The organism is Agarilytica rhodophyticola (assembly GCF_002157225.2).
GTDB lineage: Bacteria > Pseudomonadota > Gammaproteobacteria > Pseudomonadales > Cellvibrionaceae > Agarilytica > Agarilytica rhodophyticola.
This window is the reverse complement of record NZ_CP020038.1, coordinates 3,033,475-3,089,766: the sequence shown is the minus strand read 5'-3', so window position 1 is coordinate 3,089,766 and position 56,292 is coordinate 3,033,475. Positions and strand designations below refer to the sequence as shown.

Annotated in this window: 66 protein-coding genes (2 of these 66 cut by a window edge); 15 read left to right on the top strand and 51 right to left on the bottom strand. The window is 40.5% G+C overall.

The window, feature by feature from the left end; genetic code table 11:
* The 5 genes in view from BVC89_RS13255 to BVC89_RS13235 are tightly spaced (at most 45 nt apart) and all read right to left on the bottom strand, a layout consistent with a single transcriptional unit that may run on beyond the window.
* Positions 1-5,334, bottom strand: partial view of a hybrid non-ribosomal peptide synthetase/type I polyketide synthase gene (locus BVC89_RS13255; protein ID WP_087684107.1) — the 5' portion only. The gene continues 15,633 nt to the left of window position 1, outside the view; 5,334 of the gene's 20,967 nt are visible here — the first part of the coding sequence; the start codon lies at positions 5,332-5,334; the stop codon falls past the left edge of the window.
* Positions 5,335-5,379: 45 nt separating this feature from the next.
* Complete coding sequence (locus BVC89_RS13250) at positions 5,380-11,139, bottom strand: non-ribosomal peptide synthetase (protein WP_086931644.1); 5,760 nt, start codon at positions 11,137-11,139, stop codon at positions 5,380-5,382.
* Positions 11,140-11,175: 36 nt separating this feature from the next.
* Positions 11,176-12,189, bottom strand: coding sequence for a cupin-like domain-containing protein (locus BVC89_RS13245; RefSeq protein ID WP_086931643.1), 1,014 nt, complete (start codon positions 12,187-12,189; stop codon positions 11,176-11,178).
* Between the two features lie 27 nt (positions 12,190-12,216).
* On the bottom strand, positions 12,217-12,948 hold the full coding sequence (locus BVC89_RS13240) for a phosphatidylserine decarboxylase (RefSeq protein WP_086931642.1): 732 nt from the start codon (positions 12,946-12,948) through the stop codon (positions 12,217-12,219).
* 12 nt (positions 12,949-12,960) lie between these two features.
* On the bottom strand, positions 12,961-13,884 hold the full coding sequence (locus BVC89_RS13235) for an arginine deiminase-related protein (protein ID WP_086931641.1): 924 nt from the start codon (positions 13,882-13,884) through the stop codon (positions 12,961-12,963).
* Between the two features lie 344 nt (positions 13,885-14,228).
* Here BVC89_RS13235 and BVC89_RS13230 point away from each other — a divergent pair, with 344 nt between their 5' ends.
* The 3 genes from BVC89_RS13230 (at position 14,229) to BVC89_RS13215 (ending at position 17,263) form a co-directional block, all read left to right on the top strand.
* Positions 14,229-15,167 carry an agmatine deiminase family protein gene (locus tag BVC89_RS13230; protein WP_086931640.1) on the top strand — a complete coding sequence of 313 codons (939 nt, stop codon included), beginning with the start codon at positions 14,229-14,231 and terminating at the stop codon, positions 15,165-15,167.
* Positions 15,168-16,133: 966 nt separating this feature from the next.
* Positions 16,134-16,316, top strand: a complete 183-nt coding sequence (locus BVC89_RS13225; RefSeq protein WP_086931639.1) for a hypothetical protein — start codon at positions 16,134-16,136, stop codon at positions 16,314-16,316.
* Positions 16,317-17,002: 686 nt separating this feature from the next.
* Positions 17,003-17,263, top strand: coding sequence for a hypothetical protein (locus BVC89_RS13215; RefSeq protein ID WP_086931637.1), 261 nt, complete (start codon positions 17,003-17,005; stop codon positions 17,261-17,263).
* Positions 17,264-17,897: 634 nt separating this feature from the next.
* On the opposite strand, the gene BVC89_RS13210 is transcribed toward BVC89_RS13215, so the two are convergent.
* The 3 genes from BVC89_RS13210 to BVC89_RS13200 all read right to left on the bottom strand — a co-directional run bounded on the left by BVC89_RS13210 (position 17,898) and on the right by BVC89_RS13200 (position 19,587).
* Positions 17,898-18,506 (bottom strand): hypothetical protein, encoded by a 609-nt coding sequence (locus BVC89_RS13210; protein ID WP_086931636.1) that lies wholly within the window; start codon positions 18,504-18,506, stop codon positions 17,898-17,900.
* 230 nt (positions 18,507-18,736) lie between these two features.
* On the bottom strand, positions 18,737-18,976 hold the full coding sequence (locus BVC89_RS13205; RefSeq protein ID WP_086931635.1) for a hypothetical protein: 240 nt from the start codon (positions 18,974-18,976) through the stop codon (positions 18,737-18,739).
* 20 nt (positions 18,977-18,996) lie between these two features.
* A complete protein-coding gene (locus tag BVC89_RS13200; protein ID WP_158657920.1) occupies positions 18,997-19,587 on the bottom strand; it encodes a hypothetical protein in 591 nt (196 codons plus the stop codon).
* A gap of 85 nt (positions 19,588-19,672) precedes the next feature.
* On the opposite strand from BVC89_RS13200, the gene BVC89_RS30070 reads away from it, so the two are divergent.
* Positions 19,673-19,828: a hypothetical protein gene (locus tag BVC89_RS30070; protein ID WP_173780729.1), complete on the top strand. Its 156-nt coding sequence runs from the start codon at positions 19,673-19,675 to the stop codon at positions 19,826-19,828.
* On the opposite strand, the gene BVC89_RS13195 is transcribed toward BVC89_RS30070, so the two are convergent.
* Positions 19,818-20,072 (bottom strand): hypothetical protein, encoded by a 255-nt coding sequence (locus BVC89_RS13195; RefSeq protein ID WP_086931633.1) that lies wholly within the window; start codon positions 20,070-20,072, stop codon positions 19,818-19,820. The genes BVC89_RS30070 and BVC89_RS13195 overlap by 11 nt on opposite strands.
* Positions 20,073-20,288: 216 nt before the next feature.
* On the bottom strand, positions 20,289-20,756 hold the full coding sequence (locus tag BVC89_RS30165; RefSeq protein ID WP_086931632.1) for a hypothetical protein: 468 nt from the start codon (positions 20,754-20,756) through the stop codon (positions 20,289-20,291).
* A gap of 189 nt (positions 20,757-20,945) precedes the next feature.
* On the opposite strand from BVC89_RS30165, the gene BVC89_RS29755 reads away from it, so the two are divergent.
* From BVC89_RS29755 to BVC89_RS13165, 6 genes are all read left to right on the top strand, one after another.
* Entirely contained in the window at positions 20,946-21,134 is a 189-nt protein-coding gene (locus BVC89_RS29755; protein WP_158657919.1) for a hypothetical protein, read from the top strand.
* A gap of 13 nt (positions 21,135-21,147) precedes the next feature.
* Positions 21,148-21,843 carry a hypothetical protein gene (locus BVC89_RS13185; protein WP_086931631.1) on the top strand — a complete coding sequence of 232 codons (696 nt, stop codon included), beginning with the start codon at positions 21,148-21,150 and terminating at the stop codon, positions 21,841-21,843.
* A gap of 68 nt (positions 21,844-21,911) precedes the next feature.
* Positions 21,912-22,160 (top strand): ribbon-helix-helix domain-containing protein, encoded by a 249-nt coding sequence (locus BVC89_RS13180; RefSeq protein WP_086931630.1) that lies wholly within the window; start codon positions 21,912-21,914, stop codon positions 22,158-22,160.
* On the top strand, positions 22,153-22,434 hold the full coding sequence (locus tag BVC89_RS13175) for a type II toxin-antitoxin system RelE/ParE family toxin (RefSeq protein WP_086931629.1): 282 nt from the start codon (positions 22,153-22,155) through the stop codon (positions 22,432-22,434). The genes BVC89_RS13180 and BVC89_RS13175 overlap by 8 nt, the downstream gene beginning before the upstream one ends.
* A gap of 89 nt (positions 22,435-22,523) precedes the next feature.
* Positions 22,524-22,949: a hypothetical protein gene (locus tag BVC89_RS13170; protein ID WP_158657918.1), complete on the top strand. Its 426-nt coding sequence runs from the start codon at positions 22,524-22,526 to the stop codon at positions 22,947-22,949.
* Positions 22,946-23,332, top strand: a complete 387-nt coding sequence (locus BVC89_RS13165) for a hypothetical protein (protein ID WP_086931627.1) — start codon at positions 22,946-22,948, stop codon at positions 23,330-23,332. Before BVC89_RS13170 ends, BVC89_RS13165 begins: the two co-directional genes overlap by 4 nt.
* Here BVC89_RS13165 and BVC89_RS13160 read toward each other — a convergent pair whose 3' ends face one another.
* The 4 genes from BVC89_RS13160 to BVC89_RS29750 form a co-directional block, all read right to left on the bottom strand.
* A complete protein-coding gene (locus tag BVC89_RS13160; protein ID WP_086931626.1) occupies positions 23,333-25,585 on the bottom strand; it encodes a hypothetical protein in 2,253 nt (750 codons plus the stop codon). It abuts the gene before it with no gap.
* The gene (locus tag BVC89_RS13155; RefSeq protein ID WP_086931625.1) at positions 25,585-27,135 is read right to left on the bottom strand and encodes a hypothetical protein; all 1,551 of its coding nucleotides are present in this window, start codon (positions 27,133-27,135) and stop codon (positions 25,585-25,587) included. Before BVC89_RS13155 ends, BVC89_RS13160 begins: the two co-directional genes overlap by 1 nt.
* Positions 27,136-27,252: 117 nt before the next feature.
* Positions 27,253-28,008 carry a phage antirepressor KilAC domain-containing protein gene (locus BVC89_RS13150; RefSeq protein ID WP_086931624.1) on the bottom strand — a complete coding sequence of 252 codons (756 nt, stop codon included), beginning with the start codon at positions 28,006-28,008 and terminating at the stop codon, positions 27,253-27,255.
* A 59-nt stretch (positions 28,009-28,067) separates the two neighbouring features.
* On the bottom strand, positions 28,068-28,244 hold the full coding sequence (locus BVC89_RS29750) for a hypothetical protein (protein ID WP_158657917.1): 177 nt from the start codon (positions 28,242-28,244) through the stop codon (positions 28,068-28,070).
* A gap of 148 nt (positions 28,245-28,392) precedes the next feature.
* On the opposite strand from BVC89_RS29750, the gene BVC89_RS13145 reads away from it, so the two are divergent.
* The 5 genes from BVC89_RS13145 to BVC89_RS29740 are packed head-to-tail and all read left to right on the top strand — an operon-like array spanning position 28,393 to position 29,534.
* Positions 28,393-28,626 (top strand): helix-turn-helix domain-containing protein, encoded by a 234-nt coding sequence (locus tag BVC89_RS13145; RefSeq protein WP_086931623.1) that lies wholly within the window; start codon positions 28,393-28,395, stop codon positions 28,624-28,626.
* A gap of 14 nt (positions 28,627-28,640) precedes the next feature.
* Positions 28,641-28,808, top strand: a complete 168-nt coding sequence (locus tag BVC89_RS29745; protein ID WP_158657916.1) for a hypothetical protein — start codon at positions 28,641-28,643, stop codon at positions 28,806-28,808.
* A 3-nt stretch (positions 28,809-28,811) separates the two neighbouring features.
* Positions 28,812-29,048 carry a ribbon-helix-helix domain-containing protein gene (locus tag BVC89_RS13135; RefSeq protein WP_086931621.1) on the top strand — a complete coding sequence of 79 codons (237 nt, stop codon included), beginning with the start codon at positions 28,812-28,814 and terminating at the stop codon, positions 29,046-29,048.
* Positions 29,048-29,332, top strand: a complete 285-nt coding sequence (locus tag BVC89_RS30715) for a type II toxin-antitoxin system RelE/ParE family toxin (protein WP_086931620.1) — start codon at positions 29,048-29,050, stop codon at positions 29,330-29,332. The genes BVC89_RS13135 and BVC89_RS30715 overlap by 1 nt, the downstream gene beginning before the upstream one ends.
* Before the next feature lie 34 nt (positions 29,333-29,366).
* Positions 29,367-29,534, top strand: a complete 168-nt coding sequence (locus BVC89_RS29740; RefSeq protein ID WP_158657915.1) for a hypothetical protein — start codon at positions 29,367-29,369, stop codon at positions 29,532-29,534.
* Here BVC89_RS29740 and BVC89_RS13125 read toward each other — a convergent pair.
* From BVC89_RS13125 to BVC89_RS12940, 37 genes are all read right to left on the bottom strand, one after another.
* Positions 29,531-29,812 (bottom strand): hypothetical protein, encoded by a 282-nt coding sequence (locus tag BVC89_RS13125; RefSeq protein WP_086931619.1) that lies wholly within the window; start codon positions 29,810-29,812, stop codon positions 29,531-29,533. The two genes, BVC89_RS29740 and BVC89_RS13125, sit on opposite strands and share 4 nt — an antisense overlap.
* Before the next feature lies 1 nt (position 29,813).
* A complete protein-coding gene (locus BVC89_RS13120; RefSeq protein ID WP_086931618.1) occupies positions 29,814-30,269 on the bottom strand; it encodes a hypothetical protein in 456 nt (151 codons plus the stop codon).
* On the bottom strand, positions 30,269-30,925 hold the full coding sequence (locus BVC89_RS13115; RefSeq protein ID WP_086931617.1) for a hypothetical protein: 657 nt from the start codon (positions 30,923-30,925) through the stop codon (positions 30,269-30,271). The genes BVC89_RS13120 and BVC89_RS13115 overlap by 1 nt, the downstream gene beginning before the upstream one ends.
* Positions 30,922-31,332, bottom strand: a complete 411-nt coding sequence (locus BVC89_RS13110; protein WP_086931616.1) for a hypothetical protein — start codon at positions 31,330-31,332, stop codon at positions 30,922-30,924. Before BVC89_RS13110 ends, BVC89_RS13115 begins: the two co-directional genes overlap by 4 nt.
* The gene (locus tag BVC89_RS13105) at positions 31,308-31,682 is read right to left on the bottom strand and encodes a P-loop NTPase family protein (protein WP_086931615.1); all 375 of its coding nucleotides are present in this window, start codon (positions 31,680-31,682) and stop codon (positions 31,308-31,310) included. The genes BVC89_RS13110 and BVC89_RS13105 overlap by 25 nt, the downstream gene beginning before the upstream one ends.
* Complete coding sequence (locus BVC89_RS13100) at positions 31,666-32,040, bottom strand: hypothetical protein (RefSeq protein ID WP_086931614.1); 375 nt, start codon at positions 32,038-32,040, stop codon at positions 31,666-31,668. The genes BVC89_RS13105 and BVC89_RS13100 overlap by 17 nt, the downstream gene beginning before the upstream one ends.
* Complete coding sequence (locus BVC89_RS13095; RefSeq protein ID WP_086931613.1) at positions 32,037-34,022, bottom strand: phage tail tip fiber protein; 1,986 nt, start codon at positions 34,020-34,022, stop codon at positions 32,037-32,039. The genes BVC89_RS13100 and BVC89_RS13095 overlap by 4 nt, the downstream gene beginning before the upstream one ends.
* Complete coding sequence (locus BVC89_RS13090) at positions 34,019-35,596, bottom strand: hypothetical protein (RefSeq protein WP_086931612.1); 1,578 nt, start codon at positions 35,594-35,596, stop codon at positions 34,019-34,021. Before BVC89_RS13090 ends, BVC89_RS13095 begins: the two co-directional genes overlap by 4 nt.
* On the bottom strand, positions 35,593-36,201 hold the full coding sequence (locus BVC89_RS13085) for a phage adaptor protein (RefSeq protein ID WP_086931611.1): 609 nt from the start codon (positions 36,199-36,201) through the stop codon (positions 35,593-35,595). The genes BVC89_RS13090 and BVC89_RS13085 overlap by 4 nt, the downstream gene beginning before the upstream one ends.
* The gene (locus BVC89_RS13080; RefSeq protein ID WP_086931610.1) at positions 36,185-36,835 is read right to left on the bottom strand and encodes a phage adaptor protein; all 651 of its coding nucleotides are present in this window, start codon (positions 36,833-36,835) and stop codon (positions 36,185-36,187) included. The genes BVC89_RS13085 and BVC89_RS13080 overlap by 17 nt, the downstream gene beginning before the upstream one ends.
* Positions 36,836-36,837: 2 nt before the next feature.
* Positions 36,838-37,065 (bottom strand): hypothetical protein, encoded by a 228-nt coding sequence (locus tag BVC89_RS13075; protein ID WP_086931609.1) that lies wholly within the window; start codon positions 37,063-37,065, stop codon positions 36,838-36,840.
* Between the two features lie 54 nt (positions 37,066-37,119).
* Positions 37,120-37,815, bottom strand: coding sequence for a hypothetical protein (locus tag BVC89_RS13070; RefSeq protein ID WP_158657914.1), 696 nt, complete (start codon positions 37,813-37,815; stop codon positions 37,120-37,122).
* A gap of 264 nt (positions 37,816-38,079) precedes the next feature.
* Positions 38,080-39,234 (bottom strand): hypothetical protein, encoded by a 1,155-nt coding sequence (locus tag BVC89_RS13065; RefSeq protein WP_086931607.1) that lies wholly within the window; start codon positions 39,232-39,234, stop codon positions 38,080-38,082.
* A 163-nt stretch (positions 39,235-39,397) separates the two neighbouring features.
* Positions 39,398-39,649 carry a hypothetical protein gene (locus tag BVC89_RS13060; protein ID WP_086931606.1) on the bottom strand — a complete coding sequence of 84 codons (252 nt, stop codon included), beginning with the start codon at positions 39,647-39,649 and terminating at the stop codon, positions 39,398-39,400.
* Positions 39,646-41,613, bottom strand: coding sequence for a portal protein (locus BVC89_RS13055; RefSeq protein ID WP_086931605.1), 1,968 nt, complete (start codon positions 41,611-41,613; stop codon positions 39,646-39,648). Before BVC89_RS13055 ends, BVC89_RS13060 begins: the two co-directional genes overlap by 4 nt.
* Positions 41,613-41,990: a hypothetical protein gene (locus BVC89_RS13050; protein ID WP_086931604.1), complete on the bottom strand. Its 378-nt coding sequence runs from the start codon at positions 41,988-41,990 to the stop codon at positions 41,613-41,615. The genes BVC89_RS13055 and BVC89_RS13050 overlap by 1 nt, the downstream gene beginning before the upstream one ends.
* Complete coding sequence (locus tag BVC89_RS13045; RefSeq protein ID WP_086931603.1) at positions 41,990-42,568, bottom strand: hypothetical protein; 579 nt, start codon at positions 42,566-42,568, stop codon at positions 41,990-41,992. Before BVC89_RS13045 ends, BVC89_RS13050 begins: the two co-directional genes overlap by 1 nt.
* A gap of 3 nt (positions 42,569-42,571) precedes the next feature.
* Positions 42,572-42,922, bottom strand: a complete 351-nt coding sequence (locus BVC89_RS13040) for a hypothetical protein (protein WP_086931602.1) — start codon at positions 42,920-42,922, stop codon at positions 42,572-42,574.
* Entirely contained in the window at positions 42,919-43,314 is a 396-nt protein-coding gene (locus BVC89_RS13035) for a hypothetical protein (RefSeq protein ID WP_086931601.1), read from the bottom strand. The genes BVC89_RS13040 and BVC89_RS13035 overlap by 4 nt, the downstream gene beginning before the upstream one ends.
* Positions 43,315-43,316: 2 nt before the next feature.
* Positions 43,317-44,765, bottom strand: a complete 1,449-nt coding sequence (locus tag BVC89_RS13030; protein ID WP_086931600.1) for a PBSX family phage terminase large subunit — start codon at positions 44,763-44,765, stop codon at positions 43,317-43,319.
* Positions 44,766-44,845: 80 nt separating this feature from the next.
* Entirely contained in the window at positions 44,846-44,968 is a 123-nt protein-coding gene (locus tag BVC89_RS30570; protein ID WP_281260991.1) for a hypothetical protein, read from the bottom strand.
* A complete protein-coding gene (locus tag BVC89_RS13020) occupies positions 44,958-45,383 on the bottom strand; it encodes a terminase small subunit (protein WP_086931598.1) in 426 nt (141 codons plus the stop codon). Before BVC89_RS13020 ends, BVC89_RS30570 begins: the two co-directional genes overlap by 11 nt.
* A complete protein-coding gene (locus BVC89_RS13015; protein WP_086931597.1) occupies positions 45,380-45,979 on the bottom strand; it encodes a hypothetical protein in 600 nt (199 codons plus the stop codon). The genes BVC89_RS13020 and BVC89_RS13015 overlap by 4 nt, the downstream gene beginning before the upstream one ends.
* A complete protein-coding gene (locus BVC89_RS13010) occupies positions 45,976-46,410 on the bottom strand; it encodes a hypothetical protein (protein ID WP_086931596.1) in 435 nt (144 codons plus the stop codon). The genes BVC89_RS13015 and BVC89_RS13010 overlap by 4 nt, the downstream gene beginning before the upstream one ends.
* A 2-nt stretch (positions 46,411-46,412) precedes the next feature.
* A complete protein-coding gene (locus BVC89_RS13005) occupies positions 46,413-47,126 on the bottom strand; it encodes an Ig domain-containing protein (RefSeq protein WP_086931595.1) in 714 nt (237 codons plus the stop codon).
* Complete coding sequence (locus tag BVC89_RS13000; RefSeq protein WP_086931594.1) at positions 47,126-50,701, bottom strand: hypothetical protein; 3,576 nt, start codon at positions 50,699-50,701, stop codon at positions 47,126-47,128. Before BVC89_RS13000 ends, BVC89_RS13005 begins: the two co-directional genes overlap by 1 nt.
* Before the next feature lie 15 nt (positions 50,702-50,716).
* Positions 50,717-51,292: a hypothetical protein gene (locus BVC89_RS12995; protein ID WP_086931593.1), complete on the bottom strand. Its 576-nt coding sequence runs from the start codon at positions 51,290-51,292 to the stop codon at positions 50,717-50,719.
* A gap of 47 nt (positions 51,293-51,339) precedes the next feature.
* Positions 51,340-51,834, bottom strand: a complete 495-nt coding sequence (locus BVC89_RS12990; protein ID WP_086931592.1) for a hypothetical protein — start codon at positions 51,832-51,834, stop codon at positions 51,340-51,342.
* Positions 51,824-52,063, bottom strand: a complete 240-nt coding sequence (locus BVC89_RS12985) for a hypothetical protein (protein WP_086931591.1) — start codon at positions 52,061-52,063, stop codon at positions 51,824-51,826. Before BVC89_RS12985 ends, BVC89_RS12990 begins: the two co-directional genes overlap by 11 nt.
* 6 nt (positions 52,064-52,069) lie before the next feature.
* Complete coding sequence (locus tag BVC89_RS12980) at positions 52,070-52,396, bottom strand: DUF2829 domain-containing protein (protein WP_216825134.1); 327 nt, start codon at positions 52,394-52,396, stop codon at positions 52,070-52,072.
* A 179-nt stretch (positions 52,397-52,575) separates the two neighbouring features.
* A complete protein-coding gene (locus BVC89_RS12975; RefSeq protein WP_086931590.1) occupies positions 52,576-52,854 on the bottom strand; it encodes a hypothetical protein in 279 nt (92 codons plus the stop codon).
* A 14-nt stretch (positions 52,855-52,868) separates the two neighbouring features.
* Positions 52,869-53,603 (bottom strand): phage antirepressor KilAC domain-containing protein, encoded by a 735-nt coding sequence (locus BVC89_RS29735; protein WP_158657913.1) that lies wholly within the window; start codon positions 53,601-53,603, stop codon positions 52,869-52,871.
* Positions 53,596-54,102, bottom strand: coding sequence for a hypothetical protein (locus BVC89_RS12965; protein ID WP_086931589.1), 507 nt, complete (start codon positions 54,100-54,102; stop codon positions 53,596-53,598). The genes BVC89_RS29735 and BVC89_RS12965 overlap by 8 nt, the downstream gene beginning before the upstream one ends.
* Complete coding sequence (locus BVC89_RS12960; protein ID WP_086931588.1) at positions 54,093-54,476, bottom strand: hypothetical protein; 384 nt, start codon at positions 54,474-54,476, stop codon at positions 54,093-54,095. The genes BVC89_RS12965 and BVC89_RS12960 overlap by 10 nt, the downstream gene beginning before the upstream one ends.
* On the bottom strand, positions 54,469-55,251 hold the full coding sequence (locus tag BVC89_RS12955; RefSeq protein WP_086931587.1) for a recombination protein NinG: 783 nt from the start codon (positions 55,249-55,251) through the stop codon (positions 54,469-54,471). The genes BVC89_RS12960 and BVC89_RS12955 overlap by 8 nt, the downstream gene beginning before the upstream one ends.
* A 344-nt stretch (positions 55,252-55,595) precedes the next feature.
* On the bottom strand, positions 55,596-56,117 hold the full coding sequence (locus tag BVC89_RS12945; RefSeq protein WP_086931585.1) for a YopX family protein: 522 nt from the start codon (positions 56,115-56,117) through the stop codon (positions 55,596-55,598).
* Positions 56,110-56,292, bottom strand: the 3' portion of a protein-coding gene (locus BVC89_RS12940) for a hypothetical protein (RefSeq protein ID WP_086931584.1). The gene runs 102 nt beyond the window's last position; only the last 183 of its 285 coding nucleotides appear in the window; its start codon lies beyond the right edge, outside the window; it ends in the stop codon at positions 56,110-56,112. The genes BVC89_RS12945 and BVC89_RS12940 overlap by 8 nt, the downstream gene beginning before the upstream one ends.

Here is a 56,292-nt window from a genome sequence, read left to right as displayed (position 1 = left end):
AAAGATAGCAGAAATATCTTTTAATGAGCTGTAACTATCTAAGTCAATTAAACCTAGCGGCAGGTGTGCGTGTTCATTCATAAAAACCCTGGCCAGTCCCCACAGAGGCGAATGTACAGGTGAGCAAATGACGTCTTTATTATTTAAGGCACTGAGATTGTTTGAGTCAGTATCGTTGTTATTCTTATTTAAATCACCATACACACCTTGAGTAAGCCACCACAGTTGTTGGAGCTTTGGAATGCGTTTTTTTGCAGAAAGCTCTACCAAGTGCTGAAGCTGTGCCAATGCCCGTTCTGCAATAGCTTGGGTATCTGCCACGGTGTTTTTGTCCGGTGAAGAAAGTTGAGGCCATAACACTGCAATATGTGTGGCTTCACTAAGATCCCATTGTTCAAACTCAGATAAGCTTTTGATAGCAACTGTTGTGTTTTCACCTAGAGTCCGCTGCCATCTGGACATCAATGCATTATGGGTGGCTATTGACAAATCATCTGCAAACAGTAGCAGTTGGTGACAATCAGACGATATTAAGGAAGTCATCGATTGTCGCTGCCATGCTAAACGTAGACGCTTAACATGTTTATCTTTTGTCTCGGTGCATATAGCTTGTTGTTGTACAGAAACAGGTTCTGGCGATAGCCAATAACGGTCCGGAGAGAACGTATAATTGGGTAAGCGAATATGTGGATCATTAGCGACAGGATAAACCGAAGACCAGACTACATCTCCCCCCTCAACATACCAACGCGCTAAGCTCTCATACAAAGGTTTTAGTGTTTTATCTTGACGACAAAGCGAAGATAAAATTAATTGATCGCCTGGCATCTCCTGCAAACAATAATTGGTTAATGTCGACAGTACTTTATCTGGGCCTAGCTCGACAAAAACTTGAATATCGCGTTCATATATAGTCTGTATACCCGCATAAAATTCGACGCTAGCACATATTTGATTCACCCAATACTCCGGTGTCATCATCTGCTTATTTGCCACTTGTCCGGTGATCGAGCTGACAATGGGAATCTTAGGTTCAGCATAATCGATAGTGCGAGCAACATCAGCAAATGCTGGCAACATCGGTGTCATTAGGGCTGAATGAAAAGCATGAGAAACATTCAATGACTTAGTTGCGATATTTCGCTGCTGAAAACTGTGGGCGATATCCTCCAACTCATCGAGTTGCCCAGATAAGACAATATGCTCTGGGCTGTTAACTGCAGCGATAGATAAAGTAATACCGCCTCGCGCTAACTGCTCTTGTACTTTTTCTAATGAGGTATTAACCGCTAACATGCCTCCGTTCTTTGGCAGTTTTTGCATCAATGCTCCTCGAGCAACAACTAGGCGCAGAGCATCAGCTAGGTTAAATATTCCGGCGACACAGGCTGCTGCTATTTCGCCAATACTATGACCAAACAATACTGATGGTTTTATTCCCCAGTGCTGCCACAAGTTATAAAGACTGTACTCAATACAAAAAATTGCAGGTTGGGCATATGCTGTTTGCGCTAAGTTTTCTTCTGAATCACCCCACATTAATGTGCTTAAATCAATTTCCAGGCACGAATGTAATTCAGCAAAGCAGCGGTTCATTGCTTCTTTAAAAACAGGCTCGGTGTTATATAAAGATTTCCCCATGCCAATATATTGCGAGCCCTGTCCAGTAAACAAAAAAGCAACATCCATTTTTAGATGTAATTGGCCGTGAATCTCAGTACTACCAGATTCATCCAACAACCGCACCATGCGCCTGTGGAAATGCGGCTTTCGTATTGCCCACTGCTTGGCTATTATCTTTTTTTCAGCGAATGTTTTGTCTTCGCTGTAAGTTTTTATATCTTGATTTTGTAGCGATAAGGAAGTACTTGTTTTTGCTGACAAAGGCCACAGAACATTCGAACAATAATCCTGTTTTTGATCAAAAGTAGGATCTAACTTATTATTCACTACACTGTTTTCTGCCGCTTCAAGTATCACATGTGCATTAGTGCCGGAAAAACCAAAAGAACTGACACCCGCATAGTAAGAATCTTGATGAGTGTTGGGCAATTCTATCAGTTCATTGGCAACCCTCACATTTTTATGCCACTTGATATGAGGATTTGCTTCAGAAAAATGTAAGGTCGCTGGAATTTTTTTGTGGCGCAAACATAGTATTGCTTTAATCAAGCCAGCGATTCCTGCCGCGGCTTCCAGGTGACCTATGTTGGATTTAACAGAACCTAAAACTAACGCTTGCTGGCGTGCTTGGTTTTTTTCAGATGAAGAAGTTTCACCAGTACTACAAAATACTGATTGAATAGCTCCTACCTCAATTGGATCACCTAAAGCCGTGCCAGTACCATGTGCTTCAATATAAGCAATATCTTCCGGCTTGAGTTGTGCATTAACCAATGCGGCACGTAATAGTCGCTGCTGAGCTAGGCCATTAGGTGCTGATAACCCGTTACTTTTACCATCTTGGTTAACGGCTGAACCACGAATCAGAGCTTCAATATTATCACCGTCTGCTAACGCTTTTGATAATGGCTTAAGTAGTACCAAACCACAGCCTTCGGCCCGAACATAACCATTAGCTTGTGCATCAAACGTTCTACAGCGAGCATCATTGGATAACATATCGGCCTTAGCCAAAACAACACTGGTGTCAGGCGAAGATAAAATATTAATACCGCCGACAATAGCCATGTGACATTTACCTTGGCGTAAATGATCAATAGCAGTATCAACCGCAACTAGCGACGAAGAACAAGCGGTATCAATAGCGAGACTGGGACCGTGAAAATCATAAAAATAGGACAGACGATTTGCCGCCGTACTCAATGCATTACCAAGACTAGTAAAAGCGCCCCCGAAATCATCTTGTTGCTTAATAATATCAAGGTAACTGTTTTGACTAATTCCAATGTAGACCCCCGTTAAAGTCTGCCTAAATTCCTCAATAGGTTTACCAGTGTTTTCAAGAAGATGATAAACCTGTTGAAGTAAAATGCGTTGTTGGGGGTCCATTTGTTCGGCTTCCGCCGATGATATATCAAAAAAATCAGCATCAAAAAGATCTACACCGTCGATAAACCCTGCTTTTTCGATTGGCGTTTGAGAAGTATTAATAAGGCTGCTGAGATCTCCCCAGCGTTCATCCGGCACAGTGCCAATTGAATCCATAGATCGACACAAGTTATCCCAAAACTCTTCTGGCGATTTTGCGCCAGGGAAATGGCAGGCAAGACTAATGACGGCAATAGGTTCAGCGTCAGATAATACCTCAGGGTACATATGAGAAGCTTCATTGCTAACGGAATCTACATCTCTAGCGATAAACTCAGTCAATCGTATAATATTGGGATAGTCATATAAATGTGTAGGGGAAATTTCTTTGCCGAGATAATCTGACAACAAACCCACTAAACGAATAGCTTGTAAGGAACCAATTCCCAGCTGAGCAAATGACGTCGTTAGGGAAATATCATTTTGAGATAATGCCAATTCGTGAGCAATAGTTTTTTGCAACCAAAGACTTAACTCATCCGCTTTTTGGGGATGACGTAAAAAATTATTTTTCGATGCTATAACTGAATTATTACTTTCCTTTTTCCAATGTCTGAGTACACCGTTAAGGGTTTGTGTTTCATAGGCTAGCTTCATCGCCAAGCGTTTTATTTTTCCGCTAGTAGTAAGCTGGACAGTACCGGGCTTTACAAGAATCAATTCTGATAATGAAATATTATGTTCTAATGAAATACTATCAATAACGGCTTGAGTAACTTCTTCCTTATCATACTTTCGCAAAGATGTACGAGTTATCTCTTGAACAAGAATAATTTTTTCTTCGCCATCGCTATCACAATCAATACTAAAAGCTGCGCCCGCATTGTTCTGTAAATCCTGGTGAGCCCGTTGTGCACTAAGCTCGATATCTTGCGGATAATGATTGGTACCATTAATTATTATCATTTCCTTCAAACGGCCACTTACATAGAGTTCTCCGTCTAATAGGAAGCCCATATCTCCCGTGCGCAAATATTGTTGATTACTACTTTCGGAGTGAATACATGCCCGAAATGTATCTTTCGTTTGTTTCTCAAGACCCCAATACCCCTGTGCGACACTACCACTTCTAACCCAGATTTCACCTACAAGATTTTTGGCACAGCGTTTCTTTGTATGGGGGTCGACAATGGCAACCTCCGTATCACCCAATGCTCTACCGCTACTTACTAATGTCTGGTGGAATAAACAGTTTGTAGGATCAACATATGATACTCGTCCTTCGATCAATAAATTCTTATCAACGGTAATTTTTTTTGGCAATACACCAATATCTTTACTACTAACAATTAGCGTTGTTTCAGCCATGCCATAACAAGGTGCTAAGGCTTCTGCTCTAAAACCACATTGTTTAAATTTTTTAAAAAAGCGTTCCAAAGTTTCAGCACGAATAGGCTCCGAGCCATTACAAGCCGAGCGCCAATGACTTAAGTCTATATCGTTTAACTGATCATCAGAAATATGCTTTACGCAATGATCGTAAGCAAAATTAGGCGCTGGACTGCAGTGCGCCTTATATTTAGATAACGCACGAAGCCAGAGGATCGGCTTCCTAACAAATCGCTCAGGTGGCATAAGCACCAGTTCACTACCAACAAACAAAGTAAATAGTAATGTACCGATTAACCCCATATCATGATATATCGGTAGCCAGCTTACTGCGCAGTCATTCTGATCAGCACGATAAGTATTGGTTATAAGTTGGCAGTTATGTTTTATATTATTATGACTTACTGCAACACCTTTAGGTGAACCTGTAGAGCCTGAAGTATATTGCAAAAATGCTAGATCAAAACCTGTGCTAATTGGTGTTTCGCAGGGTAAATATTGGTTGAGTGTATCAGTATTTAGCCGATTATGTATGGTTGCACGACTTTCTGAAAACCAAGCACGCGATTTATTCTCTAACACTTGTGTGCTAAGTATTAAGTTAGCATCACAATCGTTAATAATTGTTTCCAGGCGCCCCATTTTTCTTCTACCTTGCGGGGGAGAAACAGGTACTGCAACTACACCAGCTATCAAGCACGCGACAAATGCATCAATAAAATCAAGACCGGAAGGATAAAGTAATAACACTCTATCTCCCTTATTTGATATCTGCAAAATATTCGAAGCGATAATTTTAGCCCGCTGCAATAATTGTTCGGCTGTACGTATGTCACCTTCAATTACTCCATCTTCCAAAAAGCGATACAACACTTTTTTAGGGTTGTTGTTGACATGTTGATATAAAACATCAATAAGTGTGATATCTATGTTTTTTTTAAAATCAAATGACATCAATATTTCTCTGAATTCAGACTATGGAGTTAATAATTACTGTATTTATAGATAAGCGTAGTAGTCCAACAACCAAGCGGGGTCGATATCAATAACATCAGATACATTATCCCTACCTTTGTATAGCGTCATGTGTTTCACATTTTCAGAGACTGAAACCACACCGGCACTAGAGAAGCATAGTAATAACCTCAACACTGGCAGCATCTTTCTATCTTTATTAGATAAGACTAAAGAAACCTCGCTACCATCTAAAGGGAAAGGTTCACATTCAAAAAAAGCAGGAATATATTTTGATATGAGGCAAGCAATAAAGGGATTGACAAAATCTTGCTCAGGAATCATCCACTGAGCAAACATAATAGCGTCTGCTTGATCATTGAAGTCTAGTTCATGAACATTCGATACACGGCTTTCTTCAAAGTTGGTTTCAATATTAAGAAGACATATTGCATCTTTACGTGGCAACTTACATACAATAATGTCGATAGATTGAGAAAGTTGATTTCCATACAGAATAAAAGCTTGATCATCTCCCACAAACAAATCTAGATGCTTGGATATATCCTCTTGCCAAGAGGATATATCCATTTTAACAGGAATAGCGCCATATTTTATCGCTGCTACTAGCGCAATCGAATATTCTATAACATTTTCAGTTACGATATATGCATAGCTATATAGGTAACCATTGTCGGATTCCTTTATTTCTATTGCTAACTTTGTTGACAATTGGTCTAACTGATAATAAGTCAGACTACTTTGTCCATCTTCGACGGCAACATTATCTCCACTTGACTTTACTGAACGAGAAAACCTTTCTAAAAAATAGTTACCGTCATTCTTTTCATTTTTAGTACTGTCATCAATATCATTGGAGCTAATATCTCTAACATGGTCTAAAACATAAGAATTGCTTATATCTAAGCTAATAACACTATTAACATATTGTTTAATAGTGAGCAGTAAATTTCCAACCACTTCGTCAGAAAAAACCTCATACAAGTAGTTAATATAAATAGATATACACTCTTTATCACTAATAGTAATACAAAGAAATTCTCTGCTCTCTTGGTGAAAAATATCATGATAATTCACATCTGAATTATTTTCTTTATCATCATAATTTGGAATGTTTTGAAAAATATAAATAGAGTCTAGAAGGTTTGAGCCTGTTAGAGTCATGAGGTCATCTTCAGAAATACCATAGACTGAGTTTGACAACCCCTGATCTGACTGAATTTTTTTGAGCCAATCTGAAATCGTTAGATCACTGCTAATATTAGAACGCAGCAACGAAAGTCCTAAATACATTCCTGACATTTTGTTCACATCGCCCCACATTGGAGGTCGTCCTGAATTTTTTAACGAAAAGACGATATCATTCTGATGTGTCATCGAGTGAATAGTAAAAGCCCAGGCAGATAGAAATAAGGTATTTAGAGTCAGCTTATTGGATTTACAAAAAAACCTCAACTTATCGCTAAGTTCTTTATTAAAGTTTAACAATTGGTACTTTTTTTTAAGATAACTGTCGAAGTTATCTTGATTCCCTAACAACGAGATTAATGTTGATTGCCCATTAAAACCTTCCAGGTAAGAACGTAAAAAGCCTTGCTTCTTCTTAATATTTTTATCGCAGAAGATATATTCTACATAACGTTCAAAGCTATTTTTTTCTATTGCAGAGATATAAGTATCATTTTGTTCAGTGACTGCATTCATAAACTCACTAGATAAGATACTAAGTGACCATCCGTCCAGAACAATATGGTTAAAAGTGAAGATAAAACGGTAAAATTCACAGCCAAGCTTAATCAACTCTACCTTAAATAAAGGGCCTTCGCCTAAATCATAATCAGTGATCATATTAGAAAAATAACGAGATTCGATATATCTTTCTTTATCTATAGGCGCAAAATGGCTAACATCATTATATTTAAGGGGAATATCGATAGAGTCTAAGACTTCTTGCACCACTTCTCCAGACTCCAGTTCAAAAAAAACAGTTCTAAACGCAGGATAGCGTTCAACGACGGTTTTTATTAGATTTTTGATTTTTTCTAGATCGAGCGCTAAATAAATATTAAATGAATACTGGCAATTATAAGTAAAATCATCCTTTTCATAGAATTGATGATAATTATGATTTTGCAGTGGCGTTAGTGCAAATACATTTGAGAAGATGTCGCTCTCACCCAGATCATAGCTCACATGGGAAGTTAAATTCTCTCCAATATTATCCGAAATTTTTTTAACCGTTTGATACTGAAAAATTTCTAACGGCGATATTTCTAGGCCTTGCAAACGCGCAGCACTTGAAATTTGTATTGTCTTGATCGAGTCACCACCTAACTCAAAATAATTATCTTCTAGGCCGACCCGTTTGACATCTAGCACTTTTTGAAAAATATTGGCTAATTTCTTCTCTCGTTCTGTCTTTGGAGCAACATATTGACTAGATAGTAATTTTGTAATATCAGGCTCTGGAAGACGATTCTTATCTACTTTCTGATTATAAGTAAGAGGAAATTTATCAACAATAATCCATAATTGCGGAATCATATATCCCGGGAGTTTTTTTTCCAAGTCTTGTTTAACTAGAGCACTGTCAAACTCCTTATCTGCTGTAGTGATATAAGCAACAAGGTAATCTCTATTATCTTTATTAAAAAGGCAAACATACACATTTCGGATACAGTTTTGCTCAGCAATCGCATATTCAATGTCGCCGAGTTCTATTCGGTAACCTCTGAGTTTGACTTGATCATCTTGACGTCCCAGATATTCTATCTCACCATTAGCAAGGTGGCGAACAATATCTCCCGTACGATATAACTTATCATCACTCTTAAATGGATGATCAATAAATTTATTTTCATTTAATTCATGGTTTTTCCAATACCCTTCGCTTAAGCCTTCACCCGATAAACATAATTCACCAGGCATACCTATTGGTAACAGTTGTCGATTCTTGTCAAGAACATAAGCTTGAACATTATGTAAAGGTCTACCTATTGTTACTCTTTCATCCAATAGTAACTTTTTAGCAGTTGCCCATATGGTTGCTTCCGTAGGCCCATAAACGTTCCAGACACTCTCACATTGTCGCGTTAGGGTATTTTTTAATTGCTCACTAATAGCTTCACCGCCGGTTAATACCACCATATCTCGCGGTAACTGAATACCAGCTTCTATTAGCATATGCCAAGAAGTAGGTGTCGCTTGCATAATATCAGGTTTATATTTAGTCAACATATCGCCTAATGAAAACGCATTTAACGCCACACTTCGATCGACAAGAATAATTTGAGCACCCAGCAGTAATGGTGCAAAAAGTTCAAGATAAAAAATATCAAAGGTATAAGTTGTAATAGATAATAGTCTATCAATATTATTTATGTTTAGTGTCTCTATTATAGAAAGCAGTAAATTGAGCAAACTTGAGTGGCGTATGGGCACACCTTTCGGCTGGCCAGTGGAACCAGATGTATAAATCATGTACGCGATCATGCTGGGTTCTAATATTACTGACACGGAATCTTCTGGCATCTTAGAGATTAGCTGACTATGCTTTTCTATATCGATACAGTTGAGATTTTTAAAGTTGATATCTGGTTGACTTTCCGTGGTTGTCAACAAAATTTCGATATCGGCATTATCAAGAATATATTCCATTCTTTCGACAGGAAAATCAGGTGCAATCGGAACAAATAATGCGCCTGCCTTTAATACAGCCATAATCGCGATAGGCATTATTAAAGATGGCGCTAAACATAGGCCAATACGTTGACCTGGTGTTACCCCGGATTCAATAAGATAATGGGCAAGCTGATTAGCTTGGATATTGAGAGAAGAGTATGTTAGCTGTTGATTGTCATAAATGGTAGCGACATCATTTGCTGAGTTTTTAGCTCGCTTCTCAAACAGTGATACAACGGTTTCATGTGTTGGTAATACATAGTGTGTTTTGTTAAATATATTTAATAAATGATCTTTATCAAATTCACTAAGCAAAGGAATTTCATAAAGTTTACAATTGGAAAATGAGGAAATTTTTTCTAACAAACCCGAGTATTGATTGGCCATGCGCTGTATCGTTTCTTCATTAAAAAGATCAGAACAGTACTTGATAATAAGATTAATAGTCTCTTTGTCATCATAGAAATTAAAACTTAAGTCAAACTTGGTGGAATCACTAGGTATATTATAAGGCTCAAAATCCATGTGACCTACAGTTATAATTTGCTCAGGCCTACTTTCCTGCAGGCCAAAAAGCACTTGAAATATTGGATTTCTACTAACATCACTCTTAACATTACTAACTTTTACAACCTTATCAAAAGGAATTATTTGATGCTCGTAAGCCGATAGTGTTGTTAACTTTATCTGTTCGAGTAGCTCATCAAATGTCATATCGGCATGCACCTGAGTCCTCAGAGCAAGCGTATTTGTAAATAATCCGACTATCCTTTCCATTGATTTATGAGGTCGACCAGCAGTTGGTGTTCCAACACAAATATCAGTCTGACCACTATAACGGTACATCAACAACTTAAATAATGCCAAGAGAACCATAAAGAGTGTTGACTTTTTACCACTGGAATATGCAACTAATGTATCACGTTGTGTTTTGTTAAGAGTAAATGCTAACCTTTTACCCTTATTACTCTGAATAGCTGACCTTAAGTAATCATAAGATAGCTCTAAAGGTTGAACACCTGATAATTGTTGCTTCCAGTAATCTAGAGACTTGTCATAGTATTCAGTATCCATCTGTTGATTTAACCATAAAGCATAATCAAGATATTGCTTTTCTGGTGGAAGCAAGTTTACTTTTTTACCTAAACACAATAAGCTGTAGCAATGAATAAAATCCTCAACAACTATTTCAATAGAGTAATCATCACACGCTATATGATGTATTACTACAGTAAAATAATAATCTTTACTTTGTGTCTCGATAAAATAGGCTTTAATTGGTATTTCTCGTTCAAGAACGAAAGGTTCTGAACAACAGCGGAATATTGTTTTATCAAGACTACTCCCCTCTGAAACTAAAATAGTCTCAATTTTAAAACTACTAACAGGCGCTAACTTTTGATATGTTCCATGGGATAGATCACCGGCAAATATAGTATGTAAAGCCTCATGATTATTTATTACAAGAGATAAAGACTGTTCAAAAATCTCTCTTTGTGGAGGAGCTGATAGTTTGAAACAGATGGACATATGGCAAACAGAGTTAGCATCTTCCGCCAAATTTTGCAAAAACCACATTCTTTCTTGTGTATCAGTTAACGCTAAATAGCTAGGTCTTATGGCGTTAAAATCTTCGAACCTAACAAACACCTTTTTATCTTTCTGGTTGTCAGCTATATTGTGAGAGAGGCTTTTACTAGTATCTAAGTTGTTCTCATAAATAGGATTAGATAGGTTTTCTACATTTTCATTGACTAAAGTAGCCTTGGCGTAACTTTTCCATTTCTCTTTTTTTTCAGAGCGCACATAAAGAAGCAACTCGATTTCATCTGCGTTTTTTTCTCCCGAAACTACTTGTATACTAAAATTTAATGTGTCATCCAAAGCCTCCATTTTTTCTATAGAAACTCCCTCAACTTTAAAATCCACATAATGCTTATCTTGCACAAAATCAATTACATTAGCGACAAATAAAAATGAGGGTATTATAAAGCCATTCTCCTTACGTTTTACTATCAATGCATCATCGGCATCAATATCCCACTGAAAAACTTTACTATCAGACATTTCTAAAAAGCTTGGATTTGATAATAGAGACTTCATAACACACCAATTTAAATTATCTAAAAAAATAAATAGCTAACGCGGCAAGAGATGACTTAGCGTTGATTGAAGAATAATATACCTGGGATTTACACGCTCATTAATTGACGGTAAGAAAAACCAATTCATTGAAAACGAAGTAGAAAGTGAACGAACACAATGCCGCCATTGTAAGGGAACATATAGAAGATCACCCGCTTCCACAATAGCCTCTAAAGGCTTCGCTTTGTCAAAGTCGGGGTGCTTACTGTAATCTGGGTTTTCTGCGTTTACATCATAGTTATGTAACTGTAAGATAATATCGCACAAAGCATACAATTGTTCATCATCCAGAACATTTCTTAACTCGTCATGAAAACGCTCACGCGTGATATCTCCTTCTTTTTCCCTAAGTTCAGATAGTATATCTTTAAGCTCACCTGCCAACTCTGAATAATGTTCTTTAGCCATAGCCGATTCGGCAATTTGATCCAGTGTGTACATACTTGGATAGGCATTGATAGAATCATCTGGGCTTATAAGTATAAAACGTTTGCTTCCCTTAACTTGGGCAAAAATATTATGTTCCATATCCCAGTGAATATCGGAATACGTACCTTTGGGGCCAAACCAAGCCATCGGATTAGCCATATGATTCTCAGGAATATATGGTGCTATAACATCTTCTGCGGGTTCCTGTACAAACACAGGTTTTTCGATATCCTTTTGTAATAATGGTACGTCGATTAATAAACGAGATTGACGGGCATACTTTATTTCGCCAGAACCGTTATCATTTTTTAATTCCTGGAAATAACTAGCAAGTTCTTTTGCTTCAGGCACTTCACCGTCGTAGTCAATAATATTAATATCATCTTTCTCTCTAAGTTCTAAAGTACGCTGCCCTACCATATTAGTTAAGTAGTCAATATTCCATTTTGTAACAGCAGGCCAATGTTTGCACCCTCCCTTAATCAACACTGGTTTATGTTTATTAAAATACAAATTGTTAAACCTTTCTAAACTACAGTTACTTTCTTCAGTGTCTACGTGTTCATAACTTATATTCATAATAATTTTTACCTTTTTAACAACAACTTAAACGGGAAAAAGGTTTTCATCGGGGAAAACAATTTCTACCAGAGGATCGATACCTGCACGTACATGCATATTATCTTCTTGCAATAATTTCAATTCAAAACGACTATCCAGTGGTATAATCAGCTCTGTTTGAGAGCCCCACCGGATCATAGAGAATCGTTCATTCTGGGCAAAATAGTTATTTTGAGCTGTTTCAAATGGCGTAATAACACGCACATCCTGATCTGCTATTTGTATAACATGGTACTTATGATCTAGTACTGGAGAGTAAATTGTATTCAGCATTCTCTGGTTATTGTGCAAATATCCCATATTATTAGTGTTAACAATTTTATCTAGCAGATCCAACTCAAGATCTATCATAGGAAAATTATCAGTACTTAATGGAGGTAAAGATCGATACCTAAGCATACCGGCGTAGGGCACTCTATTTATATGCACATCATAAATAGTCATAAAAATTCCAATAACTAATGCCGGTTTAGAAAACTCATCATCACCCATAACATCTGCAAGAGTGTAAGCATTACCTTTTATATCAATAATAGGGTCTTGTGTATTCTCGACATATTTTTGATACAGAATAATGCCATCTGCAGGAGAAAAAAAAGTATAGGGTGATATATATTGAGAGCGAAAGGGATCTTTAAAAAATCGCTCCGTTAGTAATTCTTCATCAGATATTTTTGGGTCGATAGATTTCGACCATTCAGCCAAAGTTTGAGCCACTGTATTTCTCCATTATCGTAAGCTAGTCACATCATTGTAATTTAACCTCATAACCAAACAGCTTAGCGCTGCTCCCGATTTATCAAATTCCGAAAGGTTAAAGAAAGCTGGCTCTAAACCCAGTTTGAAACATATTTTTTCTACCGTTTCTACTTTTATTTTTTCTTTCTCATACCAAGGGTCTGAACGAACGGAGTCCATTAAGTCAGAACCACACATTACAATACCTCTCATTCGAACCGAATTGGTAACACAGTCCTTAATAACATCTTTATCTACGTCAATAATTTGAGCGTAATTCTCGATACTTCGTATTTCTTCGCGGGTAAAAAGCTCCGCACAGGTAACAACCGTGTCTGAGCCAATCGGAAAAATCGAGCAGTCTAAATGATATAAATGCTCATTGAGCATTCCCACAGGAATTATATTCATATCAAATTTATCAGCCATCCATTCATAGGCTCTTTTATCTGTCCTCTGTCCATAACCTCCGATATAAGTACTACCTGACAAATATTTTAAATCAGCCTCTCCTTCCCAATGATACGGACAATCATGAACTTCATAGCCCATCATTTCGAAAAATTTCTTACCTTCTTTTTCTTCACCCACTCTAGGTTCTGATTTGAAGTTCGCCATAATAATATGATTGGCATTTTTAATGTGGGGCAAGTAAATTCCTAAATTTGCAACGTATACCCGATCTTGAAAGTTTCCAGCAGACGGCATTAAATACACCATAGAAGCAGATGCTATAAAATTATATAAGTCTTGGAATTGCCTGTAGGAGTTGGGCTTATTTATTGGAAATTCCTCAGGATCATATTCTTTTGATTTTTCAACCATCCATACATTATTAAGAACTTCATTACTTAATGTGTGAGGGTATGACATAACATAGCATGGAGTTGCTAACTGTGAAGGGGTTTCAGCCATAGAGTTAATCCTGTTTAATTTAAATTTTAGGAGAAGATCAAAAACGGATAGTGAACGTGATACAAGGAAGGCAGTATAAGATATCATCATGATAAATTGTTAACGCGGCTAAATAAGTTATGTAATGTTTAGGAAAAAATATTTTCCCTAAACATTACATAGACACTACAAATAATATTAATTGACAGAAAAATTATATATTTGACTTAATACACCCCCTGATTTCCATCAGTGTTAAACAGTTAAAAAAACCGTATCCTAATTCAAATAGAAATCAAGAAATGTTTTTATTTCTACTTATTTAAAAGTTAAAAATCAAACCTAACAATGTGTGTAAATAAAATATGACCGTCAACTCACTATCAGAAAGCTCGGAAAAAGACAAAATACATCTAATTTTCCCTAATAAAATAAAACTACGTCATGAATTATGTGATCTCTTTGCCTATATTGTAACCCAAATACCAAAGGATATTGATGTTCAGATTTACAGCTGCGACCTTAATGATTTTAATACCAACCATAGGGAATCTATTGGTCGGAATGTAGAGTGTGCCGAAATAGATTTTAATGATATCTGGCTTGGTGACATTTTCCCGCAGCGGCATTATCTTGAGGAAAACGAGGATAAAAAAGACGAACATAAATACTTCTATTTTAAGTCCTGTGACTATCCAGAAGATCAAGAAAAGCTAATTCGTTTTTTATCTAAAGGTGAATTACCTATACAAGAAGTACCAATAAAGTTAGATTTCGGAATTTTCGAGTGGTTTTATGACAAAATACTAATATCGGGCTGTATATATGATGACAATCCTAATATATCCAAGGAAGAATTAAATAATACTTTAGAATACTACTTTCACACTAAAAACATTGTGTGTCTTGATGTTGATTCAGAAACAATGCACATAGATATTGCTATTAGACAATTATTAAATAGTGTTTTAATTTACAATCCAAATTATGTAAACGAAGACTTTGTTCTATCAAATTTCAGAGATTTCTACGACGATATTGAACCTATTAGTTTTGATATCTGTGGTGAAATAAATGATGAGGGAGTAGAAAGTTATGTTGGAAATATTTTTGACTTCGTAGACTGTGGTGACAATTTACTTTTTCCAATTACACAAGAAAGAGACAAAGAGCACCTAGAAACATTGAAAAAAATACTAGCCAAATATGATATGTCTCCCAATATTATTGTTCTAGAACATCCAGATATGCAAAAGTTTTATCAAATGGGGGGGGGATTATATTGCGTTATGGCACTTAGCTAAGCACAATATAAAGCAGATGATGCATATATAAGTTATTATAATAAATAAGGGGTATCTGTATTTTATGCTTGATATTTTCTAAAGTAAGCCTCTGTCAATCATGGCCGTTAGGGTTGATATCTCTACTACGTGTTTTTGTGTGCCTGAGTTGATTCTTAAACGCTCCCCCTCAATAATCGATCACCCAAGCCTACACAGGCTTGGTTTTTCTATCAGTTTTTATTTGTCTATAGCTATCCGAATGATCAACAAAGAACGGATTTAAAAAATGACCCACCTATTACACAAATTTCTCGAAGTAGAAATACTGCCTTAAAAAGAAGGCAATGTTTTTAAAAAGTCAGATACACACTTTGCGAAAATTGCCACTCAGAAAGACCGCTTATGTATGCGCTTACAATTAATCAGTCTTACCGAGAAACGATTGTTTTAGCACAGAGAAGAAACTAGCCAATGCGCTTCTGAAGGACAGTATACCTTTTTACAACAAACCCGATTCCCTTATTAAAAGAACATGGCGCTATCCGAGCATACCGTGAGGTGACACCTAGGTGAGCAGTAAAGGTAATTATTGTGAGTTGCTATACCGTGGACACTATGCAGCGACAAATAGTTTTTTACACTGATTAAACACGAAACTTGTTCACTATTAGCCGTTCAAAATATAAAAGGAAGTAGGACAAAAAATTGTTGCCCGTATTAAGGTTTTTTATAGCCGTTAATAATTGCACTCTGCTATTTATTAATCACTAATCGCCTGTGGCGCTTGAGTACCACAAAAGATTGCTTAATCATGTGTGCTTTACGGATGTGACACATCTTTTAACAATCAAACATATTTAATAATTCTATTGGTGGGCACCAGAAATAAAGAATAACGCATTATTCTCCTACATACCCCTATTCAGGATAAACTTAAATAGCTGTACTGGAGCAAACGCGAGATAAAAAGTGGACTTTTAGCGTATGAGACACCGAGAAAGCAAAACTACTTGCACACAATACACCTACTGTCAGGTTTCTATAAACAAGCCTACAACTGAAAAGAGTTATCACGGCATATCGATAAATATGGTTAATTTCAAGGGGGACGTTGATACAGGAGAAAAACAGGCACAGAATAATAAAGAGGATATTGAAGAGGATTAAATTAAAAAGCTATTTAAAAACAAAGTGTTAGTGGTGCCCGGGGCCGGACTTGAACCGGCACGATCGCAATGATCGGGGGATTTTAAGTCCCAAATGACACCTTATACATCAACTAAAACGCCGTATAATGCGGCCTATAGAGGGGCTTAAATGCAGTTTAGAGGCGCAAACCGGGCACAAAATCGGGCACAATTTGTGGCGCGTAATGTAAGATATGTCGCACAAAGATTAACCGTTATGTCGCCTATTTCTACGCAGCGAGTTTTGGCACAATATTCCACGCCGTCACCAACTACCGGCTACTTGCCAGGGACTGGGCTATTTTGCCGGTGGCGGCTTCTTTAATCTCTTCTAGCGCAATACACAATAATTGTTCATAATTAGAATACAGTTTGATTACAGTAAATTAGATAATTATGAATACTACACATAGCAGCGCCTCAGACACAGCTAAGAAGCTAGGAGCGAAGAGCCTCGAAGATGTCGCGGAAAAGATAGATAAGCACGTCAACACACTCCAGAACTGGCATAAGACTAACCCATATCTGTTTAAATCCGTCATCCTAGGCCACATCGAGATGCAAAAGCGCAAAAATACACAATAGTTGTTTGTTTTTGTTGATTTCACACAATAATTGTGTATAATTAAAATCATCAAACAATTCAACGGTAAGGAAGGTTTTCAAATGTCTTTTGAGTTAATTCAGTCAATTGTTGAAGAAATCAATTTTCAAAAAGAAATGGCGAATGATTTGGAAATGGAGGTTCTTAACGAACTCCACAATCACTTAAATGTAGCTATGAACGCAAAATGGTCAAGAGATGATCTATCAAAAAAAATTGAAAATGAAAGTGAAGCGCTGTTAGACATTGAAGAAGGTTCGGGCTTTTATAAAACTGTTAAATCCATACAACACAAAATAATAGATGCTTTGGGAGAGCAATAAGTTATGGCCGAAATGTCGCGTATTGAGTTTGCGAAAATGGTTGATAGCAATCTCTTTTATGATGTGGTTTTTTTAAATTTCCGGAATCCAGTCAGCAGTCAAAATTAATGGTTTTGGGCTTTTCTTCAAGAAAAGCCTTGGGCGGAAAGACATTTTGGCAGCATAGAAGACCAGGTTAGAGAGTACACGTCAACTAGCAATAAAATTGATTATGATTCCTATCTTGCTCAAACCCAGCGATGGTTAACCTCTGTTTATCAAGATTATTATTACAATAGAGGACTATCCATTCATATAGCAGATACTAAAAAATTTAAAACAGAGGAGTCCTGCAGGGCTTATTGCGATATTGAACTACAAAAAACGCCGCAGTTAGACGAAGCAAAAAAAATGGCATACGAATACTTGCGATACAATAAGATAACTCTTGCAAGTTAATTTTTAAGAACTTGCACGCAACTTTGTCTGTGAGCTATTATTGATTCACTGCCAATTAGGTAGTTTAGAAAACATAACGACACAATAACTTTACTCTACCGAATTGGTAGCTTAGAAATATAAATATTGCCGAAATATGCATTAATACACTGCCGTATAGGCAGCTTATAGGCTGGGGCTTCGGCCCTGGCTGAACTCAAGAGCTTTTTGCCTCTGCTTCCTTTCTCTCCCTCTCTTTTTTCCTGCGATAATGTCGGTTATGACCCTGTCGGCACTTCTTTAAAAACGCTTCATAACCAACAGGATCATGTTCCCGTAAAAACGCCCGCTTGGCCTTCGTCCACTCATTGCAGATTTTATATTCTTTATCTAGAAACGCCCTCCTATCTTTTTCGCTCATCGCTCTTAGTTTTTCGAGCTTTCTCTGATAACGCTTTTTATTGTGCTCAGGATCGCGGGCCAACGCCGCTTGATAGTGTTTTTTATGAAAATCTGGATCTTTAGCGGCTCTAATTCTATATGCAGCAAGCTGTTTTGCCCGCCTGTTTTCTCGCCAGCACTCATCAGAACAAGTATTGCGTTTGACGCTGTATTCTTCGTTGATTATGTCTTTGCCACATACGACACATGGCCCGCGGCGGCACACTTTACATGCAGGTACTATTAGTTTGAAAAGTGAGTTTTGGTCTACATTTAGGATGCGCCCGCAATCACACTGACATTCCCATATATTGACGTTATTTCGACCGTGTCGAACGGTTCCAACGACGAGATAGGCGGTTAGTTGACCAAATCTATTTGGCATTCTGGTTATCTGTAGTTTGATAGAAATGCTAATATAGCATTAAATTTCTGGAGCACTAAAAAAGGGAGCGACACGCAAATGAATAAAGAAAAAATCTTCGAATACGCTGTGAAAGTATTTTTGATATCTGTGATAATTACATGCGCCTATTTATTTTATTTGATGATGGGCCTTGTGCCAACGCTTGTAGTTCTTGCTTGGTGGGCATGGGAGTACTTCAAAAAGTAGGCTTAATCACCCCTGGCAACTTTACAAATCCTTTTATTTTCTAAGACATCATTGATTAGCTGTTGCGCGAAACGCTCTTGCTGGTCTTCACTCATCTCACAAAAATGGATGATAATATCAGCCTGACCTGTGACAATATTTATCATCCACACATCACCTAGTGGATCAATGCTCCAGGTTGTGCTGGGGATTTGCTGAGCGGCTAAAGCTGCCAAGGTTTCTTTTTGTTTGTCGGAGTCCATTGACTAATAGCGGTTAGTTATTAGCGTTTAAGCATGCCAACGCAAACATAAGCCTCTTCAATACTCTTGATGTCTTTGACCGCTTTTTGTGTTTCTTGAAATGGCCTATCAAGCTCGAAAGAAAGACATTCTATAAGTCCGTCTAGCGCTGGCATTTTTTTAGGTGAAAGCCCTATAAGAGTTGCAGCAGTATCAAAGAAGCTGTTTATTTCGGCAATTGCTGCAAGAATACATGTTAATCCGCCATGAGTTAGTGGTGTTTTCTCAAGGCCGTCTTTCCAGTATTCATTAACTTTGCTGTCAATCTCAATGCCTGGGTTTATCATCAAAACTGATGCTAAGAATTCCCTGTAGGCTTTGGACTCCTCTTTAACGCCTATTTCAATAGCAGCAGCCGACACTAACTTATAGAAGCCGAGAGGCCTGTTTAGATGTGTACCTGCACCCTCACATGCATCTCTGTATTCGTTAATCTCTGCAAGTCCATTAAGAATCATTTTAAGTGTGTGTTTCTGCATGACTTTAGCCTCTATCGCTATGGTGCATTTGTTTCTTAAGACTAGAACACCCTCAAGCAAAAACAATGTTGATTTAAGCGCTTTTAGTGCCAATAGTCGCCCTATTACGCCAGAGGGTTGAGCAAGCTAATGAAATATGGGAGATTGAAATCTCACTTTAACAGAAAAGGTATTTGTTATGGCAAAAGGTAAAAAGGAATCTGGAGACAAGATGTCTACACTAGCAAGTAAAGTGCTATCAGGAAAAAAGAAACCAACAAAAACAGAAGTAAAGTCCCTGGCTGCCTCTGTATTAGGACAGGATGAAACTAAAGGGAAAAAATCTAAAAAGTAAGACTTGATGTATCAAGTATGGCGCACTTAGGTATACGCATAAAACCGCTACCCTGAGCGCTCTCACTCCCTACATTGGCGATGTTCGGAGCAAGCATAATAACATCGTCACTCTCGGCTACAAGCCAGCCTACAGACTCACAATTAATAGCTTCCATATCTGGCATGTCTTCTAAAAAAGACCAGCTAGGCACAGGCTGAGCGCTATCAATCCATTTTACTTTAATAAGCTTTGGGTTTTTCACTATATAAGCTCCATGTTCGAAATTGGCTCTATTTTACCAAAATTTTAATAGCTGTGCTTTAGCTATTTAACACACCAATACTTTCTACTCAGCACCACATTATTGAAGCTATATCTTTTGTAGGAGTAATGGAAAAGGCACTGGAATAAATGAGTTTCCTTACCAAAGTCGTAAAATGCCGGATCACATGCTTTGGTTATTTAACTCCAATATCCCCTATTCTTCTCCAGAGCCTTGGTGATCATTTTTAGAGTCGTCAGTCTTGATGAGGTCACTGAGGATATTTATCTTATTCCCTGAATATTTTTTGTCAGCGGCAGGGTATTCTTTTTGGATTCGGTTGATTTCTTCTGGAGAAAGATTTTGGAAAGCATCAAGGATCTTCGCAATTCTGACAGCGTCAGTAGTTAAGTCAGCAAGGCCTTTCTCAACTACCTCAGCGCTTGCATAGATTTCTATACCAGGAACAGGGTCAAACACAAATTTAATTATGCTCTTCTCATCCCCTTTTTCAAAGGCATTCTGAACAGCTTCAATGTATTTCGCTCCCGTATTAGGAACGCCACTACCTTCAGCCATGCGCTGAATTGTCTTTTCATTTACTCCGCTTTTTTCGCTCAGAATTCGGCGAGACCATTTTAGAACGCCAAGAGCTGCACGGATTTGTTCACTAGTAATTGTCATTCGCTCAGTATAAACGTTTTACCAGAAAACAGCAAAATTAGGACAATAAAGTCCTGAATAGGTCTTGATTAAGCTTTGCTCGTGTCCTAATATAGGACTCATAAGTCATTCATTTGGACTTTTAACAATTCCCAAGGAGGCGGCAACCTCCACGGGAATCTAACCAAAACCGACCGACGAGATCTAATCATGGCTACCAATAAAATACCACAATCCCCTACTAATGTTGTATCCCTATGTGCATTTAGAGCTAAGCGCAGGATGGCGATGAGATCTGAGTACTACTCTATTTTGTGCTCAATGACTCAAGAGCAGCTTGCAGATTGCTACCAAGATGTTCGCGCAATAATAGATCGTCACAATGCTAAGGCATCATAGGGAGGTGGTAGTCATGAGTAACTTAATATCAATTAACAATTACGACCTGCATATATTCGATGGCAAGCCGATGATCAAGGACATCTCTCTAGCGGAGAAGCTTGGTTATACCGAACCCAAAGCAATACGAAGATTGATAAAAAGAATGCTAACAAAACTGCAATTAAAAGCAGAAAACGTTCGGGACACGGTGACCCGAATAAACAATGGTAAGGGTCGCGAGGTAAGCGAATACTATCTTGATGAAAAGACCACACTTAAAGTTATCACCAAATCCGAGACCGAAAACGCGGATGCAATTACAGACGAGATGATTGATGTCTTTATCGCGTATCGCTCTGGCGAATTACAGCAGTCACCAAAAACCGCCTTAGACATCATGCTTATGCAATGCCAACGATTGGTTGATCAAGAGCGTCGCCAAGCCGAAACAGATCGCAAATTGTCTCTGGTTGAGGATAAGCAAGAGCATGTTGATCAGCGCCTAGAACAACTAAACCCCGATACTGGTTATAGAACCATATCAGCCCACGGCAAAATAATAGGGGTAAAATTCCCACTTAATGAAGCTAAGGCATTAGGGCAAAAGGCAAAAAAGCTCTGCGACGAAAAAGGGCTAACCGTTGGTAGTATCGCTGACGAGCGCTTTGGCAGAGTTAATAGTTATCCTGTTGAGATATTGGAGGAATTAATATACTCCGCAAGCTAATAGGCGCTATTTTGCAGATACCGCACTGCTGAGTTATAGTGTTAGCATTAGTAAGCCAATGGTGCATTATGACTCAATCAATTAAATTTACGCCAAAGCCAAACGAAAAGGAGCTTTTAGACGGTCTTGTGCAGTCTGGCGGCTATAAATCCAGTCAGCACGCTCTAAGTGCAGGTCTTGAAGCACTTAATAGTCATGGCGCAAAGCTACAGAGACTTAGAGAGATGATCCGCGCAGGCGACAATTCCGGCGCAGCCGTAGAAGTGGACAGAAAGAAGAGACTAGAAGAGCTAAGACGCAAGTCGCGTAATGTATAAGTTACGCCCGCTCGCACTTCAAGATACCGACAACATCTATCTTTACAGCGTTAGCGAGTTCGGCGCAGTAGTAGGCGAAAAGTACTATAACGACATATTTGACGCTTTCGAACTCCTCTCAACTCGCCCAGAGCTGGGCAAAAATCATCAGGCCGCAGCCAACTTAAAATCATTTCCTTGTCGCTCTCACGTTATATTTTATCGCATAGTAGCCGGCGGTATCGTCGTATCCAGAGTTTTGCACAAGTCGATGGATGTAGAGCGGCACATTTAAGCGCCATCATTCGCCAATCGGTGCCAGAGGGTTGAAGCCTCACAGTTTCTACACATAATGGAGGGAAATAAATAATAATGGATGTTGATATGAGAATATTATTGATCGCCTTTGCTTTATCCGTCTCTTCATTATCCTCTTCAGAAGAAAAAATAACATATGGGGAGCGATGGAATCTTCTTAATGACAGTGAAAAAACATTATACATAGCAGGTTACAGGGATGGATGGGTAAACCTTTCAGACCTAATAAAAGGAAAACATCCAAGCCTAAAGCAACCTAGCGACATCGTTTTGAGAGACTTAAGCACAGACATTTATTCATTGTCACTGGATCGTTTCTACAAAGATAAAAACAACGAAAAAATACATTATGGCCAAGCCCTGTGGATTGCGAGATTGGATTATGATCGAGCGTGGAGCAAGGAAGAAAGGGAAAAATACCTAGAAATAACTCGCAAGCACTATGACAAGAAAAAGAGTAATCGGCTAAAAAAAGGGGTGGAATCAGAATGAGAAAAATCATAGTTTTTTTACTTATTATTTTGAGTCAACCCGCGATCTGTCAAATAGGAGGAAAATGGCACCTCTTGACCGAGAACGATAAGCAATTGTTGCTCGGTGGGTATGAGCTTGGATGGCGCGCAAGCGCGACATTAAATGATACTCAAAGCGGCAATGGCAGTTCTGCTGTACAAAGCCCATTTTTTAAAGGTCGTACTCGCGGAGAATATATTGACAAACTGGACGGCTTTTACAACAACCAAAAGAACAGAATAATATCTATAGAGATGGCCATCCTGTATATTGGGATGACCTATGGTAAATCCACAAAAAAAGAGCTTGATAATTTTTTAACGTGGACTCGAAAGGCAGCAACGGAAACAGCAAAAAAATAACTACTGCTCCTGTTGTGTGGCGACTGCTCCTGCAGGAGCAGAAAATACCGCAGCTCCAGTCCGTGATTGTCTCAGCTGCAAAAACTCTCGCCTCACATTTTCTCTTTGAATCTCTATCGCGTCATCTATCAGAGTTAAAACCCTTTGCTCAGTCACTTTATTTTTCATGGAGCCTAACGAAGCTTTTAAGAACTCCCCTATCACTGGGATTGCCCCAAGAACTTTTAAGGTTGTATTCTCAATAGCAACTGAACTAGGCCCGCTACCGGTAAAAGTTGCTGGTGGCGGTTCTTTTAAAGCGGCAATTCGTGAGAGTTTCTTTATAAACGCTCTCTCCTTGTCAGAAAAAAGAATATGAAGTTTTGGCTCTCCTATTTCTTTAAGCGCAGAATCAATCCCTGCTCGGCTAATGCTTTTTGTGCCAAGACTGGTTTCAGCTCCTTTGAACGACTTCTCACGAATTCGCTCTAGGGCAGCACTTCGAACATCATCCCATGCTTTCTGTCCTTGTCTTATCTGGCTTTCGGTTCCTGTCAAAAGGTAGTTTCTAAGCTCTCGCAAATCTCTAGGCTTATATTTCGATGAACGCTTGATAGCCTTCTCAAAAAATTCATCTTCATCTATAAGATTATCCCTAATATCCCTGACGATAGACGTTTTACGCTGGTCAAAACCATCTCGCTTGACAGGGTCTAAGCCTCGCTCAAAATTAGTTTTGGCCCTTCTGGCTCTCTCAAAAAAATCATTCCCTGCAACTCTGAGAACATCCTCATCTAGAGCATCCTTGAATTGACCGATGATATGCCTCCCTTCCCCGTTAGTCGATTTAAGCAAGCGATTGGCGAACTTTCTAATATTTTCGGCTTGATCCACGCTAACTCGACCCACTGGCTTAAAGTTGCTGTCAATAACACCTAGATCTTTCATGTGTCTTCTTAGTGCCTTTACCACACCGCCTGACAATTCATCAGTAACTCTGTTTCTTTGAAGGGATTTAGCAGCACTGTTAAACTTAATATTCTTGTCGTTGGGCAGCGCTTCCCTTGCCTCTTTGTAGAGCTGACTGATTTCATCGTTTAAGTGATTCGTTTTTGATAAGACCGCCTCGATTGGGCTTGCAGATGCATTTTGAACAGTACCGCCAATTCTGGAGATTTCATTACGAGCCGCTGTGTCTAGTATTGCGTCCTGCTGCTCTACAGCGTCCCTAACTGCGCCTGAGCGTCTAAATGCGTCTTGTTGATCAACAAACAAATCGGTGTCTCTTGTTCGCTGAGCTTCTGTAGGAGTTACTCCAAGATCCTCAAACGCACCTTGACGCAAGCTGTTTGCCGCTCTTGAGTCGCCCTGCCGCAATGTTCTATCGACAACCTCATCGGCTGTTGTCCCAGCGGCATCAAGAGCACTCTGAGCCTCTGGTGTTGGTGCTTCGTCGGCTGCTCGTCGCGCCTGCTCTATGAGGTCGTCAAAAGTTAGCCCCACATCATCTAATGCAGACTGAAGCTCTGGGGTTGGTGCTCCACTTGGAGTGACTGCCGGGGCTGCTGATTCACCGTGAGTCCGTGCGATGATCCTGCGACCCAAGCTATTAAGAACAGGCATAAGAATTTCACTGCCACCGCCGAGAAGAAGCCCCAAGCCCGCTCCCGCCACCACGTCTTTAGTTTCTCCACCTTCACCCCTCGCTATTACACCACCCTCTGTGGCGCCAATGCCGCTCATGGCAGCTGTTCTAGCAGGAATTGAGGCTATATTGGATGCCGCCAGCCCTGGGACAAGAAATGGTGCGACCTGCCCTGTTATCTTTCCTGCTGTTGCCGCTCCAGTATAATCGCGTAATGCTTGAGCTGCTACTTTTTCTGTTTCATCCGGCTGATCAGCAAGACCTATACCTCTACCCAAACTGGTAAACCCTTCGCCAGCGCCAATTAAGAAAGCCTCAGCACCTCCAACTTCTTCGACCACCGACGCTAATTGAGGATTCTTTTCCCTGAGTTCTTCAATAAAGTTTTTCCTCTTAGTTGATGCTGTTGGAGTGTTGGCAAATTCAGGTGCCCCAACTGCTTCAAATTGAGCTTTTTTTGCATCTATTAACTGTTGTTGTTGCTCAGGGCTTAAATTTTCTCTTGCCGAAGGTGAAAGTAAATTTTGTTCTTGACTTGGCTGCTCAATTTGCACAGGCCTTGCCGTAGATAAATCAAATCCGCTCTTTTTTTGCTGTACCGGTCTCGCTGTAGATAAATCAAAAGGCATTAGTTTAACTCCTCAAATTGTGTTCCATCTGGACTAACGTAAGCTTGGTTGCCTTGGGCGTCCGTCATTAATTGCCAGCCTCTATTATTTGTTTGTGATGGTTGTGTGGGTGCGCTCTGTGCGGGCTGTTGTTGAATTTCAGTTTGTTGGGGCTGCTGTGCATTAGGGTTTTTAAATCTAATAAAGTCAGCAACAGTTGCGCCGTCACGACTCAGGAATAAAGCCGCTTCCTGAAGATTTGCCAAAACTTTTTCCTGAGCTTCTTTTTTCCTCAGCAAGTAATCTTTGAGTTGCGGCTCGTCAAGCCCGGTAGGCAGAGCAGTATCTAAGGCAAGGTTTAACTCACCTTCCGATAGCGCGCCAAAAGTGACTGAGCCAACAACGTCAAGGCCAAGCTCATTCCGAATCTGGTCAAGCTCTCTAGACGCAGCTGTAATGCTGGGCAAAAATCTATCAACGGCGCCTGTTCTAGCGCCACGGTCAAGAGCATCAATTGCTCTATCAATATTTGTTATATTGGTTCTGACTTTCCCTATTGATTCAAAAGATTTTTCAACAACGTCTACTGATAGTTTTGCTTGGCCCTTCGCTCTCTCTTTCGCGCCTTTAAAATCAACTTCGGTTTTAAAGGCTTTTTCTAATGCTTTTTGCGCAGCCTCTCCTTGCAATACCTTGCCAGTCACATCTTTAACTACTACATTTCCACCGCGTGTGGTCATTAATGTTAAACCTCCAATTATTTTTGAAGATTGAACGCTGTCGCTTTGTTGTGACCGAGCATCAAGCGCTTGAATGGCCCCTTTTATTTTTCTTTGAAATTCGGGATTAGTAGCCATCTGAGCCAATTGATAGCGAGCCATAATGTCATCCATTAAGACACCGGCATCTAGAATTTCGACAGGGTCATTAGGATCAGCGCTGCGCCTCATTGTGCGCTCAACTTCGTAAACATCTCCGTTATCTAGAGTCACGCCAAGAATAGGTACAACTCCACCGGCACGAGCATCAAAACGAACAATATTTTTATCTACAATCTTGCGGCCGGTTTGAGGATGTATTTCTCCAATTCCTTTTTTAATTTGATCCGCAAATTCTCTATTAACTAGCTCGATAGCTCTAGGGCTATTTGCTGCTTCCATTCTTCCCTGTGACATCTCGGCGAGAACAGGCCCAAACTCTAATGCGGTTTTAAATTTTTCGGGATCTTCATAGTGCCAGACGCTAAAGCGAGCCATGTCGGCATCAACGAATTTTTGGTATGTTTCGCGCTCTGGCAATTGTCCAGTAGCTTCAAAAAGCCTCATGGCCTCCATGCCTTCTTGCTTAAGCCGGGCTAACTTTTCATTTCTGAAAGTCATTTTATTTAGCTGAATGCGCTGATCATTTAGCTGTGCCTGCTGATCTTGCAACTCATTCTGCCGCTGCCTCTGCTCCTCCTGAATACGCATCTGTCGTGGCCTATCAGCTATTTGCTGACCTGCTCTAAATGCGCTAATGCCTTGTGAAATTAATCCGCCTGAATTTACGCGACCTGATATTAGTCCTACCATTTTATTTACCTTTGTTTATACATAAAAAAACCCGCACGGGGCGGGTTATGTTGTTGAATTTGATTTGTTTTTCGATGCGGGAATTCCCGTAACGAGATATGAGCAAATCTGCTCACATCAAGCAGCGCTTAACTTTTTAGCGAAATATTGAATACCCTTCGGTGTAACGTATGTTTGTAATCGTGCCTTATCGTCAATAATCGTGCTTTTAACTTCAAAGATGCCTTGTTGAATATACTGAACTTTGGCAACTAAGGCAGTGCCTTGATAGAAAAGATATTGACCTTTCATACTCTGAATAAATTTGTTTGGTCTTTGCTGAAGCGCTCGACCTGCGTTTTGAAGTGTATAGAGGCCATCTTTATTTACGAACTCGTCGTAAAACTCAACTTTCGGCGCGTCTTCTTCTACTCGACATTCAAGCAATAACTTCTCTTGCTCCAGCCTTTCGTTTTCCTCCATTTTGTCGGCAGCCAAACGCAAGGCACCTGCATAGGTTTTAGGGATGTCAAAAACAGGTTCCTGTTGAATTGGCTGTAAAGTGCCAGAGCGATATTTGATGAATACCTCGATCATCTCATCCGTAATAGCATCCGCGTTTTCGGTTTCAGACTTAGTGATAACTTTAAGTGTGGCTTTTTCGTCAAGATAGTAAGTACTAGCCGGGCGACCCCCGAGGCTAGTGGTTTGCTCCACGGTGGAGCAAACCTCTTCCGCTTTTAATTGTCGTTTGCTTAGCATTCTGGTTATATTTTTTCTTATGTTTGTTGGACGACTAAAACCAAGCTTTTTGGCCAAATCTAAATCTTTGATCATTGGTTTGCCATCAATGACGTGTAACTCATAGTTATCTATTGATATTAAATCGCTCACAGTGGAGCCTCCTTCAGATAGGTGATTTTCAGTTTAATTAAGGGTTTGCCCTATTCGGGCTATTTAAATGATGCGTAGATCGCTTTTACTTCTCTTTGAAATTCACGCATAGATACTTCATCTAACGTGTCGAGAAATGCTGAATATTCTTCCCGCCTTGCTGCTCGCCTTTTGGCTTCTGAATCACCGGAAGAAATGATGTTGTTTCTAGTTTGTGGTATTTTGTTTGTAGCCATTGTCGATACTTCCATATCGGTTTTGGTTAGAGCCTGACTGGTGCTGGTAACACCTATCAGGCTTGTTTTTTACTCAGGACAGTAATAATATTACGCTTAAGATGAGCAAAGTCAATAATTTTTTACGCTTGAGAGTAATTTTTTTACTATGACACCCAAACAATGCAAAATGGCTAGAGCTGGGCTAGGCTGGACAGTAAGCGACCTGTCCAAGAAATCAGGATCTAGAGCTGCTACTATTAGCAACTTTGAGCGAGGCGGTGACGCTCTAAAATCTACAGTCGAGGCATTAAAAGATGCCCTTCTGTCTTCCGGTGAAATTCGCTTTGAAGGCGAAACCGGAGTTTTCATCATTATTGATGAAGCGCATAAGGCTAACTAACAAAGGTAATTTTTATGAAAGTGATTCCAAAATCTACAATACCTAGTGAAGCGCTTGATCCTGTAAAGGTAATGGAATTGCTTAAAAAGCCTCTATCTGAGCCAGAACCAACAAGGGCGCTGAGCAAAGATGAAATATTTAATCGAGTAAAAGCGCGTGTCGCCAAAGAAGCCAGGAAATAAGTCATGCAAAACATCATTTACACCGCCAAGCAAGAGCAGCAAGACCAGATTGAGGGATATATCCAGTCAGGTGAATATGATAGCCCTCAGCAGGTTCTAGATGCCGCAATGAAAGCGCTAGACTCTCAAGAAAATAAAGTACAGCGCCTAAGAAAGCTTATTCAGGAGGGCATTGATTCAGGCCCCACTGAAGTCGTAGATCGCGAAAAATTCCTTAAAGAGCTGGAGGCCGAGGATTAGTGTATAAGCTGTCACCCAAGGCAAAGCAAGACATTAGAGATATACGTAAGTACACAAAAAACAAGTTTGGCCCCACTCAGGCATCTAAATACTACAATCAACTATTTGATGCTTTTGAAAAACTCTCAAGCAATCGAAGCCTAGGTAAAAACTATGATGAGCTTGCGCTAAGCATTAAAGGCTGCAGAATGCAGTCACACGTCATATTTTTCATTATCAAGCCATCTCATATTGATATTGTACGTATACTTCACAAATCTAAAGACTACAAAAGACACGTTTGATAATTTAACTTAAAGCTGTTTAAAGGCGTAAGTCATGAAGCGAGACTTCTCTAACACTCCAAATGTCTACGATCTCTGCGAAAGACTCGCCAGGGATAAAATGCCCAAGGAGATCTTAAAAATATTCAAAGAGTTGAGTCCTGAAAAACAGCAAGACGTTCTGGCATTCATTCGACAATTGGTAGAAGACAAAAAAACTTAACCAAACATTGCGTAAGCTGTTAACCCTGCAAGTGCAGCCCAACCCACGCCCGGAATAGCTGCCAAGCCTGTAGCCCCTGCTGCTCCTGCTCCTGCTGTTGATGCAATTCCCCCTGCTAAACTAGCCGCTTGAACCGTATTGCTTAAGCGCGCCTGCTTTTGCCCTGTCTCGATCTGGTCATTGATTTGGTTGCGCTGTTTTTCTTGTGCTGCCAAACCATCAAAGATGGCTGCACTCTGATTTAATTTATTTCTACCCTGACTAATAATTCCTGTCATGTTAAGCCCCCTGTATTGCTTGTCGTGTTCGGCTGCCAGTGATTAAGCCAATGTTTCTATCTAAAACATGTCGGCGTGTTTGATTTTCAGCGCTGGCTAATGCCGAAGCCTGATTTAAGCTATTCTGCGTATTTGTTGCATTCAGTTGTCGCGCACTTTGTTGAACGCCGAACCTAGATAAACGTCTTTTTGCTGAGTCGGCAGAGGCCCTACCGGAGCGAGTAAAATTATCACGAATTCTTTCAAGCTGCTCGTTTAGTAATTCTTCTCCCTGGACAGCATCAAGTAATTCATCTTCAAATGGTTGAAATCGTTCTTTTGTATCTCTGTATATTTCGCGATTAAGATACGCTCTAGTGCGCGCTGCAAAATCATCAGAGCCGTAAACGGGCAGACCGCTTCTTGCATCTTGGTTGTACTGTTGAGCATACCCAACTTGATTTAAAAAGTTATTCATTAATTACCACCACCATTATCATGCTTACTAGAAAACGGATTACCAACACCCTGAAACCCAAATTCTTTATTTCCGTATGGGTCACGATTTCTTATTGATTCCGAAATCAATCCTGCACCAAGACCCGCACCAGTAATCAATCCTGAATTTCTATTGTGCCTTCGGTTAATACTGTTCTGAGTGTTTCTAATGGCGTCTTGCTGTGATTCGCTGGCAATATCGCTAAAACCCTGTATAGCTTGTGCTTCCTGTCCTTGGCCTAACGCTGTGATTGTATTTAAGCCGCTTAATCGAGAGTCTTGTAATGACTGTTGCGTTCTAGATGCATTGCGCCCGCGTTCAATTCCTGTTCTATCCCCTGCGCTGATAATTCCTTGTTTAAATTGGCCGCTGTTAGGATTAATGCCGCTGCGATTTAAGTTATCTATCCCGTCACTAATTTGTCGCGATGATTCCGCAGTGACATTAGTGTTTGCAACGTTTGCGCCTGACTGTAAATTCTCTGCCGAATCTAGATTATTGATGTGACCAAAGAATTGATTTTCAATCTGAGGATAACGTCTTTTATAATCCCTAAATCGATTAAGGCCAATTCTTGCCAACTCTTTTTGGTCTTCTGTTTCTTCTATTTTATTGCTTCCACCACCTTTGCTCATAGCGTTTTACTCCATATGTCATAACCATCTTCATGATTAATTAATTGATAATTAAACTTAGGCGCAACCCGTTTAAATCCCGGTCTTTTTGTCCAGAATTCAAGAGCTTTAGCGCCTACATAAATTGATATCTCTTCGATTTGACTTTGATACTTGCTGATAGCATTGCCTGATTTGCTCCAAGCACACCAGACTAAACAAATTAATGATTTATTTTTAACTTTCGGCTTTAAAACAACAAACCCATCCTTACTATCAAACAAAAACGCCTGGTTATTTTGTATTGCTGAAACAACGTCTAAATAATAGTGCTTGCTGCCGTCTAATCTGGCGATTTCTTCGAGTCCGTGACCATGTTTTTCTAGGTCGAACTCTGCCGGTTTTAGTTTTGATATTTTTTCGCCCAATTTGCCAAGTCTCTTAAGGTGAGATCGTTGTTTTTCTTCAAAGTAAGGTACTCATTTGTTAACTGAACGCTTCTTTTTGATTTAAGGAGCGTTAACTCATTAAAATACTCTTGAAGTATCTTTTTGCTACATAAAATCTGTCTATTATCTACCAATATCCAGTCAACAAATTCAAAATCATCGTTTCCAAGCGCATCTAAAGTGGACTTCATATATTTTTCAGACAGCCCGTCAAACTGAAACACATGGCCGTCACTGGTTTTAATGGGCAAGTTGAATATCTCTAAGCGTGTGCGCTTTAAATCGTCTTTACTCGCTGCTGTATTAAGTGGATCATGCTGTAATTTCAAGAGTAATCACCTCTTTTAAGTAAGGAAAAACATTAAATTCAAAAACATAAGTACCCGGCTCCATTGTCTCCCACTCCACTACACCATCATTAATTATTGATGTCCCGCCGGGGTGCGTTAATTGGCAGTTATCGGGAACATTTGAGAATAAAATAGGTGAATTGACTGCAGAGCTTCCGGTTACTTCTATTTGCATTGTTGGGCGTAAAGTAATTACTCCATCTAATACATATTGAGTTTTATGATCTACCAGGCCTTCAATGTAATTAAGTCCTTGAAGTTCATCTCCGCTTGGCTCTGAGCCTTTAAATATACAAAAAGGCTCGCCATTGCTTTTATAGCTTGTCCACTCTTTCATCTTTTTGATAACTGAATTTCTATACTGTGATCATTAATAACGTTGGTTATGTAGAGCGTGCTTTGTGAATTTCGTACTCTAAACTGCACACCGTAGGTTCTCGTTCCATTTCCTGGGGATCGATAGAAAGGAAACGAAATATAAGACTGCTGGTTAGGCTCTAGTGCTCTACCATTTCCAAACACAGACTGTGATAAAATCTCGCTATCTACAACCGCGCCATTTTCCAGAAGGTCGATAATTGTTTCAGCAAAGCCTGCACCACCCTGCTCAATCCTTGCAATTTGGTTTATCCAAACAATAATTCTAAGGCTGCTTGAAGAAAGCCAGTTAGTTATAGCGATTGACCGGCTAGCTCCCGCTACAGGTGATGTAAATTGCCCCGGACTAGTACTAAATCTCGGTAAAGTTAACGAGGATGCCGCTGTAGCGACTTCTAAAGCGCTTACAGCTGCTCCAGCAATAGTTAGAGTGTTGACAGCTGCCGCGCCTATCTGAGCGCTGCCAATAGCTGCACCCGCTATGTAAGTTGAAATGTTAGACGAGTTAATTTGATTTAAGTTGGCAAAACTCCCTAGTCCTTCAATTCCCCCTCCTGAGCTTAATATCACATTGCCTGATGTGTCCCGGATAATGATAGAGCGAGCATCAATAAATCCATTTTTATCAATTCTCCAGCCCGTACCGGCATTAAATACATTTGACTGGATAATATTGCCAATGTATGCGTTTGATATGTTCCCGGTTCCGATAGTCGATAAAACAAAATTACTTGTAAAGCCTGTGACTTTATCAACCACTAGATTCTGTATTTGTGATGACTCTATTGCCGCCTCCCGAATACGGGCGGTATCAATCCAAACTTGGTTGTCTTGAATAAAGAAGGGGTTAACAGTTCCACCGGCAGGATTTAACACAGCGAATACTCCCGCATTCACCATAAAAAAGGTTTGGCCGCCGTCGTTGTAAAACCCCACTCCGCCAACTAGTCCATTTACATCTGTTTTAATCTCCCATTGCGCATTTAATCCATCAACACTAGATGTTAATGTTTGAATGGTTGAGGTGTTGCCCCCTACAGTTGTACTTAACTGCTGAATACTCGTTGATTGAGCGGTTACCGTTCCCGATAAATTTGAAACTGTTGTATTTGTGTTGCTTATTGCAAGTGCATTAGCATCAACACTGCCCTGAACACCCGCAACACTAGATTGCAGTTGTGTAAAATCATTTGATATGGCAGTTATATTATCGCCATTATCATCTATCCGAGTTCCTAAAGCTGTTAAAGCTGCCGCTGTAGATTGCGAACCTGTTTCTAGATTAGTCACATCTTCTTGTATCGACGTGACAACATCCAAGAGACCGGTAATAGGCGTATCAATTAAATCAATTCTAGAGCGTAGGGATTGCGCTAAGTGAGTCTCGTTTAGCTGATCCGAAAGCCTCACTATTGTTTCTGATATATTTGGTGCAGCCTCAGCATAAGTTCCCGCCGTTGCATTTAGTGGGCCTTTAACATCATTCTGATTTACGTGGCGCGCCCAATAATAAAAAGCTTGGCCAAAATCTACTGAATCACCTGTAATATTAGGTATAGATGTTTGAATTCTCTGAGCATTGGCAAAGTTATCATCTAGTGAGCGATAAATTTCTGTGTAAGCATGGCCGTTATATTGAGGCTCATCCCACTGGATAATCATCACCTGAAAACCAGCAGTAACAGTAAAGTTTGCCACAGCCGGAGGTCTTTGTATTTGATTAGTCCCTGGAAGAACAGGTAAAAAGGTTTCTCTATTAGTTCCGCCATATCTGCGCGCAAGCTCAACTATTCCGGCGTCGCTTAAATCACGCAGAGTCAGCCACTTATCTAAACCATTGCCCGAAAAACCTAGACCTTTCTCCATGTTTTGAGTTATTGCGCGCACGTCTGAACTACTCGACGGGTTGCGAGGAATAGATAAAAATGTAGGTTTTGTCATAGCTGTTGGACGTTATCCGTCATCACAATGTCAGTGATTTGTGTTTTACCTGATAATTCATACTGCCAAGCCCGACCACGCACAGGAGGGATGCGTATAGGGCTATCTGGAAGGCCTCTCTGATTTAATATAAGTCGATCATCAACCCATATTTTTATATTCACTAGATTTAAGTTATCTGCAATTACTCGTAGGTAAAGTTCACGCCTATTTGACCCTTCAAATCTCTTTGAGCGCCAAACATAATTTAATGTTTCGTTAGCGGAGTCCCAAGCAAATAAGTTGCCGTCGACCACAAGATAAAGTGTGTCTGTTCTGGTATCCGAATACCCGGCACTTGCATAAAAATCTAATCTAACAAAGTCATTATTTCTTAAATCAAAAACAAAGCCGCCTACATCACCGTAAAAAGCAATATATTTGCCTTCGTAGTGATAAGCCCTAATAGTTTCTGGTTGGAACTCCGCCCAAGCTTGTTTAGATAAAATAGTTTCCGTAATTAACCGGGCTCCGCCAGGAGAAACGCCCACAAGGCCATCTGGAGACGCATAGATAACAATGTCCCCTATAGCTACCATTGACTGAGCAGAAACACAGGCCTGCTGTAGAGGCAATCTATCCTCAGTCATCGAGTCAGGGCTAACACCCGTAAAAACGTATGGATTACCCTCTGTGCCAACTACTAAACTTGTTCTAGTTGCTGCTATCCCGACGATGTCATATTCAGTAGACCGCGAGTATTCGGGCGGATACGCGTGTAATTGAAAAGGCTCACTAAATGCTATTTGATTGCCAACATAGCCCGCTGCTATTCCGTTAGCCATTAATGTTAAGCCGGTCATGAATTCAGGTGGAGGAAAGAAATTCGCTGTGGCTAAAACTTCGCCCAACTGATCACCCGGAACATTATCTATAAACGTTGTTGTCGATAATGGAACCTCGGCAACGAAGAAAAACTCACCCGTCGATCCCGAAGTCCTGTATATCCTTTTTGCCACAACGTTAGAAGTGTTTGTAGTCAAATTGGGTAACGTAATATCAACCGTATCATTCGGTGATCTCAACGTAGCTGAATTACTCGCCTCTGCTGCCGCTCCTTCTTCGCCGTACTCCGTGACGTATGTCATTGTATAGAATCGTGTTTCATCATCACTGAAGTCGTCAGGATCACCACCACTGTCAATGACACTATTGACAATAACTGCCGCTGGTTGCGGTACGCCTAAACTGTATGCAAGTTCCGGCATAACTCCTGTACCAAGAGCTATTAAATTAGACGTAACTTGCGCACCCTCACTATTAGTAAAATAAATACGCCTGAATTCATCTTGCTCGACTGGGCTTTTTACAATGAACGTATCACGGCTAAAACTAAACCAGTGTTGATTCTCGTAAAGATAAATACTTTTAGGCGTGAGCGGGGTTAAATTAGCGGATACTGGCTCTAATCCCTGAAAAGCTCGAAGTGTGTTGTATTTAAATTCGCAATTAACCGCTCTTTCTGCGTTGTTCTCAGGCAATAAACGCGAGTCGATACCGGGCAGCTCTCCTTTAAAATCTGCTCCCCTAATCATATAAAACAACTCCCAACAGCGCCCTTAGATACATTAACCTGATCATTCATGGCGTGACGCTTTGCCGCTTTAAACTTCCGCTCTAGGAATTCTGATAATTGTGGATTAAAGAATTTTTCAGCAGGCATTAGCAGTAAGTCTGCCGCCGCTCCGTAGGCGATACCATCCCCATACTTTTGATATATGGTGCTATCCATTTCCGTCGCATCTAATTGCGGTAAGAGCTGAAGATCCAACACAAATCTATATTCATTGTCGGGAACAGGCTCGAAGCGCACTTCGTTGTAATCAAAAATAACAATGTTGTCAGGCTTTTTAGATTTTCTAGTTTGTCTTAATTCGCTCTTGTCGTGGCAGATGCTAACAAAGTTATCTGTATTTTCTTCCCTCACTGATAGGATTTCCTCTACCGTGGTTTTGTCAGGGAGATTTAAGTCATAGTCGCTCTGACCGGTCTGCGTTGAGAGTAATCTTGTTACTTTATACGCTCCAGTGGACTGGCAAAATTTATGATGTGCTCTTTGTAGTGCATCCAACATCAATCTATTCAGCACGTTAGGGGCATAGCGTCTAATCGTTGGGTAAAGTTCAGTTAACTGATTCATTAGCGGGACTCGTTGCTGCATCCGATTGTGTTTTTGCTCCGATAGCAGAAACGTAGGCATTAAAGTGTAACTGTGCTCGCTGTGCGCTATCTGCAAATTCGGCATTCTTTGATAATGCTCGATACATGATGTAATCAAAGATTGCATCTTGATAAGCATCTTCAATAGGGATTAGAGTTGCGTCGGTTTCAAAATCTACTATCTTGGCTTGCTCGGGCGAAGCGCTATAAATAATGTCTATTTGATGACCTTCTGGTGGTGTAGGATATAGATAAAACCACCTAGGAAAGCGTTCGTCGAAAGTAAATTTTTCAACCTCCTCTCCTTTTTCGCTCATCCAATCAGGGAACTGGTCGTCGAGGTTATCTTTCATAATAAAGCGCGTAACCGATCCCTCAGTATTGCGCTCTACATCTATAAATCGCTGCCCGTCATTGGGTAACGATTGTTTTGTTTTGCCATTACATAAGTGAATTACACTCTTAACAGTAATATCAGGGCGAGCACCGGAAATAGCCAATAAAGCGCTGTTATACCAGTCTAATAGCTCTGAATCACTCCAACTTAGCTTATGTTGATCATAGAGCAGCGTCCTTGCCCTGCTGATAATATCAATGACTTTTACGGTGCTCATTATTACTCTTCCTCGTGAAAACTATCACCTGTTACTACTTGTTTAGATATTGATTTTTCCTTTGGTGGATTTTTCTTAACAGCAGCAATAGTCGAGGGCTGATAATTTAATTTCCTCATAAGAACTGCTTCATGAATATAGGGGTTTGCTCTAACTACTCTCCCCATGTCAGTGATGTATACCTCTGGCATGGGAGCGCCTTTAAGCTTTTTCTTGTCAATTACAGGCATAACGCCTCCATAATTAAAAAATAGATGCACCCCGAAGGGTGCGTTAAATGATTTCTATCCGTAAGCGAAAGTACAAACTGCGTGACCCATTGCATCCGGCTTAATTACTTCATAGCCGTATACAAAGAGACCGCGAGCCAACTTACCGAAGTCGTTTGGATCGGGCATAACTTCAAATTCCTCGATTTGCCCTGCAAAGGTGATCGCTGATTTGTGGCCAAAAATTACATCAAATGCATCACCAGACACATTTAATAGGTTGCTCCCGATAATATTAAATCGGTCAACCTTTCCATGTAGGTTAGTCCTAATCGTTGACTTACCATCACCTGAAAGTGATGCATCCTTCAAGTCTGAATTCTTGATTAGTCCTAGTGCAATTTCAGGCAACACCATCCAACAATTTTCCTTTGGAAGGTTTTGTTCACCACACACAACACCGCACTTACTGATAAACTCAAGAATACTATTCTGAGTTACAGCAAGTGGAGCGACTGCGGTTCCCAAGTTGTTGTTTGAAATTCTGCCTGCGGATGCGCCAGAGTTAGCCGCATCCGCTTGCGCTGGAACTGATGCGAGAAATTCCCGATCAACTGCGATTTTTACTTGTTCGTTTGCGTCCTCAACGAACTCGTCAAGCATATTGATATCAGATTGAACTTCATCGATTTTAAAATGCTTAACTGCAAAGCCCTGCCCTTTGTCGATATTTAATTCAACGCTAGGCGAATCAGGCTGCGTGTATGTCAATCCTTGACCTTTCGAGTAAGCAAAAGTACTTACTGTTGCACGAGTTCTGATGGTGACAGTATCTCCCATCTTTTTGATCTCGTTTTCGTGATCCATGTTTGCTATTTCCATATAAATACAAGTGTCGTAGAACTTGTCTACTAACTTCCTAGAAAATAGCTTTGGTATGTACTGACTAGTACTTGATGATGAGTGGTCGACGTTCCCCGCCGCTACTGGAAAACCCATTACAAAATGCCTCTATGGAGCGAGGCACATACTTAATTAAATGTTTAGTTGTGCCTCGAATTTCTTTTGCTCCAACTGCAATCGCTCAAGCTCAGGCCAATCATTAATACGCTTTGCGTCAGCTTTCTTTTTTGACATCTGGGCGTAAAACGCATCTATTTGCTCGGGAGTGACTACGGCTTTCTCGTTGACCATAGACTTATCTTCCTGAACGCTAGAAGGTGATTGGGTTACGTGAGACTCTAGCGACTGTGCAGCTGGGGTTTCAGGCACAGGCATTGTTTTTGTTTGGGCGTATAGCTGAAAGATGGCGGCAGCTCCCTCGATATTTCCACTTTCCAAATTATCCAAGACTAGGTCGTAGTATTTTTTATTTCCATAAATCGGGTCTTGATATTGCGCCCAAACCTTAAATTCAGGGTCACTCTCGACTTGATGGAAATTGATACCTTGACTTGCTAAATGGGAAGTTAATGCTTGCACATTTTTATTGAATTCAGCATCCGACTTCTCTTTCTCGGTCATCTGATCTATTGATGCTTTCAGCTGTGAAACTTGCGTTGATACCTGCATAGCTTCTTGCTGGCTTTTTTGCCAATCGGATAAAGCTGCGTTAGCTAGTTCGTCACCGACTTGAGCGCGCATCTGTGTAATATATTGAGGCTCTGCTATAGACTCCGTAGGTTGTTGCGAAACATCAGCAGGGGCGGATACATTAACCGTCGCCCTCGATTCCGCTAACTGATCCTGTAGAGTCTTAACTAATTCCGATAGCTTTTTAACTTCATCGCTTTGACTAGGCGGTGCAGCGTTTCTTGCTTCTTCGAGTTCACGCTTTAATTTCACGTTCTCTCGTTGAAGAGCATTGTGCCGCCCACCTAATACACGGTTACGGTGTATTTCCGCTTCCGCTCGCTTAATTGCGTCCTCATCTGGTTTTAATGGTGAGGGAAGTTCTACCGGTTTATCATGCTGCTCATCTGAAGTCGCTGCTGGAGGCTGAGCCTCTGCTGAAGTTTGTTCTACAGGGTTTTTCTGTGGCTTAACTTCACTTGTAGTCGTAGTTTCAGATGTCGATTCATCAGGACTAGGAGTCGATTCACTGGCCGGTGCTTCGTAGTTCCCCATCATGAGTTTTTCGAGTTCTTTAATTTCAGCTTTCCGCTTTCTAACGTGTTCTGGTAATGCCATGTGCGTATTTTCCTTCGAGTCAATTTCGGGTAGTTCGAGTTTTTCGAGTCCCGGCCTTGTAGTTCGCTGGTTTTGCCTTAATTTAGGCGTAAAAAAACCGACACTAGGTCGGCGGTTAAGTAAAACATCGAAAGTTTCGATTAGGCCTAATCGAATAGTTTTCTCAGTTTTGAGACAGCTTAATTAATTTATCCCGGGCTGACCCGACCATCTTAACTAAGCTATCAAGTTCTTTTGCTCTGCCTTGCGTTTGTCTAAAATCGCTATCAGCATCGCGTAATAAATCGCTCAACTTTTCATTTCTATCCTTAAGGAAAGTCAATAGATTCTGAAAATCAGTGTTATTGTTGAGCCTCACTATTGATGACAATAAAACCTTCTTTTCACCAATATCTTTAATATCATTTATATTCATGCTGCTGCTCGCTGTTCGAGTGCCATTAATTCTTGTTGTTCAGCTTGTGCCATTTGTTCAGTCCTGCGCTGTAGCTCTTCTTTAGAAGGGATAATTCTATCCACGGGAATTTCCGTAGTTTTCGCAACGCCCTTCAGAAGTTCCGCTCTTCCTTCTACACCCATAATTTGCATATCTATTGGGTTCCCTGTCTGAGCTAAGAATTCTTGCTGCCGGAGCATCATCTGCTCTTTATGTATTAACGATTGAGATCCGCGAGCCTTAACTCGCAAGTCACCCTTAATGCTATCGTCTTCGCCATACATCATCTCGTGATCGTATATTTTTTTAATCAATGGCTCGATTAGGTTTATATCAATAGAGCGCACCACATGCTTAATTGTCTTTGACGAAGCGTTCATCAGCATAGATAGACCAGATGCAGTTCTTGCCGCCCCTGCTCCCTGGTCAGACCCTACAGCGAACTTAGGAAGCCCTGTTACTTCGTCAGCTATCGCGCTGAACTTCTCGTAAATAGACATTAGCTCGTGTGCATTACTGCTTGGCTGAAAGAATTGAATAGCCGCACCGGCATTGTTTATCTGGTTCTCTGAATCAGGATTTGCTCGATACACTTTCCTTGCATGGATAATATGCGCCGTAGCTAAATCGGCTGGATCTAGTTTTGATGCATCAACCCACACCATAGGGCCTGATGACATTTCCATGTTTTCAACAAGCGCCCTAGCTGACGCATTACAAATATCTTGAGTATCTGCCATTAGTTCAGGTAGCGCGTCACCATAAAATGATCCTGGAACACTAGACCAGTGAGAAAAATAATAATTGGGTGAGCCATCAGGATCAGGAGAAATTGCAGCACGAATAACAAAGCCACCAACTATCTCAATTTCAGCTTGGTATTCTTCGTTATCTTTTACACCACTTAAGCCGAACTCGGATAACCTCTGCCCATTAATAGAACCGCTCCACTTTAATGCATCGATGGTTTCACGCTTACCTTGGCTGTTATACCTATTAATGATGTCCTGCTCTTCATCTTCCCACAGCCACTCGTTTAGCCCTGTTATAGAGTACTGAGTTAAGGCCATTGCAATACCACGAGAGTTATAACCGGCCATTTCCTTCATTGATACAAGATCTTGCCTTGTATAGGTAATATGCTCGATGCAATAGTGACCTCTAAGGGAGGTTGTCACCGATGGAGATGGGTAAAAACGGAAAGGCGAAACCCTTCTTACTTTTGGTTTAACGCGATCTTTGTAAGATGGTACCCACTGGCCAAACTCATTTTCTCCCCATGACAGCTCTTTTTCATTTCTATACTCAAGCCCCGCCATTATTGCAACCGGATAGGTGACGACATCATCTAGGAAATCATCAAACTCGTTGCGCCAGTTTGCTTCCGTTAAAATATCCTCTACTCGATCCTCCATCTTTTCGGCAAGCTGCTTTGACTTCTGCTTTAAATCATCCAGTACTTTGTTTTTAACTTCATCTACCATCGCAAAGGCTTTAGCTTCAGGCATTTGTGATTGCTGTAGTGCCTTCTCCGCCTCCTTCATTAATGCCTGTTCCAGCTCTGGATTTATTTCTGGATAATTTGCAGGCTGAAAGGTAAATGGCTTATCACCAGCAGGCTCGAAAAGATCAGCAAGCCATGTCTTGGCCGCCTTACACTTAGAAGAAGTAATCCTCATGAATATTTCAGAAGATCTTGCACTTTCCAGCTTCGCCTTCATTTCGCTGCTGTATATACCTGAGCGTCGACGTAAGCAATCTTCAAACCTGTATGTAAATGTACGCCTATGTTCTCTAGCAACTGTCCACTGCGAGCGAATAAATCCAGCTAATGAGTCCTCATGGTTGCGCACTGATATTTCACGTATCTGTTTAATAGCAGCATGACGCGCTGATTCATTAGCAATAATTTCACTTGCTGGCGTTAGGCGTTGTTCTATCATTAATGCACCGTCGATTTAATCGATTGAGATAACTTGGTTTGTGGAGGCATGTATATTTCTGACCCTGCGCTCTTCTTAAATTCCTTGTGAGCGTTATTTACATCCTCCAGTATGTATTCAAAGTACTGCTGAGGGTTTTTACTCGCTTCTTCAATATCAATATTGATTGATGTTATCTGGTCTAATGTTCCGTGAGCGATAAAAGAGAACTTAATCAAAGAGCCGCCAGCATACTGCACATAGCACCCTTGACAATTAGCTAATGGAAGTCCGTGCAGGCTTTTAAGTTTATTCTCCTCTAACTCTATAGCAAGCTCAGAAAACATGCCGTAGGCTTTAGCAGTTAAAGCAGGCAACTTCTGTCTAATTGGTTTCATTATTTAGCCGCCTTCAATACTTCACACCAAAATTTAGCCCTGCTCTCGCCGACCTCTGCGCCTTTAAGCTTGCTCACACCTTCGGCAAAATTCATTAAAATAACATCCATTCTTTCGCGTGCTTCGCCAAGGCTGAATTCGATTACCGGACACTTCCCTGACTCCAATCTTGCATAACCCTGAACAAACATTTGCACACCGTCACGGATTTTGTTTTCGTCATATTCAAGCCGAGTACTGATGTCGTGAAATTCAATGCCGTCTATTAGGTTGATAATCTTAGTCATCGAGCTAAGCTCATTTTCTATATCAGCTCTATGCGTCTTGAAGTATTGCAGAGTTTCTAAAAATTCCCTCTTTGAGAAGCCCTCATCTAGTTCTTCTTGAGCCTTAACCGCATCGTTAGCAAGATATACCTCATCGCAAAATTCATCTTTAACGGGCGCCCCCACAAACCCTCCATCCTCATATACAGATTCGCCGCACCTGTAAAATCTAATCATATTGCTTGTGGCGAATCCATGCCTGCGGCACAAATCGGTAAGCTCTGATAAAAACGACTTTAAATCACTTTTCATACTTTAACCCCCTAGCATTTCTTGTAATAGTTTAACAATCGGAAAGTCACCAAAGAGAAGCATTGCAAAAGATAGTGTTGTAGAGCCTAAAATTATCCCTAGGTAAGTAAGGATAGTCCGGCGCATATGTAGTTTAGTTTTTTCCCGAATATAACTCTCGGCCATAGCAAGGTCTCCTTGAGCCTCCGCTAAATTGCGCTGTGCTTCGTTAAGTAAATCATTCCAGCGTTTGCGTTCTTTTGCTGCTGACTCTGCTAAGTCTATTAAGTCATTTTTGTTGCCAGGTATTGCAGTGCCAATATGTCTCTGTACATGCTGAGCAATTTTATTAGGTTTGAAATCTCTGTCATTCATACTTTAACCCCTAACAGCTCAATCTCGAATTCGGTGAGCTTTGATAATGCTGCCGCCTTTCGCTCGTTTTTATTTTTCTGTGCTTCGTATTCTTCAATTAATTTAGCCTGATCCTCGATGCGCTTAAACGCACCACTTAATCCGCCATCGGACGGGAATATAAAAAACGAAATCATATATCCTTCATCAAGTGGGGTTAGCTTGGTGTCTCGAAGCCTCACTACTATCTCAACCCGCTTGATGAATTCTTCACTTCTGTAATGTCGATCAAGAAAAGAAGTGCAATAGGCATCATGAAATTCAAAGCCGTGCGGATAGGTATAGTTTTCTGCTGCACTTATAAGCTTTTTGTGCTTTTCATTGTTGGTTTCACTTAAATTGTCTTCGTTCACGTTTATCCTCGCATCACCGGTCTAGGTGGGTTGTCTGGTAAGTTAGTTTTTTTGGTCTTCTTGCGTAACTTTAAGGACATCATGACTGAATCAGCTAAGTTAGGGCTTGGTATTGGTGGCTTTAGCTTCCTCATCTCATCCTTGCTCATAATATGGATTCTTCCGTCTCCCTTCTCCTTCTTCGGGATTCGGCAGATCTCAGCCCTTAGCTTTTTAATTAACTTAATTCGTGAATCAAAGCTAATTAACATTGCTGGGTCATGATACTCGCCGTGCGCAACTGCTCGATAAGTCCTGTAAATCCTGTCCCTTAACTCGATGTAGTATTGGCTACGCTTATTTCTAAATACATCTTTAATCTTTTTAGTTTTCTTGTAGTCATTTAAACCGTCAATGGCTTCGTAAACTGAGTCGGGGTTGTCTGGCGCTTCTGATCCATCAAAGACTTGGAAGTCTATTTTCTTACCTCTAAATGAATCACTGACTTGTCGGCGTAGCGTGATGCCCATACCGCCACCATCCCAGATAAACCTGTCAACTCGCTTCTCTATTGCTAATCCTGTTGCCCAATCACAACCATCGTTAACATCACCCTCGTCATTCTCTAATGCATCAAGAATAACAGCGCCATGTCTATAACAAATCCCTTTTGGATCGTCTCCGAGGTCTGAGGGATCATGAGAAACAACCTCTTCACCCAGCGGTTTAAACCCTAACTTGATATGAGCATCGATACAGGCGTCGAACCATTCAGGTTTTATAATTGCATTCTTCACGCTATCGGAGTATTTCCCTTCCCATATATGATCATATTCAGCTCGGTCTTTTTCAGCCAAGTGCTTTAACCTCAACCTGTTTAATACTTCAGGAAACCAAGGGTTATCATTCCAGTTAATTTCAACAACTATCATGTAGTCGTCTTCGTAATAACCACACTTCTCTAACTCAGGCTCAGCTTTGTTTAAGAACTCCATTGAAATGGGATCTGTTGTTGAGCCACGATTCATTGATATCCATATTTCCGAACCATTTTCACGAATAGTGGGGAAAAGAATATCAATCGTCTCTTGGCTTAAATACTGGCCCTCTTCAATCCATACTTTGTTAGCGCCATCAAGCGACTTAATAGAGCCAATGTTTCTTGCTAGACCTAGATAAATAATTTTACCGCCAGCATCCGAGGATATAGAGTTCTTGGTATTGTGGAGCCCTTGAACGTCATGATGAGCCATTCGCCTTAGCATTGAAGAGTGAACTGATTCCTCAATAGAGTTTTGAAACTCCCTTGCACAAACGACCTTTTCACCATCATGGCAGTGTTTTAATGTGCAATCTGAAAATGTGATGGTTTTAGCTGACCCCCTTCCGCCTACTGCTATCTTTAATGGCTTAGGCTTAACAATAAGAGGTATTAGCTTTTCTGGAACCTCAATGTTGATTTCATTCGTCATCTTTAAATAGCGACTTACCGAAAACCTCTTTCACTGTCATCTCGAACATGAAAACTGAGAGGACTGCCAAAGAAAACGAACTAAGCACTATCATTAGTATAAAAAATACCTTTGCGGAGATTAACAGTAAAATCCACCCGATTATCGTTACAACGAGAGAAATTAACAGGGTCTTGTGTATCTTCTTTAACTTCATGTTTCACTATCCTCTTTGCCTTGATCAGCTGGTCTGACGCCTGTTAAATTCCAGGTTGTTGTGGTTGTCTCTACAGGCTTGCCGTTTGGCCCTGAAACCTCGCTTTGTACTTTCTCTGCGTACCCATGCTTGCTTAGCATTAACTTAGTTACAGATGCGTTGTAGTCACCCTTAAGGCCACCATCGGTGAGTTTCACCTCTTGATTTGCCAACACTTGTTCAACGATGTACGAAAACTCTGAATATTCCTTGTTTTCTGCCCAAGCATAAACAGTTGATCTTGCTACACCCATATGAAGAGCTAGCCCTGCAACCGATGGCACCTCTGTTTTATATGAGTCCAAGTAACCTTTAGCTAATTCAATCTTTTCCGGGTAATCACTTGGGCGGCCGCCTGGATTAGATTCTTTTGAATCACTCATAAGTACTCTTTGTCACTAAAATAGATTGTGTTTATGTGATCGTCATTTGTGTGGGGATAAAACTTTGCGAACTTATACATTGCTATGCCGCTATCTTTCGGATCGTGAATGCTGCCTATTAATGATCTGCTTAGCTCAAGCTCTAACCTACTTAATAGGCTCCTGTGGATAGATATGCTTTTTGCTATAACGCTATCTTGCTCTAGATCTCTAATGCCGTCATCTAAAGCATCGACAACCATTTCCCCAATTTCGACTTTACGAGAACCCCGATGGTTATTAATAATATCTTTTGCTGGAAATAGCTTGTGACGCTTATGCATATCATGCGAGCATTGTTCAAAGGCACGCTCTATTGAATAGCCCTCCAAGCCAAACATCTTTCCTTGGTCTATAATGCAGCCTTGCGCCCAGCTTTGCCCAAAGTCCTTATATCGCCATGAAATCTCAATACCTCTACCAATTGAGCTGCGTCTTATATTTACTTCGCAGTTTTTAGAAGGACAACACTTTAAAGCTGTATCAAATAACTCATGTAAGAACATCTCATATTTCTTGTTCCGTCCATGTTCTTCTATTTTCTTGTAATCAATCATTTCTCTTCCTTGCTTTGATACTTGGAATAAACGTGATTTGCTATCTTAGCTAAGAACTCTTCATCAATGGCAGCCCTAATAGAGTCCCCCAATACAGCCATGACTTCATCAATGTTTGGTTTGGCTTCTTCCTTGCTTTCACCATGATAATCATTGTTAGCTCTAACCCTGTAGTCTTCTAAAATTGACATGTGTTTGTCTGGGATAATAACTCCCGTATTGCCAGCAGACATAGGGAAATGCAGTGTATAGAGCTTTTCATCGCCACTGATAGTAAGTACCACCTGGAAGCGAGCACCCATCCTATCCATGTCGTATTGATACTCTATTCCCGTCGGCTCAACAGGAGAGCACTGAATAATTGCCTCTCTCAATTTATCTCTATACTCAAACCCAGCAAGTCCTATATCGGCATATGAAGGAAAACCCATAGTCACTCTACCCTATCCACTACATCTAAAATTAAATTAACGCTACCATCGCCTACTACAGCCCCGCCTACTTCTACAATTAACCTGACCTGATCAGCGCTATCTATTAAATTTGACTCGTTGATAGTGGCAACATGGTAGCCTTGGAAGCTCTTGCTAAATACTGTGATGTTTTCTATTAATGTTCCGCTCATTGTTTCGAGCCGAGCGTTTAGTGACGGTGATGCGACTTGTACACCGCTAAATATTCCCGTAACACCAGGAATAACGATTCCATTTTCATTGTTGCGATAAATTACCCTATCCCTTCCATCGTCATAACCTGGGACGATTCTCACATCAAATTCAATGGGTTCGTTTGCTATCAATCCCTGTGCAACCTCGTTGACTGTTACACCAAAAATATTAGATCGAGTCGCCAATCCATTTAACACTGCTACTACCGAAATAGAATAGCTTCCCTTTTTATTGATAGTTCCTGTAATAACCCCAGTGCTTGATATTGATAATCCTGGATTACTTGGACTAACTGCAATTGAATATGAGGGCGAGCCACTGAAATAAGAACTCACATCTAAATTAATGCTTTGCCCTTCATCAATAGACTGGCTTAAGATCCCTCCAGTAAATATTGATGGTGATACTATTTGTCTTGGGTTAAACGATGACAAAACCGGGTGTCTATCATCATTAAGTATTGGAGACGATAAAAACATTATGCAGCCTCTACCGTTAGTCCTGTGACCATTGTTATATAGCCATAGCCACTATTAGCATTTGTATCGTAGAGCACTAAGTAACCTGCGTCACCCGAAAGAATGTTAGCATCCCCGTCTAATTCAATATCAAACACTCCGTTTACTACCTCAACACCCTCGAATTTCTTTACCTTCTCTAATCCGTTATTGGTGTAAATAAAACTGGCATTAGAAAAGCTCAGGGTAACTGCTCTACTGTCGCTATCCTCAATCGTATTTAATGCCTGATTATTTGTGATTCTTAACGTTGGCATAATTACATCCCCTGGTGCCACTTGAAATGAAATTGCATTAGTAAATGCTGGTGCATCTCCCTCATTACCCTCTACTCTTACAACAGCCGAATAGTCACCCGGCGTTGTTGGTGTTCCTGATATAAGGCCCGCAACCATTGTCACGCCAGCAGGCAAGTTGCCTGATTCTATTGAGAACACCTCTGTATTATTTGGATCATTAAAAAATGTATTTAAATCCAGAATAAATAATTCACCAGCTACAGGACTTTGAAATGGTACAGGCCCAGAAAACACAGGCCCCATTGCTGATGCCTCGGTCTCTACAGAGAATTGCCCAGATACGCCACCGATTACTACTGTTGCTGTTGTTGTAGTGGAAAATGTTCCAGGAGTTTCTATTCTCACTCGAATAGTGTCGCCACTGACTACTGTTGAAGGTGTGCTTCTAAATACTCCACCATTAACCGAATATGTACCGCCATTAATGCTTACTACTGATGACTCGTTTATATCGCTTACAACAATTGTATTTGAAATAGCATGATAATTTACTGCCACATTCGTTTGACTTGTGAACACAAAGGCAGCCGGCACAGTATCTATTGTCGGAATGCTGAACGTATCAGTAACCCCGCCAATAGTTAAAACTACATCCTGTACAGCTCCGAGAGTGAGCGGAGATATTCCCCTTACTCTTACAGTGTCGTTATTGCCAACTTGCCCCGGTGAAGCAGTAAACGATCCGCCATTAACTGAATATTCACCACCGACAACACTTATAGGTACCAGCCCAACAATACCGCTTACTGCAATAGCATTGGATACTTGAGTCGTTCCAGCTGGGACGTTAGGCGAATCAACAAATGTAAATTGTGTAGCCGCTTCAGAAAGAACATAATCTAAATTCGAATAAAGCGTATTTGCCGATACATCAACTATTGAATAACTACCTGATGCAGTCCCAGTAAAATCCATTGTCGTATCACTAGAGAAAACAATGCCGGGAATCTCTTCATATTGAAACTGGTCTCCAGCTTCAGGAGTTATCGATTGATTGTTTAATGCATCCTCATATAAAGATATCGTGCTTTCTGGATCAGGAATAACACCATTCCAGTTTATATAATTCCAGCCCGGACGCGGTAAAAGTCTCAAGCCACCAAATGTTGCATTCCTCGCAGTAATATCAACTACACGCAATGTGATATCACTATCCCACGGCACTGCGCCTGTGTTTTCTGGAACTGTTAGCGTAACTGAATTAGCTGTTTGTGAATCAATAGTAATTGTTGTAAACAGTGCGTTGCTGTTATCACTGGTAAAAACAAATGAGAAATGACTGCTATAGTCCTGCGTATCAATCGTTATCTGATTACCTGGACGTATCTCGCCATTAACACCAAGAATTCTTGGCCACGGGAATACATAATTTCTAAAAGCTGAATCATTACCGCTTGGCCCGTACCTAAGATAGCGGCCCGCTGGATTTCCTGTAAAACTTACTACCCAGCTTTCATCTACTGCTAAGTCACCCGATAACTCGTATTTTACTTGATCGCCTATTTGAGCTGTTTCATCAAGCAAACGATAAAAAGAGTCCTGGGTCTCGATATTAGGTTCAGGCCCTAAATATTCTCTAACACCAAAGCCTACAGCTGGCAGAATAGTTAATTGATCTTGATCTGCTAATACACTGCCTGAATTTAATGTCAGCGTTATAGTGTTTCGATTCCATGGCCAAAAATTATCTTCAGGAATTGTAAAAACAACTCTGTCCGTATCCGTTGATGTGATAGATACGGGTTCATTAGCTCCATCGACGGAAGAGAGTGTAATACTTGTGATAGTTCCTATCTCAGCAGTCCTTACACTTACCTCTTCCCCTGCCCTAAACTCCCCATCAATTAAAACCACCCTTGGGCCAAGCTTAACCGGTGTTGAAACTGAGAAGCTACCAACGATCCCACCGATGTCTAGAGTTGCTGTAACCGTCGTGTTAATTAATCCCGACGAAGTTACACGCACTCGAACGCCATCCCCTGGCGCCATGGTTTCTGGGGCTGAGGTGAATGGCCTATTGTTTATTGAGTATTCGCCATTCGCTACGGTTATAGGAATTTCTTGATTGAATCCAGCAGGTGTAATTGACTCAGATACTGTTACCTCATTAAATCCAGCTTCAATAACATTCGTAAAATTAAAAGCGTCAGGAAGTACATCAGGTTCAGCGATGGTAAATGGTGATTCAATGTAACGAGGTGTAGCGCCATCCAGATATCTAACCCTGAAAGTCCCGGTAACTTCTTGCCCCGGTATAACCTCCATCACAGAACTATCATCAGCTGTTAATGCTGAATTAGTTGTGTACTGTATCTGCTGGCCTACCTGAGCAACATAACCTGGAAACAATGGAGTATCCGTTCCAGGTATATTTGTATTCGCCGCTAACTCTGCAAAGGAGTCTGTATTGTTAAAATCAGGAACACTTGCTAGATTAATAAAGGCCCAACCTGCAGGAGCGACCAATGTTTGATCTTCTATCTGTACTGAATTTATCCCATCACTAACAGTAACAATTAGCCCATCCTGGCCCCACTCAAACGGGTCAATTAGATCTGGCAGAGTGGCTAATGCATGATCTGGCGTTGATACATCATCAATTGTTAAATTAAATGATCCTGCAATTGTTGGGTGAGTAACTGTAATCGATGTCGCAGGCCCAATACCGTCAGTCTGTATGTCTACTTGCGTCCCCGCTGCAAAGTCACCATTAACTCTATTAAGCAGGCCTACATTCGCCAGCCTGACAAATATTTCACCGCCTGTGGTTAATTCTGTCTCCGGCCAAAGCGCGTTAGGTGGTGTGCCGCGAAGTGAAACATTTGTTAGTGGCGCTGATATTGTACCGCTTGCACTGCGAGTATTTGAATACCCGGTCTCACGCGAAACAAAATATCTAACTTGTTCGCCCGGTGCATCATTATAAAATACAAAAAAGTATTGCTCACCAACTGTAACATCTAAAGGAGTCGATAAGGGTAAATCAATTACTTCTCCAGTTGCCTGCGATGATGTGCCTGCAGCTGAAGCAACAGCATTACCGTTTTGATCAACGACGACTACCAGTATATTAGATGCGCCCTCAAAATTGGCGATTCTAGTCTGTACAGCATCCGCTCTTGCCGTTACGGTCGCAACAGCACCATTTTCATTTACACGCCCACCAAAACCTATAGTAGCCGTATTAGTGCTGTAATCAGCATCCGAGCTAGGGCCTGCTATTGGAATATCTGGCATTAAATTAAATCTCTGTTAAGCTGCGAAGGGTAAAAACAAATTATCAAATCCGGTATTTGTCCCACCGAATTTAAGGCCGTGCATTGTTGCTGTATTGAATGTGTCGTTTGTTACTGTAGTGATGTCAGCGCCATCTAAAATTATTGTTAGATTGTCACCTTCCATTCGCACACCAATCTCATAATCTTGCGTATTGCTGTAACTAGGGATTGTGTGAGTAGCGAGGATTTGAAATGTTCCGCCATGATCAAACCCTCCATCAATAACAGCGATCATTTGCAAAGAGCCGCCGCTTAGAATAACTAAATCATAAAAATTTCTATGATCTACAATTCTAAATGCTACACCCGACTCATCACCGGAGCCACCACGAGCATTGTAAGTTGCTGATACAATACCATCAGTGTTATTTGTCTCTGCTGCAATGATATGACCATTGGTATCGCTCGGAGCAGCACCAACAGCATAAATTAAATTATTTCTTTGCTCTGCCCCGCCTGCTAATACAGTCAGAGGGGCTGGTATAGGGTCGCCATCAGCGCCAGGAAAACGAATAACATTCGATACACCAAGCGGATCATAACCACTCATTATCCCCCTGTTATTTACGAGAGAAACAATACCGTTTACACAAGCCATTAGTGGAGCCACGCCCTTACTAGAAAACCATCAACGCCACGATTAACATCATTAATCCCAGCGCTTGAATAGTGAAAGTATTCTATGTCAAATATTTCATAGTGAAAAATTAAGCCTAACCTGTAATTTCTTTCGCCAACCAATTGAAAGTCTGGAGTATATGCAACGCCAATCCTTGTTTTAATCTCCCCGCCTAAAAACCGCCAACCCGGATTCACAACGCGAGAGAAAGAATAAAAGAACTTCTGCTCTTGATAACCGTGCTGCCTTGTCTCTCCCTCTCCCATTAAACCTATATGTACATCCCAGCGGTCATTAAACTTTAATCCTGCGCCGCCTACGCTATTCTCTGAGTGAATTACAGTTGTGCCCAGCTCAATGTATGGCTGAGCAAATGGCTTTTCCTGCGCTTCTGCATTAAGCGATGACAGGAAGTAAAGTAAAAATGCAATTACTAAACATGCAGTTGTAGTTAACTTAATTTTACGACTCATTTTCTATCCTTTTTGACTTTAATCTCTCTTCACGAGCAGTTAACCATTGCTCCCTCTTATGCTTAATTGTGTAGTAACAAATGATCAAGCCACCGACCACGCCAATAAAGCCAATAACTTCATTCAGTAACGCAAATATCTGAGCAATCGACATTGTTATTGTTCCAAGAGGCACAACAATAGCGCCAAGAGGTGTATCTACTGACCTCTCGACAAAGTGTTTAAACATAATTATTTACTCGATTATCTTCCAATCATCAGCTAGCATGTCTTGTTGTGATGCAAGCCAGCCAACTTGAATTTCGTTTTTAGATGTTTTAATCGCGAGACCGTCGCACACTTTAAGATCAAACCCTAGCGTCTTTTGATAATCGGATGCCTTGATCATGAACACAAACTGGTTTTTCCCGTTCCACCCAGCACGAGCCACCTCACGACCATCCTTTATTGCTTGAAGTGCATCACCAAAATTCATGTTATGAGGCATATTTTCTAACTCCAGAAATAAAAAAGGCCCTACTAGAGGGCCGAAGGGATACATACAAACCTTAAATTCAGGCATAAAAAAACCCGCACAAAGGCGGGTTAAGCATCTATTAAACTAAAATTTCCAATTACTCTAAGCTATCGACACGAATCGGTAACTTATGCATATAATGTACTAAAACTTGTAACCAACTTCAAGAATATGTTTTTAAATACAGTATGTGTTTTTATACATATTAGTTATAAGTCTTTATTTTATTGAATACTTGAAAACTCAAACTCAGTTGTTCCCATAACAAACGCCATGCAAACGCTTAACTGTCCATAAAACATAGCTTCGTCTTTCTCGTCATCAAAATGAATTTTATTTTTGTCCATTGCCTTAACTAACATGAGAGTCGATGCAGATAATAGGCTTTTTACAGTCTCGGCGTTCTTTGGATCAATTTCGAGCTTGCTTGCAAAACCTAGAACGGTTCCGAAAGTAGGAGACATCATAAGCTCGTTTACTTTTTTCCTTTCTTCCTCTGTCATGATTCAGTAGCCCTCTAGATTGAGTCTTGGTTAAGTTTATTAGCTAAGGCAGTTAGTCCTTTTGGTCTAACTCGAACCTGATCAACAAACTTGTCTTCGCCATCCCTGCCTTTTACCGTCGTTGTTTTATGCCAAAGATAGCCGGAGTGGATCTTATCTTGATACGCGACCCAATGCTTAGTACCCGTTCTTTTATAAATCCATCCATTTTCATCCAGCCACATGAAAAGCTTCTTCGGCTGCATTTGTAGCTCCTTGGCTGTATCAGTTATGCACATACTGCCCTCGCTTGCGCATATTCTATCGAAGGCTTCGACCTTTGGCGCGTCTTCTATAATCCGATATTCAAGTAACTGTTTTTGTTGCTCCAGATTCTCTTTTTCTTCTTCCTGCTTAATTACCATTAAGGCAAGCTCTTTTCGGCTTAGCTCCTTGGATTGTTTCTTAGCCTCAAAAAACTCCTTAACTAACCTCTTCTTAAATGCTTTTACAATATCGTTATTGCGCATATATGTGATAAGTAGTGTTGAATGCTGCTCGTTTAAAACAGCGTATTCTGTGTCACTTCCACCCCTTTGGCCTTTTGGTTTTGGCCGCATTTCAAATGCGACCATTCCAAAATCCTCTAGATCACTGATGTTCTGGCGGATTAGTTGGATAACAGACTTGTGAGAAAGCTCTACACCCTCAGCTATTGCCAAGGAGGTGGTTACTGGTTCTCCGTTTAAAATTGATACAAATTTACTCATAGTTAACGCCTCCATGTAGTGGCAAATATTTGATGTTCGTCTTGTTTATTCGGTTAGCATTTTCTTGGTAGTAGAGGTAGATCTGATAAGCGACATCGGCTTGATCTTGTAGATTCAGGCTATTGAAGTTGTCGGCAAATTTATCTAGAAGTGATCTCTTGCGAGCTGATTTAGCAGCAGGCAAATAGGTGACGTTTGACGCAGGCGTAACTTGAGTGTCTTTTGACATGGTGAAATCCTCTGTGAGATATGAGGCTCTACCAACAAGGGTGATAATCTTGGGAGGCAGAGCAGTTACAGAGTTATCACCACCGTTCACAGAGATACGGCCCGCCGAAGCGGCTCCATAACTGCCTGCCATAGAAGTGCAGGCACAAAAAAAGCGCTTCGTGTGAGCGCCTATGCGCCCTGTGATTATACGGAGGTGATAAGTTCCGGCCTTAGATTTTGCTAAGGCCCTTTCAGAATAGCCCCACTCGTCACTTAATGTCAAGCGCATAATTCTTCACCACAAATCGAAGCGTAAACAGCATTTGTACCACTAATGACAAACTGCTCTACTTGTCGCCTGTTGTAGTTATATCCATTCTGTTCTAAATGTCGGCTGAGTGAGCTGTAGTTAAAACCACCGAGGTAATACAGTGCAGTTGATACACCAAGATGTTCATTTTGCTTTATCACGCCGGCTAAGACTTTATCTACCAGCAAGCAAATAGGCTCACTTACAACATAAGATTTACTCCTATGAGTTATTGAAAATAGCGGCTGAATACTGGGGTATGCTAGCGAATTAATTTCATTCCCAGAATTAACCCAGCGCGACCAATCCTCTAGTATTGTCTTTGCGTCTTCATGTAATAAATAACTACTCATAACTACCTCTTTCACTCGCCAATAAAATCTTAATCGTTTCTACCGTTTTGTTGTACGCCGCCATTTTTTCAGTGCACTGATAATACCCCCAGCCGTCAGGCACTGAGACTTCGTTATCCCCAATATCAATAAGTAGCTTCTTGTCCTCGATAGCAAAATCATAAATTTTCTTATGTAACGTAAAATAATTTATGAATTTAATATCGCTCTCTAGTAGCTTGGTTGCGAGCTTATAGTGAGCGTGAATACGTTTGAGGTCGTGTAATTTATATCGAGCCTGTGGATGCGCACCTTCTAACCACTCGACTCTATCCTGCCCGATTTTTTGGATCAGATTGGGCCGATACCTGACTATGTTGCCTGATAGATAGGAGTTGCAGTGCTCGCATTGAATATGACAATTCAAATCATTAAACCTCAGCTCTGGATGAGCGCCCACGCTGAGATAGTGCCCTGCATTCATCTTACAGCCAGTGCTTCTACCGCATGATATGCATGGCTGCCCTTTGTCTCTGGTGCGAATGTATTTATTAAACTCTGTTTGAGCCTTCTTTCTCCATAACTTAGTGTCATCACCATCAAGCTTGCTTTTCATCTCCCTTGTTTTCGCTCTGAATGCCTTATCCGCCTTCTTCTTTTCGGCAGCTCTTTTTTTATTACCTCTCTCTTTCGCTTCATTGACAATAACCCTCATGCATTGATCTGAGCATGCGGCTTTTAAAGGGCCTACGGGGAATTTGGCGGGAGCCTTACATACTGAGCATCTACGATTCATCGTGATCTCTTCTTCTGTAGATTCCATTCTTTGTAAAGTACAGCAGCGAAAAATAGAATAAACCAGCCCCACGCCGGAGAAAGAACCCAAAGCCACGACCAGCCTATAAAACCTGTTAACTTTAGACCTATAAAAAGTACTGCTAGTAAAGATAAAAACATATTTTTCACCTATAAGATTTTGATATTTTTTGCGTAATACCTGGAATAAGATCCCAAGCAATAAATGATAGTAATGGCCATACCCAACACGGAGAAAGTATGAGCCACCATGACCAATCGATAAGCCCTGTAAGTTTCATGGCTATTATGTAAAATAGAGCAATAAAAATTATCAAGTTAACCTCAGCTGTATTCATGCTCGCCGTAATCATGCCCTTTATTGATAAACACAAGTCCTGGGATTGCCTTCTGGTAAAGTTTTTTTAATTCAGGACTCTCATAGATATTTCCCAAGACTCTACAGCATTTATCCCAAACACCTGGGTTGCTGTTATATTTTTTTATTTCGACTAATTCAATATCTTCAGTCCTAGATTCAATATATCCGTTAAGTGTTACTCCGCTGCTAGGGGTTATAGTTATGTGGCCTACCCTCTTATAAGTCCTGGGTTCTACCACTGTGTCTCCATAATGATCGCAAGTACCATCAAAATATCTAACATGCTCCACAATGTCCCCTTCATATATTTCCTTCCCATCCTTATCTTTAACGCCCGTAAACTGCATGATGGAGCCATCTATAACTTCATCGGTGGAAACTGCCGTACAAGGCCCCTCGATAAATGCATACCCATCAAAATCTATCCCTACTGAGTAACGCATTATTTTGTCTTTAATGTCCCATGCTCTAAATTTTTTATTCATCTTTTAAATACCCGTTATGCGTATCACGCTTTGACATTTCTTTAATGAGAATATCTGTTAAAGCTTCAGCGATTTCCGTAGCTGCCTCTTCTCTTAACCTGATTCGCCGCCTTACTTCAACAGACCCCGCTAAATCCTCCCCGTTTATCCATGCCATCTCTGGGATATCCGTTGT

What these genes read in the sequence shown, in the direction of transcription:
- BVC89_RS13215 (WP_086931637.1), top strand. Translation starts at nt 17,003, where the DNA reads ATGTCTTTTGAGTTAATTCAGTCAATTGTTGAAGAAATCAATTTTCAA.
- BVC89_RS12955 (WP_086931587.1), bottom strand. Translation starts at nt 55,251, where the DNA reads ATGAATCGTAGATGCTCAGTATGTAAGGCTCCCGCCAAATTCCCCGTA.
- BVC89_RS13075 (WP_086931609.1), bottom strand. Translation starts at nt 37,065, where the DNA reads ATGCCTGTAATTGACAAGAAAAAGCTTAAAGGCGCTCCCATGCCAGAG.
- BVC89_RS13205 (WP_086931635.1), bottom strand. Translation starts at nt 18,976, where the DNA reads ATGGACTCCGACAAACAAAAAGAAACCTTGGCAGCTTTAGCCGCTCAG.
- BVC89_RS13020 (WP_086931598.1), bottom strand. Translation starts at nt 45,383, where the DNA reads ATGAGTGATTCAAAAGAATCTAATCCAGGCGGCCGCCCAAGTGATTAC.
- BVC89_RS12965 (WP_086931589.1), bottom strand. Translation starts at nt 54,102, where the DNA reads ATGCGCTTGACATTAAGTGACGAGTGGGGCTATTCTGAAAGGGCCTTA.
- BVC89_RS13100 (WP_086931614.1), bottom strand. Translation starts at nt 32,040, where the DNA reads ATGAAAGAGTGGACAAGCTATAAAAGCAATGGCGAGCCTTTTTGTATA.
- BVC89_RS12995 (WP_086931593.1), bottom strand. Translation starts at nt 51,292, where the DNA reads ATGAGTGGTTATGATCCGCTTGGTGTATCGAATGTTATTCGTTTTCCT.
- BVC89_RS13230 (WP_086931640.1), top strand. Translation starts at nt 14,229, where the DNA reads ATGACCGTCAACTCACTATCAGAAAGCTCGGAAAAAGACAAAATACAT.
- BVC89_RS13005 (WP_086931595.1), bottom strand. Translation starts at nt 47,126, where the DNA reads ATGTTTTTATCGTCTCCAATACTTAATGATGATAGACACCCGGTTTTG.
- BVC89_RS13045 (WP_086931603.1), bottom strand. Translation starts at nt 42,568, where the DNA reads ATGAAAAGTGATTTAAAGTCGTTTTTATCAGAGCTTACCGATTTGTGC.
- BVC89_RS13165 (WP_086931627.1), top strand. Translation starts at nt 22,946, where the DNA reads ATGAGAAAAATCATAGTTTTTTTACTTATTATTTTGAGTCAACCCGCG.
- BVC89_RS13125 (WP_086931619.1), bottom strand. Translation starts at nt 29,812, where the DNA reads ATGACAGGAATTATTAGTCAGGGTAGAAATAAATTAAATCAGAGTGCA.
- BVC89_RS29755 (WP_158657919.1), top strand. Translation starts at nt 20,946, where the DNA reads ATGGCTACCAATAAAATACCACAATCCCCTACTAATGTTGTATCCCTA.
- BVC89_RS29735 (WP_158657913.1), bottom strand. Translation starts at nt 53,603, where the DNA reads ATGAGTAAATTTGTATCAATTTTAAACGGAGAACCAGTAACCACCTCC.
- BVC89_RS30070 (WP_173780729.1), top strand. Translation starts at nt 19,673, where the DNA reads ATGGCAAAAGGTAAAAAGGAATCTGGAGACAAGATGTCTACACTAGCA.
- BVC89_RS13040 (WP_086931602.1), bottom strand. Translation starts at nt 42,922, where the DNA reads ATGAATGACAGAGATTTCAAACCTAATAAAATTGCTCAGCATGTACAG.
- BVC89_RS12985 (WP_086931591.1), bottom strand. Translation starts at nt 52,063, where the DNA reads ATGTTTAAACACTTTGTCGAGAGGTCAGTAGATACACCTCTTGGCGCT.
- BVC89_RS13155 (WP_086931625.1), bottom strand. Translation starts at nt 27,135, where the DNA reads ATGGTAGGACTAATATCAGGTCGCGTAAATTCAGGCGGATTAATTTCA.
- BVC89_RS13060 (WP_086931606.1), bottom strand. Translation starts at nt 39,649, where the DNA reads ATGAATATAAATGATATTAAAGATATTGGTGAAAAGAAGGTTTTATTG.
- BVC89_RS13055 (WP_086931605.1), bottom strand. Translation starts at nt 41,613, where the DNA reads ATGATAGAACAACGCCTAACGCCAGCAAGTGAAATTATTGCTAATGAA.
- BVC89_RS13210 (WP_086931636.1), bottom strand. Translation starts at nt 18,506, where the DNA reads ATGCCAAATAGATTTGGTCAACTAACCGCCTATCTCGTCGTTGGAACC.
- BVC89_RS13030 (WP_086931600.1), bottom strand. Translation starts at nt 44,765, where the DNA reads ATGACGAATGAAATCAACATTGAGGTTCCAGAAAAGCTAATACCTCTT.
- BVC89_RS13010 (WP_086931596.1), bottom strand. Translation starts at nt 46,410, where the DNA reads ATGGGTTTTCCTTCATATGCCGATATAGGACTTGCTGGGTTTGAGTAT.
- BVC89_RS12960 (WP_086931588.1), bottom strand. Translation starts at nt 54,476, where the DNA reads ATGAGTAGTTATTTATTACATGAAGACGCAAAGACAATACTAGAGGAT.
- BVC89_RS13235 (WP_086931641.1), bottom strand. Translation starts at nt 13,884, where the DNA reads ATGGCTGAAACCCCTTCACAGTTAGCAACTCCATGCTATGTTATGTCA.
- BVC89_RS13015 (WP_086931597.1), bottom strand. Translation starts at nt 45,979, where the DNA reads ATGATTGATTACAAGAAAATAGAAGAACATGGACGGAACAAGAAATAT.
- BVC89_RS13095 (WP_086931613.1), bottom strand. Translation starts at nt 34,022, where the DNA reads ATGACAAAACCTACATTTTTATCTATTCCTCGCAACCCGTCGAGTAGT.
- BVC89_RS29750 (WP_158657917.1), bottom strand. Translation starts at nt 28,244, where the DNA reads ATGGCTACAAACAAAATACCACAAACTAGAAACAACATCATTTCTTCC.
- BVC89_RS13115 (WP_086931617.1), bottom strand. Translation starts at nt 30,925, where the DNA reads ATGAGCAAAGGTGGTGGAAGCAATAAAATAGAAGAAACAGAAGACCAA.
- BVC89_RS13135 (WP_086931621.1), top strand. Translation starts at nt 28,812, where the DNA reads ATGCAAAACATCATTTACACCGCCAAGCAAGAGCAGCAAGACCAGATT.
- BVC89_RS13225 (WP_086931639.1), top strand. Translation starts at nt 16,134, where the DNA reads ATGAGACACCGAGAAAGCAAAACTACTTGCACACAATACACCTACTGT.
- BVC89_RS13185 (WP_086931631.1), top strand. Translation starts at nt 21,148, where the DNA reads ATGAGTAACTTAATATCAATTAACAATTACGACCTGCATATATTCGAT.
- BVC89_RS13085 (WP_086931611.1), bottom strand. Translation starts at nt 36,201, where the DNA reads ATGAATCAGTTAACTGAACTTTACCCAACGATTAGACGCTATGCCCCT.
- BVC89_RS13120 (WP_086931618.1), bottom strand. Translation starts at nt 30,269, where the DNA reads ATGAATAACTTTTTAAATCAAGTTGGGTATGCTCAACAGTACAACCAA.
- BVC89_RS13160 (WP_086931626.1), bottom strand. Translation starts at nt 25,585, where the DNA reads ATGCCTTTTGATTTATCTACAGCGAGACCGGTACAGCAAAAAAAGAGC.
- BVC89_RS12945 (WP_086931585.1), bottom strand. Translation starts at nt 56,117, where the DNA reads ATGAATAAAAAATTTAGAGCATGGGACATTAAAGACAAAATAATGCGT.
- BVC89_RS29740 (WP_158657915.1), top strand. Translation starts at nt 29,367, where the DNA reads ATGAAGCGAGACTTCTCTAACACTCCAAATGTCTACGATCTCTGCGAA.
- BVC89_RS13175 (WP_086931629.1), top strand. Translation starts at nt 22,153, where the DNA reads ATGTATAAGTTACGCCCGCTCGCACTTCAAGATACCGACAACATCTAT.
- BVC89_RS12975 (WP_086931590.1), bottom strand. Translation starts at nt 52,854, where the DNA reads ATGACAGAGGAAGAAAGGAAAAAAGTAAACGAGCTTATGATGTCTCCT.
- BVC89_RS13000 (WP_086931594.1), bottom strand. Translation starts at nt 50,701, where the DNA reads ATGCCAGATATTCCAATAGCAGGCCCTAGCTCGGATGCTGATTACAGC.
- BVC89_RS13250 (WP_086931644.1), bottom strand. Translation starts at nt 11,139, where the DNA reads ATGAAGTCTCTATTATCAAATCCAAGCTTTTTAGAAATGTCTGATAGT.
- BVC89_RS13090 (WP_086931612.1), bottom strand. Translation starts at nt 35,596, where the DNA reads ATGATTAGGGGAGCAGATTTTAAAGGAGAGCTGCCCGGTATCGACTCG.
- BVC89_RS29745 (WP_158657916.1), top strand. Translation starts at nt 28,641, where the DNA reads ATGAAAGTGATTCCAAAATCTACAATACCTAGTGAAGCGCTTGATCCT.
- BVC89_RS12980 (WP_216825134.1), bottom strand. Translation starts at nt 52,396, where the DNA reads ATGCCTGAATTTAAGGTTTGTATGTATCCCTTCGGCCCTCTAGTAGGG.
- BVC89_RS13170 (WP_158657918.1), top strand. Translation starts at nt 22,524, where the DNA reads ATGAGAATATTATTGATCGCCTTTGCTTTATCCGTCTCTTCATTATCC.
- BVC89_RS13080 (WP_086931610.1), bottom strand. Translation starts at nt 36,835, where the DNA reads ATGAGCACCGTAAAAGTCATTGATATTATCAGCAGGGCAAGGACGCTG.
- BVC89_RS13180 (WP_086931630.1), top strand. Translation starts at nt 21,912, where the DNA reads ATGACTCAATCAATTAAATTTACGCCAAAGCCAAACGAAAAGGAGCTT.
- BVC89_RS12990 (WP_086931592.1), bottom strand. Translation starts at nt 51,834, where the DNA reads ATGAGTCGTAAAATTAAGTTAACTACAACTGCATGTTTAGTAATTGCA.
- BVC89_RS13145 (WP_086931623.1), top strand. Translation starts at nt 28,393, where the DNA reads ATGACACCCAAACAATGCAAAATGGCTAGAGCTGGGCTAGGCTGGACA.
- BVC89_RS13050 (WP_086931604.1), bottom strand. Translation starts at nt 41,990, where the DNA reads ATGAAACCAATTAGACAGAAGTTGCCTGCTTTAACTGCTAAAGCCTAC.
- BVC89_RS13065 (WP_086931607.1), bottom strand. Translation starts at nt 39,234, where the DNA reads ATGGCATTACCAGAACACGTTAGAAAGCGGAAAGCTGAAATTAAAGAA.
- BVC89_RS30165 (WP_086931632.1), bottom strand. Translation starts at nt 20,756, where the DNA reads ATGACAATTACTAGTGAACAAATCCGTGCAGCTCTTGGCGTTCTAAAA.
- BVC89_RS13245 (WP_086931643.1), bottom strand. Translation starts at nt 12,189, where the DNA reads ATGAATATAAGTTATGAACACGTAGACACTGAAGAAAGTAACTGTAGT.